Origin of the sequence: Agrobacterium sp. SUL3 (assembly GCF_001263295.1) — a bacterium.
GTDB lineage: Bacteria > Pseudomonadota > Alphaproteobacteria > Rhizobiales > Rhizobiaceae > Agrobacterium > Agrobacterium tomkonis.
In genome coordinates this window covers 1-57,671 of record NZ_KQ414516.1, presented here as the reverse complement: position 1 = coordinate 57,671, position 57,671 = coordinate 1, and the positions used below count along the sequence as shown (strand labels likewise).

Annotated in this window: 49 protein-coding genes and 2 pseudogenes (1 of these 51 running past the window's edge); 21 read left to right on the top strand and 30 right to left on the bottom strand. The window is 56.5% G+C overall.

What is annotated here, in order from left to right; all coding sequences use genetic code 11:
* Positions 1–566, top strand: partial view of an ABC transporter ATP-binding protein gene (locus AKG12_RS24130; protein WP_052820782.1) — the 3' portion only. It extends 577 nt beyond the left edge of the window; the window shows 566 of its 1,143 coding nt (coding positions 578–1,143); its start codon lies beyond the left edge, outside the window; it ends in the stop codon at positions 564–566.
* 15 nt (positions 567–581) lie between these two features.
* The gene (locus tag AKG12_RS24125; protein WP_052820742.1) at positions 582–2,720 is read left to right on the top strand and encodes a beta-galactosidase; all 2,139 of its coding nucleotides are present in this window, start codon (positions 582–584) and stop codon (positions 2,718–2,720) included.
* A gap of 83 nt (positions 2,721–2,803) precedes the next feature.
* Here AKG12_RS24125 and AKG12_RS24120 read toward each other — a convergent pair whose 3' ends face one another.
* Together AKG12_RS24120 and AKG12_RS24115 are read right to left on the bottom strand one after the other, a co-directional pair.
* Positions 2,804–3,949 carry an ROK family transcriptional regulator gene (locus AKG12_RS24120; RefSeq protein ID WP_052820741.1) on the bottom strand — a complete coding sequence of 382 codons (1,146 nt, stop codon included), beginning with the start codon at positions 3,947–3,949 and terminating at the stop codon, positions 2,804–2,806.
* 335 nt (positions 3,950–4,284) lie between these two features.
* Complete coding sequence (locus AKG12_RS24115) at positions 4,285–4,713, bottom strand: MarR family winged helix-turn-helix transcriptional regulator (RefSeq protein WP_052820781.1); 429 nt, start codon at positions 4,711–4,713, stop codon at positions 4,285–4,287.
* 144 nt (positions 4,714–4,857) lie between these two features.
* Here AKG12_RS24115 and hmgA point away from each other — a divergent pair, with 144 nt between their 5' ends.
* The 4 genes from hmgA (at position 4,858) to AKG12_RS24095 (ending at position 9,310) form a co-directional block, all read left to right on the top strand.
* Entirely contained in the window at positions 4,858–6,237 is a 1,380-nt protein-coding gene (hmgA, locus tag AKG12_RS24110; protein WP_052820740.1) for a homogentisate 1,2-dioxygenase, read from the top strand.
* A 66-nt stretch (positions 6,238–6,303) separates the two neighbouring features.
* A complete protein-coding gene (gene fahA, locus AKG12_RS24105; RefSeq protein WP_052820739.1) occupies positions 6,304–7,512 on the top strand; it encodes a fumarylacetoacetase in 1,209 nt (402 codons plus the stop codon).
* Complete coding sequence (gene maiA / locus AKG12_RS29675) at positions 7,509–8,138, top strand: maleylacetoacetate isomerase (RefSeq protein WP_080823930.1); 630 nt, start codon at positions 7,509–7,511, stop codon at positions 8,136–8,138. Before fahA ends, maiA begins: the two co-directional genes overlap by 4 nt.
* Before the next feature lie 332 nt (positions 8,139–8,470).
* The gene (locus AKG12_RS24095; protein WP_052820737.1) at positions 8,471–9,310 is read left to right on the top strand and encodes a helix-turn-helix transcriptional regulator; all 840 of its coding nucleotides are present in this window, start codon (positions 8,471–8,473) and stop codon (positions 9,308–9,310) included.
* 396 nt (positions 9,311–9,706) lie between these two features.
* On the opposite strand, the gene AKG12_RS24090 is transcribed toward AKG12_RS24095, so the two are convergent.
* The 9 genes from AKG12_RS24090 to AKG12_RS24050 form a co-directional block, all read right to left on the bottom strand.
* A complete protein-coding gene (locus AKG12_RS24090) occupies positions 9,707–10,900 on the bottom strand; it encodes an amino acid aminotransferase (RefSeq protein ID WP_052820736.1) in 1,194 nt (397 codons plus the stop codon).
* 181 nt (positions 10,901–11,081) lie between these two features.
* Positions 11,082–12,749: a thiamine pyrophosphate-dependent enzyme gene (locus tag AKG12_RS24085; RefSeq protein ID WP_052820780.1), complete on the bottom strand. Its 1,668-nt coding sequence runs from the start codon at positions 12,747–12,749 to the stop codon at positions 11,082–11,084.
* Between the two features lie 114 nt (positions 12,750–12,863).
* Complete coding sequence (locus tag AKG12_RS24080) at positions 12,864–14,309, bottom strand: aldehyde dehydrogenase family protein (protein ID WP_197283348.1); 1,446 nt, start codon at positions 14,307–14,309, stop codon at positions 12,864–12,866.
* Between the two features lie 123 nt (positions 14,310–14,432).
* Entirely contained in the window at positions 14,433–15,746 is a 1,314-nt protein-coding gene (locus AKG12_RS24075) for a flavin monoamine oxidase family protein (protein WP_052820734.1), read from the bottom strand.
* Positions 15,730–16,059 carry a hypothetical protein gene (locus tag AKG12_RS24070; RefSeq protein WP_052820733.1) on the bottom strand — a complete coding sequence of 110 codons (330 nt, stop codon included), beginning with the start codon at positions 16,057–16,059 and terminating at the stop codon, positions 15,730–15,732. The genes AKG12_RS24075 and AKG12_RS24070 overlap by 17 nt, the downstream gene beginning before the upstream one ends.
* 11 nt (positions 16,060–16,070) lie before the next feature.
* Positions 16,071–16,865 (bottom strand): amino acid ABC transporter ATP-binding protein, encoded by a 795-nt coding sequence (locus AKG12_RS24065; protein ID WP_052820779.1) that lies wholly within the window; start codon positions 16,863–16,865, stop codon positions 16,071–16,073.
* Positions 16,866–16,888: 23 nt separating this feature from the next.
* Positions 16,889–17,749 (bottom strand): amino acid ABC transporter permease, encoded by an 861-nt coding sequence (locus AKG12_RS24060; protein WP_052820732.1) that lies wholly within the window; start codon positions 17,747–17,749, stop codon positions 16,889–16,891.
* A 70-nt stretch (positions 17,750–17,819) separates the two neighbouring features.
* A complete protein-coding gene (locus AKG12_RS24055) occupies positions 17,820–18,728 on the bottom strand; it encodes a transporter substrate-binding domain-containing protein (protein WP_052820731.1) in 909 nt (302 codons plus the stop codon).
* Positions 18,729–19,019: 291 nt separating this feature from the next.
* Positions 19,020–19,913, bottom strand: coding sequence for a transporter substrate-binding domain-containing protein (locus AKG12_RS24050; RefSeq protein WP_080823927.1), 894 nt, complete (start codon positions 19,911–19,913; stop codon positions 19,020–19,022).
* A 333-nt stretch (positions 19,914–20,246) separates the two neighbouring features.
* On the opposite strand from AKG12_RS24050, the gene AKG12_RS24045 reads away from it, so the two are divergent.
* The 3 genes from AKG12_RS24045 (at position 20,247) to ribB (ending at position 24,206) form a co-directional block, all read left to right on the top strand.
* On the top strand, positions 20,247–20,993 hold the full coding sequence (locus tag AKG12_RS24045; protein ID WP_052820729.1) for an aspartate/glutamate racemase family protein: 747 nt from the start codon (positions 20,247–20,249) through the stop codon (positions 20,991–20,993).
* Between the two features lie 411 nt (positions 20,994–21,404).
* The gene (locus AKG12_RS24040) at positions 21,405–23,027 is read left to right on the top strand and encodes an FAD-dependent monooxygenase (protein WP_052820728.1); all 1,623 of its coding nucleotides are present in this window, start codon (positions 21,405–21,407) and stop codon (positions 23,025–23,027) included.
* Between the two features lie 48 nt (positions 23,028–23,075).
* The gene (ribB, locus tag AKG12_RS24035; RefSeq protein WP_052820778.1) at positions 23,076–24,206 is read left to right on the top strand and encodes a 3,4-dihydroxy-2-butanone-4-phosphate synthase; all 1,131 of its coding nucleotides are present in this window, start codon (positions 23,076–23,078) and stop codon (positions 24,204–24,206) included.
* 399 nt (positions 24,207–24,605) lie between these two features.
* On the opposite strand, the gene AKG12_RS24030 is transcribed toward ribB, so the two are convergent.
* The 7 genes from AKG12_RS24030 to AKG12_RS24000 all read right to left on the bottom strand — a co-directional run bounded on the left by AKG12_RS24030 (position 24,606) and on the right by AKG12_RS24000 (position 29,759).
* A complete protein-coding gene (locus tag AKG12_RS24030; RefSeq protein ID WP_052820727.1) occupies positions 24,606–25,253 on the bottom strand; it encodes a 3-oxoacid CoA-transferase subunit B in 648 nt (215 codons plus the stop codon).
* Positions 25,253–25,975: a CoA transferase subunit A gene (locus AKG12_RS24025; protein ID WP_052820726.1), complete on the bottom strand. Its 723-nt coding sequence runs from the start codon at positions 25,973–25,975 to the stop codon at positions 25,253–25,255. The genes AKG12_RS24030 and AKG12_RS24025 overlap by 1 nt, the downstream gene beginning before the upstream one ends.
* 182 nt (positions 25,976–26,157) lie before the next feature.
* Complete coding sequence (locus tag AKG12_RS24020; RefSeq protein ID WP_197283347.1) at positions 26,158–26,748, bottom strand: flavin reductase family protein; 591 nt, start codon at positions 26,746–26,748, stop codon at positions 26,158–26,160.
* Between the two features lie 115 nt (positions 26,749–26,863).
* Positions 26,864–27,151 carry a hypothetical protein gene (locus AKG12_RS24015; RefSeq protein WP_052820724.1) on the bottom strand — a complete coding sequence of 96 codons (288 nt, stop codon included), beginning with the start codon at positions 27,149–27,151 and terminating at the stop codon, positions 26,864–26,866.
* A gap of 27 nt (positions 27,152–27,178) precedes the next feature.
* Entirely contained in the window at positions 27,179–27,613 is a 435-nt protein-coding gene (locus tag AKG12_RS24010; RefSeq protein ID WP_080823926.1) for an ester cyclase, read from the bottom strand.
* On the bottom strand, positions 27,610–28,926 hold the full coding sequence (locus AKG12_RS24005; RefSeq protein WP_052820722.1) for an LLM class flavin-dependent oxidoreductase: 1,317 nt from the start codon (positions 28,924–28,926) through the stop codon (positions 27,610–27,612). The genes AKG12_RS24010 and AKG12_RS24005 overlap by 4 nt, the downstream gene beginning before the upstream one ends.
* A 2-nt stretch (positions 28,927–28,928) precedes the next feature.
* Entirely contained in the window at positions 28,929–29,759 is an 831-nt protein-coding gene (locus tag AKG12_RS24000; protein WP_052820721.1) for an alpha/beta fold hydrolase, read from the bottom strand.
* A gap of 142 nt (positions 29,760–29,901) precedes the next feature.
* Between AKG12_RS24000 and AKG12_RS23995 the strand changes: the two genes are divergently transcribed.
* Positions 29,902–31,275, top strand: a complete 1,374-nt coding sequence (locus tag AKG12_RS23995; RefSeq protein WP_167378266.1) for an NAD(P)/FAD-dependent oxidoreductase — start codon at positions 29,902–29,904, stop codon at positions 31,273–31,275.
* A 193-nt stretch (positions 31,276–31,468) separates the two neighbouring features.
* On the opposite strand, the gene AKG12_RS23990 is transcribed toward AKG12_RS23995, so the two are convergent.
* Together AKG12_RS23990 and AKG12_RS23985 are read right to left on the bottom strand one after the other, a co-directional pair.
* A complete protein-coding gene (locus AKG12_RS23990) occupies positions 31,469–32,794 on the bottom strand; it encodes a class-II fumarase/aspartase family protein (protein WP_052820719.1) in 1,326 nt (441 codons plus the stop codon).
* Positions 32,795–32,860: 66 nt separating this feature from the next.
* On the bottom strand, positions 32,861–33,835 hold the full coding sequence (locus tag AKG12_RS23985; protein WP_092938429.1) for a Bug family tripartite tricarboxylate transporter substrate binding protein: 975 nt from the start codon (positions 33,833–33,835) through the stop codon (positions 32,861–32,863).
* A 150-nt stretch (positions 33,836–33,985) separates the two neighbouring features.
* Between AKG12_RS23985 and AKG12_RS23980 the strand changes: the two genes are divergently transcribed.
* Genes AKG12_RS23980 through AKG12_RS23970 form a run of 3 tightly spaced genes read left to right on the top strand, consistent with a single transcriptional unit; the run spans position 33,986 to position 37,088 of the window.
* Entirely contained in the window at positions 33,986–35,089 is a 1,104-nt protein-coding gene (locus AKG12_RS23980; protein ID WP_092938427.1) for a GntR family transcriptional regulator, read from the top strand.
* Between the two features lie 24 nt (positions 35,090–35,113).
* On the top strand, positions 35,114–35,575 hold the full coding sequence (locus AKG12_RS23975) for a tripartite tricarboxylate transporter TctB family protein (RefSeq protein WP_052820717.1): 462 nt from the start codon (positions 35,114–35,116) through the stop codon (positions 35,573–35,575).
* Between the two features lie 10 nt (positions 35,576–35,585).
* The gene (locus tag AKG12_RS23970) at positions 35,586–37,088 is read left to right on the top strand and encodes a tripartite tricarboxylate transporter permease (protein ID WP_052820716.1); all 1,503 of its coding nucleotides are present in this window, start codon (positions 35,586–35,588) and stop codon (positions 37,086–37,088) included.
* Between the two features lie 441 nt (positions 37,089–37,529).
* On the opposite strand, the gene AKG12_RS23965 is transcribed toward AKG12_RS23970, so the two are convergent.
* The 4 genes from AKG12_RS23965 to AKG12_RS23950 all read right to left on the bottom strand — a co-directional run bounded on the left by AKG12_RS23965 (position 37,530) and on the right by AKG12_RS23950 (position 41,568).
* Positions 37,530–38,645: a serine hydrolase domain-containing protein gene (locus AKG12_RS23965; protein ID WP_234899597.1), complete on the bottom strand. Its 1,116-nt coding sequence runs from the start codon at positions 38,643–38,645 to the stop codon at positions 37,530–37,532.
* A 151-nt stretch (positions 38,646–38,796) separates the two neighbouring features.
* Complete coding sequence (locus AKG12_RS23960) at positions 38,797–38,991, bottom strand: hypothetical protein (RefSeq protein WP_052820714.1); 195 nt, start codon at positions 38,989–38,991, stop codon at positions 38,797–38,799.
* Complete coding sequence (locus tag AKG12_RS23955) at positions 38,991–40,619, bottom strand: FAD-dependent monooxygenase (protein ID WP_052820713.1); 1,629 nt, start codon at positions 40,617–40,619, stop codon at positions 38,991–38,993. Before AKG12_RS23955 ends, AKG12_RS23960 begins: the two co-directional genes overlap by 1 nt.
* 181 nt (positions 40,620–40,800) lie before the next feature.
* Entirely contained in the window at positions 40,801–41,568 is a 768-nt protein-coding gene (locus AKG12_RS23950) for a helix-turn-helix transcriptional regulator (protein ID WP_052820712.1), read from the bottom strand.
* A gap of 226 nt (positions 41,569–41,794) precedes the next feature.
* On the opposite strand from AKG12_RS23950, the gene AKG12_RS23945 reads away from it, so the two are divergent.
* Genes AKG12_RS23945 through AKG12_RS23925 form a run of 5 tightly spaced genes read left to right on the top strand, consistent with a single transcriptional unit; the run spans position 41,795 to position 47,549 of the window.
* A complete protein-coding gene (locus tag AKG12_RS23945) occupies positions 41,795–42,862 on the top strand; it encodes a pyridoxal phosphate-dependent aminotransferase (protein ID WP_052820711.1) in 1,068 nt (355 codons plus the stop codon).
* A 3-nt stretch (positions 42,863–42,865) separates the two neighbouring features.
* Positions 42,866–44,476 carry a thiamine pyrophosphate-dependent enzyme gene (locus AKG12_RS23940; RefSeq protein WP_234899598.1) on the top strand — a complete coding sequence of 537 codons (1,611 nt, stop codon included), beginning with the start codon at positions 42,866–42,868 and terminating at the stop codon, positions 44,474–44,476.
* Positions 44,477–44,486: 10 nt separating this feature from the next.
* The gene (locus AKG12_RS23935; RefSeq protein ID WP_137039921.1) at positions 44,487–45,350 is read left to right on the top strand and encodes a hypothetical protein; all 864 of its coding nucleotides are present in this window, start codon (positions 44,487–44,489) and stop codon (positions 45,348–45,350) included.
* 1 nt (position 45,351) lies between these two features.
* Positions 45,352–46,059, top strand: a complete 708-nt coding sequence (locus AKG12_RS23930; protein WP_052820709.1) for an HAD-IA family hydrolase — start codon at positions 45,352–45,354, stop codon at positions 46,057–46,059.
* Positions 46,059–47,549 carry an aldehyde dehydrogenase family protein gene (locus tag AKG12_RS23925; RefSeq protein ID WP_052820708.1) on the top strand — a complete coding sequence of 497 codons (1,491 nt, stop codon included), beginning with the start codon at positions 46,059–46,061 and terminating at the stop codon, positions 47,547–47,549. Before AKG12_RS23930 ends, AKG12_RS23925 begins: the two co-directional genes overlap by 1 nt.
* 426 nt (positions 47,550–47,975) lie before the next feature.
* Here the strand turns inward: AKG12_RS23925 and AKG12_RS31435 are convergent.
* A pseudogene (locus AKG12_RS31435) lies at positions 47,976–48,059 on the bottom strand (AAA family ATPase); the annotation flags it as partial.
* Positions 48,060–48,146: 87 nt separating this feature from the next.
* Positions 48,147–49,058, bottom strand: a complete 912-nt coding sequence (locus tag AKG12_RS23920) for a LysR family transcriptional regulator (RefSeq protein WP_052820707.1) — start codon at positions 49,056–49,058, stop codon at positions 48,147–48,149.
* A 128-nt stretch (positions 49,059–49,186) separates the two neighbouring features.
* On the opposite strand from AKG12_RS23920, the gene AKG12_RS29665 reads away from it, so the two are divergent.
* Both AKG12_RS29665 and AKG12_RS23905 read left to right on the top strand, forming a co-directional pair.
* Positions 49,187–49,930 (top strand): SDR family NAD(P)-dependent oxidoreductase, encoded by a 744-nt coding sequence (locus tag AKG12_RS29665; RefSeq protein WP_157952878.1) that lies wholly within the window; start codon positions 49,187–49,189, stop codon positions 49,928–49,930.
* Between the two features lie 78 nt (positions 49,931–50,008).
* On the top strand, positions 50,009–50,845 hold the full coding sequence (locus AKG12_RS23905; protein ID WP_052820704.1) for an alpha/beta fold hydrolase: 837 nt from the start codon (positions 50,009–50,011) through the stop codon (positions 50,843–50,845).
* Positions 50,846–51,026: 181 nt separating this feature from the next.
* Here AKG12_RS23905 and AKG12_RS23900 read toward each other — a convergent pair whose 3' ends face one another.
* Genes AKG12_RS23900 through AKG12_RS23890 form a run of 3 tightly spaced genes read right to left on the bottom strand, consistent with a single transcriptional unit; the run spans position 51,027 to position 55,972 of the window.
* A complete protein-coding gene (locus AKG12_RS23900) occupies positions 51,027–53,987 on the bottom strand; it encodes a TrlF family AAA-like ATPase (RefSeq protein WP_052820703.1) in 2,961 nt (986 codons plus the stop codon).
* A 51-nt stretch (positions 53,988–54,038) separates the two neighbouring features.
* Entirely contained in the window at positions 54,039–54,908 is an 870-nt protein-coding gene (locus tag AKG12_RS23895; protein ID WP_052820702.1) for a nucleotidyl transferase AbiEii/AbiGii toxin family protein, read from the bottom strand.
* A complete protein-coding gene (locus tag AKG12_RS23890) occupies positions 54,896–55,972 on the bottom strand; it encodes a type IV toxin-antitoxin system AbiEi family antitoxin (protein WP_052820701.1) in 1,077 nt (358 codons plus the stop codon). Before AKG12_RS23890 ends, AKG12_RS23895 begins: the two co-directional genes overlap by 13 nt.
* A 77-nt stretch (positions 55,973–56,049) precedes the next feature.
* Here AKG12_RS23890 and AKG12_RS29660 point away from each other — a divergent pair.
* Positions 56,050–56,414: pseudogene (locus AKG12_RS29660) on the top strand (D-alanine--D-alanine ligase A); the annotation flags it as partial.
* Between the two features lie 147 nt (positions 56,415–56,561).
* Here the strand turns inward: AKG12_RS29660 and AKG12_RS23885 are convergent.
* The gene (locus AKG12_RS23885) at positions 56,562–57,431 is read right to left on the bottom strand and encodes an EamA family transporter (RefSeq protein ID WP_052820700.1); all 870 of its coding nucleotides are present in this window, start codon (positions 57,429–57,431) and stop codon (positions 56,562–56,564) included.
* Positions 57,432–57,671: the final 240 nt, after the last annotated feature.

Genomic DNA, 57,671 nt, shown 5'->3' with positions numbered 1-57,671 from the left:
ATCAGGTTGAAGCCATGACCATGGCAAGCCGCATCGTCGTTCTCAACAAGGGCGAGATCGAGCAGGTCGGCTCACCGCTGGAGCTCTACGCCAACCCGAAAAACCATTTCGTCGCGGGCTTCCTCGGCGCGCCGCGAGTGAACTTCTTCGAAGGCAAGGTCATCAGAACAGAACAAGGCACTGCTGCCGTTTCCTTTGCTGGACTTGAAGAACTCCGCGTTCCGCTGACTGCCGACGCCTCGGTGAAGACGGGCGACACGGTAACGCTGGGTGTCCGGCCAGAGCGTTTGCAAACACAGGATGCCGACCCTTCGCTGATGACGTTCGACGCGAAGGTACGCCTTGTCGAGCATCTGGGTCGGGAAACTATTGTCCATGCGGATGCCTCACCACTGATGGCTGTCGGCTCCGACACCGGCACGCACAATGTCACGATCCAGCTTGGAAAGGTTGTGCCCTTCGATGTCGGCTCATCCATCCGCGTCGGCTTCGCCCTTGATGACTGCTACCTGTTTGGCCCCGATGGCAAAACGCTCACACCTCCCAAGCCTGTGACCCAAAAGTAAACTGGAGTTTCCGCAATGAAACGGACGAAACCTGCGCCGCTATCGGCCTGGCGCACCCTTAACCTTGACGATTTTTTGCTTGGTGTGCCGCACTATCCTGAACATGTGGACGAAAGCTACTGGCAGCGCGATGCTGACCGGATGAAGGAAGCGGGCTTCAATGCCGTGCGCGTGGGCGAATTTGCCTGGCACATCTGGGAGCCCTTTGAAGGAAAATTCGATTTCGATCTGTTCGACCGCGCCATCGAAGGCCTTGGTAAAACCGGCATCAACACCATTCTCTGCACGCCTACGGCAACGCCACCGCGCTGGTTGAGTATGAATTATCCCGAAATCCTCCGTGTCGACCGCAAGGGCCGTCGTGCAAGTCACGGCTCGCGCCAGCATGGCGACACCACGAGCCCCGTGCTGCGCCATCACAGCCGCCGCATCACCAAGGCGATGGCGGAGCATTATAAGGACAACCCATATGTCATCGGCTGGCAAACGGACAATGAACTGAACACCACCGTATCCGAGTCCTTCTCAGATTCCGCAACGCTCGCCTTCCGCAACTTCCTGCGCCACAAATACGACAGCATAGACGCGCTGAATTTTGCATGGGGTGGCCATTTCTGGGCGACCTCCTATGACAATTTCGATCAAGTCGTGCTGCCCTACCCGATGGCACCGTCCTATCTGAGCCCCGGCCATGTGCAGGATTATCACCGTTTCCTGGCCACGGCGACTGCCGCGTTCCAGCGCGATCAGGTGGAAATCCTGCGGGCGACGAACCCGGATTGGTTCATCTTCCACAATCTCGGCAATCTGACCGATATCGATTTTCGCGGTGACTTCGGAAAAGACCTCGACTTCATCGGCTTCGACATCTATCCGATGCTCTATGACGAGTTCCGACGCAACGGCGGACATGGTGCCACTCAGGCACTGAAGCTCGATCTCTGCCGCAGCTATACCGGCAACTTCATCGTGCCGGAACAGGCCTCGGGCCTGGGCAGCCAGCCGGCCTTTACCACCATGACGCCGGAACCGGGCGAAATGCGGCGCATGGCACTGTCATCCGTTTCGCGTGGGGCCGATGGCCTGATGTTCTTCCGCTGGCGTCCTGCGCATTTCGGTGCGGAAATCTACTGGATGGGCCTGATCGATCATGATGATGTCGGCCGCCGCCGTTTCGACGAAGCAAAGCAGTTTGCGCGCGATATAGCGAAGATCAAGGACAAGCTGCTCGGAACCTCGGTCCATATGGATATTGGCATCGCCGGTGCGGATTTCGACAATCAGGAAGCCCACAAGACCTATCCGATCGGCCTGCCCTCTCCGCAGGACGATGCGACCCTGCTGCATCGCCATTGCTATGAGCGCGGGATTTCATGCGGCTTCATTCATCCTGAAGACGATCTTTCCCGGCTCAAGGCGCTCTACATCCCCCATTGGGTCATGTGGAATCAGGAGTGGACGGCCAATGTAGAAGCCTTCGTTGAGGCCGGCGGCACGCTGATCGTCGGCGCCATGACTGGTACGCGCGACATCAACAACCATATCATCCGGGAACTGGCCCCTGGCGGGGCGCTTGCAAAACTCTGCGGTGTTCGCGTCGAAGAATTCGGTCGTATCACGGCGAGGGATGGTGATGGTCTCTTCCAGAAGAAGGGCGTGGAGGATGGCCATTACGTGCCCCCACATATCCTCCCCTCCTCCTCGGCCTTCCGCAAATACACGATCGACATCGGTGGACGCACCATCGAGGCCGAGCATCTCTATGAGTTGCTGACGCTCGATGATGACGTGGAGACCATCGCCACTTGGTCTAACCGCTTTGCCAAGGGTCGGGCAGCAGCGACGCGGCGCAAGGTCGGCAAGGGACAGGTGATCTATCTCGCAACCTATCTCACCGATGATCTGGTGGATGTATTGGATGACGTCGTCCTCGCAAAAGCTGGTATCGAACCGCTTATCGCGGATTTGCCGGAAGGCGTGGAAGTGGTGATGCGCACGGCAGAGGATCGCAAGCTGCTGTTTGTTCTCAACACGTTGGAAACCGACCGGAAGCTGACAAACCTCGCATCCGGTAAGGACTTGCTGACAGGAAGTGATGTTTCCGGTGAATATACACTCGAAGGCTATGGTTGCCTTGTCATCGAAATTGGCTAACTCAAGCCCGTAATGTTCTCCCAGAGGGGTGTAAATCCCCCGAAACGAGCGGCGAAGGTGTCACAAGCACCTTCGCCGCTTTGTTATGCGGGAAAGGCAGGCGTCGTCATCTCGAAATTGAACAGGCCTTGCGTCGCCAGAGCCGCCGCACCGCTGCTCCAGAAATTATCTCTCTCATCCGGCACGAGTGCAGGCGGTGGCGTGAAGCAGTTGAGCTCAAGCGCCTTTCGCATCGGGTTGAACAGCAGATCGCCGAAACTCACCGCTTCACCGCCGACAATGATGATTTCCGGATCGACGACAGCGACCATGCGCGCGAGATGAAGGCCAATGCCTTCGCCAGCCTCCTGCAGAATGTCCCTGGCAATTGAATCGCCTTGCAACGCGGCTTCCTTCATCGCGTAACGGTTCACGGCCAGGTCCTTGTCCAGACCCATTGCCTTACGCCAGCGTTCGACGATCGCGGGCTCGGAGTAAAAGGCCTGAAGACAGCCATGGCGCCCGCATTCGCACAGGGGTCCGTCAATCATATGCATCGAATGCCCGATCTTGCCCGCATCCCCGTGCGCGCCACGCTGCACCTTACCGTCCACCACCGTCGCGCAACCAATCCCGACCCCGATGGCCACCGCCGTAAAGACCCGGTGCTGCCGCCCAAGACCGAAAAGATGCTGCGCCAGCGCGAAGGCCAACGTGTCATCCTCCATCCAGACGGGTACATTCACACGCTCCTGTAACATGCTGGCAAACGGCACATTTTCCCAGAAAAAGCGATGGCTTTTGATGCAGATTCCCCTCTCCGCATCGATTGTGCCCGGCATGGAAAAGCCTACTCCGGTCAGCAGCCCGGCCCCTTCCGGCGCCAGCCGCTGCAATCGTGTCACCGCTTTTTCCGCCGCATCCAGAACCGATTGCGGGGAAGGATCCTTGAACTCGATAGTAAGGGACGAGAGCGTTGCAGTGGATAGATCGGTAAGTACGCATTCCAGACTGCCAACATTCATTTTGATGCCGATGGCGAGATGGCCGGCATAGTTGATCTCGAGCGGAATGGGCCTACGCCCTCCACCGCCTGGTATCGTCTTGCCTTCGATGAGATAACCTTCCGAGATCAGATCACTGACGACGAAGGTCACCGCCGCCGGGCTCAAACCTGTCGCGGCCGCAATATCCGCCCGGCTAAGCTGCTCTTCACGCCTGATGAGATTGAGGATTAGACGACGGTTCATCGCCCGAGTGGTTTGTTGATCGATTTTCACGTCGCTGTATGCCTTGGCTTTTCCGTAAGCAGACAGGCTTGAGGTCAACCTGTCTACCACCTTGTTCGCTCAGGATAGCGATCAATGGGCTCTGCGGAAAGCTAGGCAAGTCGATTGGTGCACTTGGTTGATTATAAAACTGGCTCAGCTCTCCTGCATCGAGCAGATCCTGCGACCTTGGCTATTTGCGCAATGGGTTCGGCGATGCAGGTTGGGGTCGACAATAAGGGCAGAGATCACATGGCCTGTGTCCGTTGGCCGACCTTGTTCTCGGGCCGGTGATTTCTAACGGATGTCGTTTGCCTTCACGTTTGGGGACTTTCGCCAAGCAGCGTCAGCGCTCGCTTGAAAGAATCTGCATCGGCACCCAATTCGTTCAGGAGCGTAGCCTGAAAGTCGGCCGCTATGCGCCCAAGGCGTTGCATCAGTTGTTTTCCCGATGGCGTGAGTTCAAGTGCAACGAGCCTCTGGTCCTGGACCGAAACGGTTTTCATCAGATAACCCGACCGCGCCAAGCTATCAGCGGCGCGGCTAACAACAGACTTTTCCAGATTCACCTTCCCGACAATATCGCGGACACTGACGGGTCCTGATCCATTCAGGTGCGCCAGAACGCGCCACTCAGGTACCGACAAGCCGGCTTCGGCTTTATAGAGCGCGGCGAAACGTCGGCTCACTTGCGCAGCCGCAACATTAAGACGGTAGGGTAGGAAATCGTTCAGCTGAAAGGTCATTGGCGTCCCCGTGATGTGCGAAGCATACATAATCGTTGCGAAGACAACAATCTTGCTCGATCTGGTATTTTTGCATTGACATCGTTGCTGGCGCAACGTTTATTCGTTGCATGAGCAACGAGTTTTAGGGGTGTGCCCGTGGATATGCGCGATTTGAGTGAGACTACAATCCGGTCCGGCTCCAAAACAGGCACTGCCGAGGGCTATATGCCGGGGTTCGGTAACGACTTCGAGACGGAGGCGCTGCCCGGCGCATTGCCTCAGGGCCAGAATTCGCCACAGAAATGCAATTACGGGCTTTACGCCGAGCAACTGTCGGGCACCGCATTCACCGCTCCCCGCGGGCAGAACGAACGCACTTGGTGCTACCGCATACGACCTTCGGTCCATCACACCGGCCGCTTCAAGCCCATCGACGTACCGTATTGGAAAACAGCGCCAAACATCCTGCCGCATGATCCGAACCGGCAGAACATTATGAGTTTGGGCCAATATCGCTGGGATCCAATTCCGTTACCAACGGCAGATCAGGATCTGAACTGGGTCACAGGCATGCGGACCATAACGACCGCTGGGGACGTAAACATTCAGGTAGGCATGGCCAGTCATGTTTATCTCGTAACTCGCTCGATGAAAGAGGAGTATTTTTACTCTGCCGACAGCGAAATGCTGATTGTTCCGCAAGAAGGACGGCTTCGTTTCTGCACGGAGCTTGGTGTGATCGAGTTAGAGCCGAAGGAAATCGCGATCATTCCGCGAGGTCTCGTTTATCGTGTTGAAGTTGTTGATGGCCCATGCCGAGGGTTTGTCTGCGAGAACTACGGCCAGAAATTTGACCTACCGAACCGGGGGCCGATCGGGGCGAACTGCCTGGCCAATCCGCGCGATTTCAAATGCCCGGTCGCCGCTTTTGAAGACCGGGAAGTGCAAAGTCGCGTTGTCGTGAAATGGTGCGGCCAATTCCATGAAACCTGGATCGGACACTCCCCTCTGGATGTTGTGGCATGGCATGGTAACTACTGCGCATACAAGTATGATCTGCGCACCTATTCACCCGTAGGAGCGATCTTGTTCGATCATCCTGACCCGTCCATTTTTACCGTTCTAACCGCGCCGTCTGGGCAAGAAGGAACAGCCAACATCGATTTCGTACTTTTCCGCGAACGATGGATGGTAGCCGAGCATAGCTTCCGGCCCCCATGGTACCACAAGAACATAATGTCTGAGCTGATGGGAAATATTTATGGCGTCTACGATGCCAAACCCGACGGCTTTGCTCCTGGCGGCATCAGTCTGCATAACTGCATGCTTCCGCATGGACCGGACAAGAACGCTTTCGAAGGTGCCTCAAACATGGAACTCAAGCCGGAAAAGCTCGAAAATACCATGTCCTTCATGTTCGAGACCCGTTTCCCTCAACATCTGACCGAGTTCGCCGCCAAGGAGGCTCCGATGCAGGAGGAGTACATTGAGGTGTGGAACAAGCTCGAGAAAAAATTTGATGGTACGCCTGGGCTGAAATGATCTCTCAGATCGGCGGGGCCTTGCTGCCAGACAGACATATCCAGTGACTTCGATGGGACACAGAGCATGACAAAGCTGCTGAGAAGCAGGATCGCATCGGCCAATGAAGCGGATTGCGAGTTTCCGATACAAAACCTCCCCTACGGTGTGTTTTCCGTCGGCGCGCAAAAGCCACGATGCGGTGTGGCTATCGGGAATGCAATTCTGGACCTGGCGGCATGCGAAGAACGGGGATTGTTGAATGCCAACGGGACGTTCATCAAGCCATACCTCAACGACTTTATCGAGCTGGGTCGAGCAAAATGGCGGGAAGTTCGCTCAAGACTGACTGACTTGCTTCGAGAAGAAGCAACGGAGGAGCTTCCCCTGATATCGATGAACGACGCAACTTTGCATCTGCCCATCAGAGTCACTGAATTCACCGATTTCTATGCCTCAAAAAACCATGCGTTCAATGTCGGCGTCCTATTCCGTGGACCGGAAAATGCCCTGCCTCCCCAATGGACGCATATGCCAATCGGCTACAATGGGCGTGCCTCATCAGTTGTCGTGTCCGGCACGCCAATTCGACGTCCTATGGGACAGGTCAAGGGGGAGGACGGCCCCGAATGGGTCGCATGTCGCCGCCTCGATCTTGAGCTGGAGCTCGGCGCCATCGTCGGAGCCACTTCCGCCCTGGGTGACCGTGTCAGCGTTGATCAGGCCGATGACATGATCTTCGGCTACGTTCTGCTGAATGACTGGTCTGCACGAGATATTCAAGCCTGGGAGTATCAACCGCTCGGGCCCTTCCAATCCAAAGCACTTGGTACGACTATCGGAGCGTGGATCGTGACACAGGCAGCGCTCGAGCCATTTCGAAGCATGGGGGCTGAACGCACCAATGCGCTGCTTCCTTACCTTCAGGAAGAGCGACCTGGATTGTATGATCTCACGATTGGCTGGATGATGAATGGTCAGCGAATGGGACAGACCAACTACAATCAAATGTATTATTCAAGCGCTCAACAGCTTGCACATCACACTGCTTCAGGCTGCCCCATGCGTATCGGTGATCTCCTGGGCTCTGGTACGATCTCAGGTCCGGCACAGGATCAAACGGGGGCGCTCCTTGAGATGACAAGGGGCGGAAATGAGCCGGTCATTGTAAACGGTGAGGCTCGGACCTTCATCCTGGATGGCGATGTGATCGATCTGTACGCGTATGGACAAGCCGATGGCTATCGGATTGGCTTTGGCCCCTGCGCGGGCCGCATCCTGCCGGCGCAACCATGACAACCGTCCTATATGACTATTGGCGCTCTTCAGCTTCCTATCGAGTTCGAATAGCGCTCGCACTCAAAGGAATCTCCTATACCCGTGTTTCCGTGGACCTCGTGAAAGGTGAACAGAACAGCGGAAGCTTCAAAGAGCTCAATCCCCAGGGTCTGGTTCCTGTCTTGAGCATCGACGGCGTCGTACTCAGTCAATCACTGGCGATAATCGAGTATCTTGACGAGATGCACCCTAACCCGCCGTTGCTGCCCGATTGTCCTCGCGGACGAGCCCATGTTCGTGCTCTTGCCCTTGCGATCGCTTGCGAGACGCATCCAACCTCCAACCTGAAGGTGCTCCAACGCGTCGAAAATATCGCTGGCGCTGAAGCTCGAGCGACCTGGAACCGCGAAAATATTTCCGCCGGTCTCGAAGCATTCGAGGAACTTCTCAATCACCCGAACTTTCTCGGCCGCTTCTGCTACGGCTCTACTCCAGGAGTCGCGGACTGCGTTCTGATACCACAGCTATATAACGCCACCCGGTGGGGCGTAGGTTACACGCATCTTTCCCGGATCACTGCCGTCTCCAAGGCGACGACGGATCTGGCGGCATTCCAGGAGGCATCTCCGGAAGTCAATCGATAACGGATCGGCTAATTTCAAATACGTTAGCCAGGTTGATTTCAAGTCAACCGGCAGTGACCCGAAAGCAGAAAAACACACATGAGCAAAGTCTGTGCGGCACCAGAGTATCCTAAACAAGTGCAAAGACGATTTGCCTGTGCTAGCGTGGGGTTTCGTATGTCCAGCTGCGGTCTGGCGGATTTTTGTACTTTGTAATCTAAAAAACGAGCTTGGGGCAAGGAACCTTTATCTATCGCTCGGTGCATTTTCTGCGCGCTAATAGCAGATTGAAGCGGATGCAATCACCCTTAATTGTGATAGGCGAATGAAATAATTGGAGCTATCGTATCGAGATGATTGAAAAATCGCTACCATATGAGCCTGGAGTGCGCGCGCCGCGCTTTCCCATCCAGGTGGCGGAGTTCGACGGGCGAGCCGCGCCTCGATCAGTGCACGCGTTTCTGCCCAAGTTGGTGGACGCCTGCGGACTTCCGTCATTCGAAGGCCTCGTTGCCCAAGTCGCAAAACAAGCTCTCGATTGCGATCATGTAACCGGCTTTTCATTTCAGATCGACGAACCGCCAGTGGTTGTTTGCATGTCTTCAGTCGATGAGCACAACCCGGTTCGTCGAGTGAGCGGGCCTTACGTCGCGACGCACTGGTGCAACGATCCCACCAATCTTTTTCTTTTCGAAAAGTTTAAGCGCGACAATGTTTATTTGATTTTCATGTCGGAGGATCAAGTCCCGGATGAGCGCTACCGGCACGATTGCTTCACTTCTACAGGGGTCAAACACCGGGTCTCGCTTCTAAAGTGGCACGAACGGGGAATAATCAAGTTGAGCTTCCACAGGACGGAAAGAGCGGGACCCTTTTCTGCCGACGCTATGAACGAGATCGTTCCCTGGGCCGAGGTGTTGGCGTCCCTTCTCATCAAACACGACCTCGTTCGCCCCAGCCCAAGGAGCGGAGTCGAAGCCGCCGAGCGTTACAAACTTTCGATTGGCATATATTGCCCGGAATTGACGGCCCGGGAACGGGAGGTGTGTGGACTAATCGCAGTAGGGTTAAGTTCCGAAGCAATCGCGCTGACCCTCAACGTGAGTGTAAACACCGTCCTGACCTTCAGACGCCGCGCTTACACAAAGCTGTCGATCTCGAGCCAAAATGAGTTAATGCGTATCCTTTTGTAACTTCCCTGAAGGGGGCGGCTGACCAGCGAACGCTGGTATGTTTCAATATCTGTGTCGGTCTGTTTTGTTGTGCTAGAGGAGTTCTCAGTGGTTACGCTGTTACGCTCCACCGGGCTGAATAATTCAGTGAACTTAGAACTTTGTCAGTCGTAGCAATTCGATGCCTGTCAGACAGTGAGCGCCGCGATTTCTCCTGAACAGCAATTATCTTGAACGTGATGGGAGCAAACCGGCCAATACCGCGGCGGGCAAGAGGAACGTTTTTCGGGCTCTCCATTTGGCGGCGAGCGGATCTTTCCCGTTGTCGGCACGATTGCCCATCACCAAGCGCCGGCTGATATCGTGGCGGCAGGCGCGAACCGAAAGCGCGCCAGCCGCCACATCCTAAGTGGGCGATCAGTTCCGGATAGAATCGATTAAGGCATCTGCCACCTGGTGAATAGCCGGTCCTGACATACCAGCCAGGTTAATCCTTCCATTATCCGGCATGTAGATTGCGTGTTTTTCCTGCAGATGTTCAACGACACCTTTCGATAACGGCAGAAGCGAAAACATACCGTTCTGCCCTTGGATGAAGTCAAATCGACCGTCGCCCAATCGGCTCCGGAGTTCCTCGGAAAATGAACGTCGCGTCTCCTTTACCTGGGTCCTCATCATTTCAAGCTCCTGTTCCCATATAGCTTTCAATGGCGCATCCCTGAGGATCTCAGCAACAACTGCTGCGCCGTGATGCGGTGGCATGGAATACATGCCTCGAGCCACAAGCACGAGGCTGTCAACCGCTAGACGCGTTGCGGCCGCGCCTTCGCTCATCACCACCGCGCAACCGACCCGATCACGATATACGCCAAAGTTCTTTGAAAACGAGTAGGCAAGAAGGAGCTCAGGGAGTTTCTTCGCCAGGATTCGAACTGCGATTGCATCTTCGTTGAGGCCTGCGCCGAACCCCTGGTAAGCGATATCGAGGAGCGGAACCAGATTGCGCTCCAGCAGAATATCCGCCAAATCGTGCCATTCTTTTTCACTTAGGTCCGCGCCTGTCGGATTTTGGCAGCAACCGTGAAGCAAAACCACGTCCCCTGATTTTGCGCCTTTCAAGTCGCTTTCGAGACTTTCGAAGTCCGCCAAGCCATTTGTACGGTCATAGTGTCTGTAGGTTTTCCACCTGAGACCGGCGGCAGAAACGATCGTGAAATGAGGCGCCCATGTCTCTTCACTGATCCAGACTGTTGTATCCGGTTTCGCGAGCTTGATCAGTTCTGCGAGCAGTCTCACCGCAGCCGCCCCGCCGGGAGTTTGCAGAGCGGCGAAACGCTGGGTTTCCAGACTGGGTCCGAACACCAGCCTCATGCACTCCTCATTGAGTGGCGCATAACCACTCAGGCCTTCATAGGCCTTGCTGGTTTCACCTTGCAAGACAACTGATTGGGCCTCACGGACCGCTTTCAGAACGGGTGTTTTTCCATTTATGTCTTTGAACACCCCGACGCCCAGATCGAGTTTCCGGGGTCTGGGGTCAGCTCTAAATTTTGTGGATAGCTGAAAGACCGGGTCGGGCGCGGATGGCTTAAGGGCCTGGAAAAGTGACATTTCGGAACTCCACTAGGAATAGGCGTTGAGAACTGGGAAGCCTGGGGGTCTGGTGCTCAGGAAAGCGAACACTGTTTCATTCGCTCACCAACGTTGGTCCACACCGACTATCGGAAGATCGAAGTCCCAACGCGATTTCGGCGTTGCAGAACCGGATCGACCTGCCGAAACAAACGGTTCTTCAGCCCCGTATCCGGGGCATCAGGATCATGTCCCAAATGCTTGGTACCTCTCCGCAAGGAACGTGGATCAACGCAGGATCCCCGGACGAAAAGGCGGCCTTGATCCGAGCTTCCAGCTCCTCGGGTGACTGAGCAAGAAATCCTGCCATGCCGAACGAGTCAGCCAGCTGAACGAAATCGGGACTCGTCAGATCGCACGCGATGTGCCGGCCGCCAAACATGTCGCGCTGGATGCGCTTGACGTTTCCGAACATCGAATTGTCAAATACAACCGCCACGACGGGTAACTTGTGGTGAACGGCGGTCGCGAGTTCTCCGACCTGGTACAGGAATCCCCCATCCCCAGCGATGGATAGCACGGGCCTGCCCGGATTTGCCGCCTGAGCGCCAAGAGCAGTCCCATAGCCCCATCCGAGATTGTCCTGAAACCCGGCCGACAGAAATGTTCGCGGAGAATAGACCGGAAAAGCCAGTCGGCTGGCGAACCCCATTTGGGTCACTTCGTCGACAAATATGCCATCGTCCGGAAGAGCTCTACGAATCGCTTCAAGGTACGATTTTTGCGGCTCAAGCCTTCTGTACTTCTCCTCGAACCAGGCTCTATGCTCGAAGAGGTCGTTCGACCAATCCGCTTTTTCCATATCATCAGTCTCAAGCGCCGCAACCAGCGCCGCGGTGTAAGACTTCGCGTCGCCCACCATCGAAACCGCCGGCTCTTTGAACCGCCCCGGAGCCGCGGGATCCGTGTCGATACGAATTACCCTGATATTTTCATCCAAGCCCCACTGCTTTTCCTGGACGAACAGCCGCGTCCCGATGCCGATAACGACGTCTACCTTCGGCCACATGCGATGCCCAATTGGCATATTGATCGCCAATGGATGATCTGTTGGGATCACGCCGCGTCCGCGTCGATAGGACAAGACAGGAGCACCGAGCAACTCTGCCAACCGGGTTACCTCGCCCGACGCGTCCAATGCACCGCCGCCGACCACGATCATCGGATGACGCGACCGCAGAGCGATGGCAGCAGCTGCCCGGACCTGATGCAGGTCGATCTCCTGGGGTATCCGATCAGCGACCGGCTCCATTTTCACATCGCCGCGCTTGGCCCACACATCGAAGCCGCATTCGATGTAAGCAGGTCCGGCTTTTCCCGAACGCATTGCGGCGAATGCATCGTTAACTGCCCTTGGTCCTTCGGCAGGTGACGTGATCTGGCGCGCGAATTTATTAACATGGCTTGCAAAACCGATCTGGTCGCGCATCTCGTGGAGGTGACCATGTCCTTTATCGATATCTGCATGAGGAATCTGGCTTCCAATCGTCAGCACCGGCGCGCACATCGCTTCGGCAGTCAGCATTGCCGCCGACGAGTTTGCGACACCGGGGCCTGGAACAACCGAACTCACATGTGGTCTTCCTGTGGAAATCGTCGCGCCGAGAGCCATGTAACCGCAGGTCTGCTCGTGCCTTGGATGAATGACGCGGATACCGGTGGTGGAGCGATAAAGCGCGTCAAAAAGCGGATCGCTCTGAAGGCCTGGCAGGCCAAAGACAATGTCGGCGCCGTTGGCGGCCAAAGCTGCTACAACGGCATCCGCAGTAGACGTTTCTACGACTGGCTGTTCCGATTGAATGGAGTCGGGTTTGGAAAGTGAGTTCATTTTAGATGCCATCAGCCTAAAGTTGATCTTATGAAAACCACTAAAGAAGGAGTTGGCGGCTTTACATCCCAATCCATTGTGACCGGACCGCCAAATCCTCGCTGCAGATCCCGATTAGTAAAAGAAATTCAGGGTTTTTTCCGTGGTATGGGAGAGAATGCCAGCTTCGCCCAGTTCCCTTCCTACTCCACTCTTCCCCCCGCCTCCCCAGCCTGTCCGAGGATCTGGAGTTCCGCCCCCGTTTACCCAGACGGTACCAACCTTCAGTCCGTGGGCGAGTTGATGCGCATGTTTGACGTTTCCGGTCCAAACATTCGCTGAAAGCCCGTAGTCCGAGCTATTGGCCAGCAGAAGTGCTTCCTCTGGCGTGTCGAAGGGGATAATTGTTGCGACCGGGCCGAAAATCTCTTCACGCGCGATCGTGGCATCGTTCGATACGTTGTCGAAAACCGTGGGCTGGACAAAAAAGCCTGGGCGCTCGAGCTTTTCGCCGCCAGCCAGGACCCTCGCTCCCTCGGACTTCCCGAGCGCGATATAGCGCATTACCGAGTCAAGCTGCTTCCTGCTGACGAGAGATCCCATAGTCGTGCTCGGGTCGAGCGGATCACCAAGCTTCCGACTCCTGGCTTCGTGCGCCAGCAGTTCTGCCACCCGGTCCTGAATTGATCTGTGGACAAGAATACGGGAGCCGGCAGCACATATTTGGCCCTGGTTCGAGAACACGCCAAGGGCAATTCCAGGAACGGCACCTTCGATGTCGGCATCGGACATAACGATCTGAGCGCTTTTTCCACCTAGCTCCAAGGTGGTGGGGCGAAACAGCGGAGCGCACCAGATCGCGATCTGGGAGCCAACCTGCGGGCTTCCCGTAAAGCTGACCTTGTCCACCCGTGGATGGGTTACAAGATGCTGCCCGACTTGATCCCCTCTGCCGGGAACGATGTTAACGACACCATCCGGGTAACCGGCTTCGAGGACCAGTCTCCCAAGGTGGAGCACCGCCAACGAGGCGTCTTCGGCGGGCTTCAAGACACATGTACAGCCGGTAGCCAGAATCGGCCCCAGTTTCCATGTTGCGATCATGGTTGGAGCATTCCAGGGAAGGATGGCGGCAACAACCCCGATCGGCTCTCGAACAACAACAGTCGTAAGCTGCCGCCCGAAATGATCCGGCCCTGGGATTTGTTTGCCATTCACTCTTTCCGCGAATGCTGCATAGGTGCGAAGGCAAGCGACGGCAGATGGTATATCGACATTTCTCGGCTCGCTTATTGGCCGCCCGATTTCCACGGCCTCAAGGTGTGCCAGAATTTCGGTGTCACGTTCAACCAGCTCCGCGAGGCGATAAAGGAGCCGCGCTCTCTCCCAACCGCTTGTTTTCGACCATGGTCCCACGAGAGCTTCCGACGCAGCCAGAACCGCCGTGTCGATATCCTCCTTGGTCCCGCTGGCTACCTGCGCGAGATCTTTCTCATCGGCCGGTGAAATGGATACAAAGGTGGAGCCTCCGCGGGCATCCATCCACTTTCCTCCGGCCAGAATTCTGGTTTCAAAGTCCACGACTTTCCTCCCGTTATGACTAAGGCGCTTGGGCAAATGCCTGTTAGCGTCAAACGAGAGTAGGGTTATGCTTGCTGTTGTGAAATCATCTGGGATTGTGACGGACGGACGGGATCCGTTGACCTAGTTTTTGATAATCGAGAGGATTCGATCGGCGGCCGCCTCACCGGCCCGCACCGCCCCCTCCATTGAACCCCAACCCTGCTCGGCGACTTCCGTCCCCGCAAAGAAAATGTTTTCAATTGGCTTTGCCAGTTCAGAGCGGCTATTTACCGGATATCGAGGCGGGAGAGGCGATCCGCACCCACTCGACAATGGATCCGAGCCCCACGATTTCGTGGCAAAATCGATAACAGGACAAGGCAAGTATCCAAAATACCTCTCAAGATCCTTCAAGGCGCGAGCCTTGGTCTCATGTTGGGAAATCCGGGGGCCACCAGCGACGCCATTCTCAAAGAGCAGGAGAGTTCCCTCCCGTTCGCCAGGTCTGCTTGCATTCATGACAATGGTATTCCCCATTTCCCCCTCGGCAAAGCCACTCAGACCAATGCTCTTCCACCACTGCCGTTCAAACACAACGAATGACTTTGTCGCCGCCTGCTGGGTCCACCCGGAGATAAGCCGGTGGCGCCGTTCGGGAAGCGCCGGCGAAAATGACATGCGGTTCAATACCGTGGGGCTTACCGCGAGCACCGCAAATGAGGCGGTTACGGTACCGCGCGTCGTCTGCAATTCGACACCTTTCTGGTGCCGATTGACCGCATGGATCATGGTATTGAGCGTGATCGAGTTTGGATCAAGACCGGCTGCAAGCTTCGCCGCGACAGCGCTTCCGCCGCCCACTATCCTTTCACTGGATTGATCGTGCGATTGGCCGGCCGCGGCGTGATAACTTACCGTTGCGGCCATCGAGACTGCGAATGGGTCAGTGCCGGAAAGCTCGAACACGAGGTCATGGGCAAAACGGGTTTGCTGTAACGCATCCACGTCTTGCATGCCGAGCCATGTGCCAACGCTGCACTCCTCAAGCCCTTTTTCCACTACTCCCTTTTTGAAATCGGCCTTTAGCTGGTCAAATCGCCTCTTCAGGCGGAGTAATCCCGGGTCAATATAGTCATGATGTTCGGTCCATCTGATACCGTTCCGGAATATCGACCTATGGCCGCGTCTCTCGACCGTCAGTAACCCAAGCCCGAACTCTCTTATGAGCGACCTCATCCGTTCATGTCCGGGTTTAACAAACTCTGGTCCACCCTCGAACGATCGCCCCTCCTCGCTTTTAATGGTTTCCGTTTTGCCGCCGATCCGATCTCGCGCGTCGATACCAAGGGTGGAAACTCCAGCTGCGGACATCATGCGCAACGCGGACAATCCGGATAAGCCAAGGCCAACGATTACGACATCAACGTGCCGATTTGACTCAGGAAAGAGTTGCATCATCATCGGCACGGTGAAGGTGAGCCATCAACATCGAACCGCCCTCGATAACCCAGCCCTTTTGGGCCGCGTGTTCAACCATTGCGTCGAACGCTTGGCGACCCGCCTCGTCGTCTTGTAGCGCCCGCAACCATTTTACGGAAAGAGCAGCATGACCCGCCGGCTGTGACAGGAGCTTACCAGCGTCTGCGGCCTCCAGGGTCGCATCGACTGATGACAACGGCGTTCCGACAGCCACCCTCACCGACAGCTTCTTATAGTCATCTTTCTCGAGAAGACTTATCGCTCCCTCAGAAGCAATTTTGACAAACACATTCGTTCTCCTCAGACAACAGCTCTTAAGAAGTCACGCGTACGCTCTTCCTTGGGCGATGTAAGGAGGTCTCGCGCCGGCCCTTGCTCGACGATCCGGCCTTGATCCATGAATACGACGCGGTCTGCCACCTCTCGGGCAAAGCCGATCTCGTGCGTCACGATAACCATCGTCATGGTGCCGCTTCGCGCGATGTCTCTGATTACTGCGAGAACTTCACCAACAAGTTCAGGATCCAACGCACTCGTCGGCTCGTCGAAAAGCATGACTTTCGGACGCATTGCGAGGGCACGTGCGATCGCCACACGCTGTTGCTGCCCGCCGGAAAGCTGTGAAGGGAAATAGTCCTCCTTCCCGGAAAGACCGACTTTTGCAAGCAGTTCGGCAGCACGTCGACGAACCTCGGCCTTTTTCTCCTTTTTGACAATGACGGGTGCCAGGCAAATGTTATCCAGCGCCGACATGTGCGGGAAGAGGTTAAAGTGTTGAAACACCATGCCGATATCGATGCGCTTTTTTGCTGCCTCGTTATCGCGCAACTCATGCAGCACTCCACTCCTGACCCTGTAGCCGATCAGATCGTCATCGACCATGACCCGGCCACTTTGGATATCTTCCAGGTGATTTATGCAGCGCAGGAGCGTGCTCTTTCCTGAACCTGAGGGACCGATGAGGCACACAATTTCCCCTCGCGAGATCTCCATGTTGACGTCAAACAGTACTTGGTGGTTACCGTACGATTTAGAGACGCCGGCAATCTTGATTTCGCCGCCGCGGGGCGCTTTTCTAATCTCTTCGTTTTTCATTGCATTCTCCGCGATCGAAAGGCTCATTTCTCCGCCATCTTACGTTCGAGTACATTTTGGAAGACGCTGACAATAGAGATGACGACGAGGTACCAAATGGTGGCGACAATCATCATCTCGATCGTTCTGTAGTTCGAGCCGGCGATGCTCTGCGTGATGGTCAAAAGGTCCCCGCCCGCAATAACCGAGACGAGTGAGGTCGCCTTCAGCACATTGACAAATTCGTTGCCAAGTGGGGGAGTGATCACCCGTAGAGCCTGGGGCAGGACAATGTATCTGAGAGTCATCCAGCTGTTCATCCCAAGAGCTTTGGATGCGGCGTGCTGCCCTCTGTTGATTGCAAGTAATCCACTGCGGACGATTTCGCTCATATACGCAGACGCGGATAGAGTGAGACCGATCACCGATGCGACAAACGGTGTTAACAGCTGTTGGATCGGCGCCGAGTAGAACGTGATGTCGGTGAACGGGATGCCGATATGGACCCGCTTGTAAAACAGTCCGAGATTGCCAATGACGATCAGAATGACGAGGAGCGGTACGCCGCGAAAGATAAACACGTAGATGCCGGCAATGGCGCTGATGATTTTGCTAGGAGATGTCCGCATTATTGCGATTAGAATAGCCACCAGCAAAGACGCGACCATCGCTATGACTGTCAGTTGCAAGCTGACCATGAGCCCATTCAGAACAGCCCCATTGAACAGGTACTGTCTGACGGTGTCCCAATCCAGGTAGGGACTCATGACGAAGGAGTAAAGGAACTGCGCGCAGAGTAAAACAGCAATCGCACTGCCAATGATCCTGCCATAGTGTCGGACTGGAATAATTTTGTCTGAGGTCAAGGTCGGGTTCGGGTTAGTAGAATCTAGATGCGCCATCATTGCACTCACTCACTTGAAAAAGAGTCCCAGTAGCCGGAGGCCGCCGATGGCAGCCCCCCGGCAATTCAGATCACTGTTTCTGGCCGACAGGCGTGTGGGTGAGCGGATTGATTGACATCCGGTCGGCCGGAACAGCAGAATCTCCCGCATTATACTTCGTCAGGACTTGTTGATACTGCCCCGTTTCCGAAATAGCTTTCATCGCCAAGAGGACTGCTTTTGTCAGATCAACGTTATCTTTGGTAAACGCAATGCCGTAGAGCCCTGGATCCCACTCCTGCGTCTGGTTGTAGAGGAGCGAGATGCTCGAAAGTCTCGCGCCACTGCTGCTGGCGATACCCTTACATGTGACGCTGGAATCCAGGTATCCGTCAATCTGCCCCGATAGCACGGCAGTCGATGCAGCGGGAGCAGAGGGGAACTCTGCCAGCGTAATCGGCCCTGCAGTTTCCTCCGTACAGTACTTCTCACTGATGCCGCGCAAGGTTTGCCCATACAGGGATCCTGACGGAGCGCCAATTTTCAGCCCGCAAAGTGTTTTTACATCCTCGCCAATATTACGGGGATTTTCGTTCGGGACCACAATCCCTGCCGAAGCCTGAAAATACGGAACGAAGTCGAGCATCTTACGCTCACGCTCCGCCGTTACGCTGATTTGACCCATCAGCGCGTCCAGAGAGCCAGCTTGAAGACCAGGAATCTGACCTGGCCAATGGGTATTGACCCACTCGATTTTCACGCCAAGCACAGGGGCAAGCAATGCTGCCAAATCTGCTGCAATTCCTACGGGCTTGGTTGCTTCGTTTGGATCAGCAACGAGCTGAGGAAAGCTCTCGAAGGCGCCGCCGATCCTTATAACACCGGCGGACCTGATATTTTCGGGAAGGGTGTCATGTATTGCCTGATCGGCGATCGCCACCGATGCACAGAATAGTGACACGAATGCACTCAATGCGGCTATGTGGGTTGTCTTCCTCATTTTTGTTCCCCTTGATGACCTTCTGGCCGTTAACCTGGGCCTATTGGACCCAGGTGTATTCTGAAGGTAGCCAACAGCAGCCATGAGCGCCATAACAGCGGAATGTTACAGTTGGGGAGTATGCCTGCAACTCAACACCGGCGTTCCGACGGATCGGCAGGGACAAGGCGGAACCGGTTCGGGTTTGCGGCCATGGCGAGTAGCTTGCCGGGATGTCCGGGCCTCCGCGCTCGGGGTTGGACCCACCCACCCGGTTTCAGGATAGCGAATGAACCCTTGCTTCTGATCAGCTTACCTTCCGGCGGAGGGATTGACCCTGATTTCTTCCCGTTTGATTATATTTGCCTCGAGGCCGTATTTGGCTAATATTGCCTGATACTCTCCAGTATCGAACAATTCCCTGAATGCGAGAGCGATGGCCTCAGCTAGTCCTGCGTCGGTTTTAGACACGGCTACAGCCTGCGGGTTTCCGGCCCAACCCGCAAAATTTCTCCGGACCAGCTCTCCACCAGAAGTGGCTTCTCCGTAGGCGAGTTCGCCCGTTGATGCAGGGTACGCCACGGCTCCACCGCCTTTGAGTGCGACCATCGCCATCCCTGTCGACGGATAAGTCTTTATCGTGATGGCGGAGTGCCCATCAGCTTCGCATTTTTTTGATTCCAGTTCCAACTGCTTGAGAAGTGCTGCCGCTTGTACGGTTGCTACTGGCTTCCCGCACAGATCTGACGGTTTCTGTATCGTTGGAGCGACATCTTTCAAAACCAGCACTCCGCTTACATTGGACCTGTAGACGACCATATCCATGATCGCCTCGCGATCAGGCGTATAAGACATGACCCCGATGCTCATATCGTAGTTGCCAGACTGGATTCCGGGGATCACGCCGGGCCATTGCATGTCGTCAAACTCGAATTTCACGCCGAGGATCGGTTCGATCGCCCGAACAAGGTCGACGGCTTCGCCTTTGAGCACCCCGTTTTCGAGGTATATATTGGGCGGAACCTGCATAGGCGTTGCTATCTTGACAATGCCAGACGCCCTAATTGAACCGGGGAGCAATGCAACAATTTCGGCATTTGGTTTTGCGGCGTATGCATCAAGTCCAATAATGAGTCCGAATCCGAGACTCAAAGACGTTAAATAGGCGGCGGATTTCATTGCAGATGTGAGATTGTATTTTCTCATCGGATCCCCTCTCGGCCCTTGTTGATAATGTTTTCAAGGCTCTATTGAGAGTCGCCTCTTTCCAATCATCCGCAATCACCATTTATTGTGATTTCAAACCGTGTCGCACCGGCGAATTATACTTCGAGAAGGCATGCTTCCGCGTTGGCATATTTGAAAATACACGCCGGATGTAAGATCCCCGCCGATGCCATCGTCTGAAAAACAAAGTGAGGCAGGGAGATCAGTATTTTCGGCAAAAGTATTTCGCACGAGCAGGAACAGCACGCCTTCGCCGGCTCCGTCCAAGGCTGGTTGACCAGCATTTTTTGAGAGTAGTCCGGGAGCGATAGAATGAATGAACAAACAGTCTCTGCGCCCTATCGCTCGCAATCACAGGTGCGAGGAAGACCCGTATTCGGGACGACGCTCGGAATAATAATCCTTGATACGCGCTTCCGACGTTTCGCAGGGGACATCGGATTTGCAGGATCGTTTCCCTTTCCGGTTCAATATGCATTAGCAAAAGGTGTCGCGAATGGCGCCAAGATCCAGCTCGATGAGAACACGGTCCAGATTTTTCGGAAAGCTATCGACGAACTTGTCGCAATTGGCGTCGATGGTATCGCCACAAGCTGCGGATTTTTAGCGATTATGCAGCCTCAATTGCAGGCGTACAGTCCCGTTCCCATTGTGACGTCCAGCTTGCTACAAATCCCCTTGATTGAACGAATCTTGCCAAGTCAGAAGCGGGTCGGAATTCTAACCGCCGATGCAGACGCTCTCACGGAGGTTCACCTTTCAGGGGCAGGAGTGTGTGTTCCCACGGCCATTGCCGGCTTACCGGAGGACAGTACTTTCAGACTGAATATGCTTATTGGAAACACGATCATAGATCGGCATGAGCAGGAAAGGGAAGTCCTGACGGCGATCGACAAGTTGATATCGGACCATAACGATATCGGCGCAATCCTACTGGAATGCACAAATCTTGCACCATACGCTGCCACTATCGAAGCAAACTTCGGACTGCCTGTTTACGATATAATGACAATGCTTCGCTGGTTCTACTCTGGCTTGCGGCCCCGCCGTTACGAATGAGGCAGCATTCCGACAGCTCCTTCATCTTCGACACGACAGCGCACTACCTGGTGGCTCCAGCGCAGGGACCACAGAATGACGAACCGGAACGGTGGTTGCCGCTGGCTTCATGGAACGATCCAGTGTGACGACTGCGTTCGGGGGTAAAACTGCCGGTGCCAGAGCCGTTTACCAGGACCGCTGCAAGACCGAGACGCATTGTCACCAACCATTGTGATGGCAAGGCAGCCACTACCGCTACATAGTGCGAACCTGAGAAGAACCAGGTTGTCTACTTTCTATGGCCATAAGCCAGAATCGATCCGGCCGGCTCTCTCGGTGGGGTGCGTGCAGACGCATCGGCTGGGTTCAAGGTGATATTCAACGTTTCGTTGGCTGTCCGGCAATCACACAAATTTTAGAGAGATCAGGATGCAGAAGAGCTATGAAGTCGTAATTGTCGGAGGCGGCCCTGTCGGGATGATTCTCGCCTACGATCTCGGCATGCGAGGTATCAATTGCCTGGTCGTTGATGACGGTAAACCATCGCTCGCCAAGAAAGCTGGATCCTGCAACACGCGAACGATGGAATATCTTCGAGCTCTCAGTCTGTCGGACAAAGTAAAGGCAGCCGCTCCGATCCCTCCTGGCATCTCGCTTGACGTGGTATTTGCCACTGGAATGGCAGGTAAGGAACTGCACCGGTTCTCGAACTGCTTGGGATGGCAGCAAACGGATCAATCCCCGGAGAGAACGCATATGATCTCTCAAAAGACGCTGAGAGATTTGGTATGTGAGGAAACACGGCGGCGCTTCTCCCAGGTCGATTTTGCATTTGATGCGACCGGAACGCTGAAGTCACAAACCGCTGATGAGGTTACCGTCGCGGTCTCGACCAAAGACGGCGGGTCGGACGTGGTGGCTGCGCGGTTCCTGATAGGTTGTGACGGTGGTGCAAGCTCGGTGCGGAAGGCAATGGGAGGGAAACTGGAGGGAGAAGCGAGCACCGCGGGCAACCTCCGGGTTCTGTTTCACTCTCCCCAATTCTATGAAATGACAACCCTGCGCCCGGCGCAACAGAATTGGATAGTTAACGCTGAGGTGAACGCGAGCTTTAGCGGTGGCCGCGGCTTTCGTGACGATGGAGATATCATCACCGCCACCTTCTGGAACATATCTCAGGAACAGAGTCGTGAAATCCTCGCAGACCCTGCCCCATGGCTCTGGGCTGCAGCGGGTTTTGAGTTTCCGTTCTCGTTTTCGCATTCTGACTTCTGGGCGACACATAATCTTGTTGCGGATCGCTACAGGGAAGGCCGCGTTTTCATCGCCGGGGATGCCGCGCACCTCCATCCTCCGACGGGAGGTCTTGGCTTGAACACCGGAATAATGGATGCATCCAATCTTGGGTGGAAGTTGGCCGCGTATCTCAAAGGTTGGGCGGGAGAAGAACTCCTGGAGAGTTATGAGGCAGAGAGACAATCGATCGGAAAACGCGTTGTCGCCCAAGCCAACCACAATTATCGCTCTGGCTTGCCGTCCGATTTCTATGAGGTGGGACTGCTGGAGGAAAGCACTGAAGGCGAAGCTATCCGTGCACGGGTCGGTGAGCGGATCTATCAGATGAAGAATGACGAGTTTAACGCGCCAGGATTGGTTCTTGGATATACCTACGCTCCTTCGCCGGTCATTTGCGAGGATGGGACGCCCCCGGAGCCACAAACGGTGGTCGAGTTTATCCCTTCGGCCCGACCGGGCAATAGATTGCCCCATTCGGTGGACGACCACGGAACTCCAATTTACGATCGACTTTGCAGCGGCCTTTCTCTCATTGTTACCGACCCGGAATCCTTGGCAGGGGAGCAAGTCGCCCGTGAGGCGCGCGCACTCAGTATTCCGCTGAAGATTATTGAGCTTCCTGAGACAACTCGTTCGCTATACGGCGCGAAACTTCTTCTCGTGCGGCCTGACCAGCATGTCGCATGGCGGGGAGACGCGTTGCCGACCCCGCCATCGTCCATACTCACCAAAGTGGTTGGTTTGACCAGCCTCTGAAGTCGGCGTTCCGCAAGTCTTCCCTTAAGTTGAGAAGGTTCTCAGTTGATTGATGCCAAATCCACTGCTGCCGAAAGTCATGCGTATGACCAAAAGCGCATCGTCGAGGTCATTCGCGCCTTTGAAGCCGGCGAAATCGTCGTGGTCACCGATGACGACGACCGGGAGAACGAGGGCGACCTGATCGTCGCGGCCGTCCATTGCACGGCGGAAAAGATGGCGTTCATCGTGCGCCACACGTCAGGCATCGTCTGCGCCCCCATGCCGAGCGAAGAAGCCAAGCGGTTGAACCTCAACGCCATGGTGGCGGAAAATGACAGCGCGCATACGACGGCCTTTACCGTCAGCGTCGATTTCAAGCACGGCACCACGACGGGCATTTCCGCCGATGACCGCACGCTGACAGTGCGCAATCTCGCCAATCCCAATGTCGGAGCCGCCGATTTTACCCGGCCCGGCCACATCTTCCCGCTGATTGCCCGTGAAGGCGGCGTGCTGATGCGCTCCGGCCATACTGAAGCCGCCGTCGATCTCTGCAAGCTCGCGGGCCTGCCGCCGATCGGTGTCATCTGCGAACTCGTCAATGATGACGGCACCGTGACGCGCGGACCGCAGGTCACCGCCTTTGCGGAAAAACACCAGCTCAAGCAGGTGTCCGTCGCCGATCTGATTGCCTATCGCCAGCGCAAGGAAACGCTGGTGGAGATGGGATCGTCCTTCACCATCGAGACGCCCTTCGGCCCGGCCAAGGCGCATGCCTATTCGCTGCCCTGGGACCCGATGCAGCACGTCGCCATCATCTTCGGCGACATTCGCGATGGCGTCGATATTCCGGTCCGTCTGCATCTCGAAAACGTCACCCGCGACGTGTTCGGCGCGCGCCGGCCGCTTGACCGCTACATGGCGAAGATCGAGGAAGAAGGCGGCGGCGTGATCATCTACCTGCGCGAAGGTTCGGTCGGCGTCGGCCAGACGGACCATGGCTGCAAGCTGCACCAGGACCAGGAGCGCCATTCCAAAACTCAAGCCCGCGAGAGTGAATGGCTCGAAATCGGCCTAGGCGCACAAATCCTGAAAGATCTCGGCGTCACCTCGATCAAGCTGCTCACCCGCAGCGAGCGCCACTATGTCGGCCTAGAAGGGTTTGGCATCAAGATCGCCGAAACAATCAGGTGCTGATGGTTATGATTACGTTTCGAAAGCGATGATCAAGATCGCCCGACAAGCTCGATGGCGCAGTAACCCGTAATCAATGATCAAACCGGGATCGGACTGCACCTGCATCGGATCAAACGTGCGGGCTCCACCCCTATCGCCTCAGCCCGCGGCGCCAGGGAGCCCGCGCTCCCCGCTTCCGTCTCAGTGCGGATGACGCGAAAGAGGTGACAGAGCCGTTCGCTTGGTGCCCCGCGCTCACGTTGCTGCCGGCGACATACAGAACCTTTCGTACGATACCCTGTTCGGGAGTTTTGTTCTTCGGTACTGGTGCCGCATGGTTTGGGCCGAAACCGTGGCGCGCACATTGACGCGGCACAGTCAACGCGGACCCTGGCGCGGCGGGGAAAGTTCCACCGTAGGTTACGTCCGCAGTTTGATGTCGAAATCAGCTCCGGTCTTGGCCTTTATTTCCTCCACAGTGACGTCCTCAGCGAGCTCGATCAGCGTCATGCAGACCGGGCCACGCTTTTGAATTTCGAAGACACCAAGGTCAGTAATGACAAGGTCTGCTACCCGTCGGCCGGTCAGAGGCAATGTGCATTCGGTCAGAAGCTTCGGCTTTTCCTTGGCCTGGTGTTCCATCACGACGACGACCCTTTTTACCCCGGCTACGAGGTCCATCGCGCCGCCCATGCCTTTGACCATGTGGCCAGGGATCATCCAATTGGCCAGATCGCCATTGGAGGCCACCTGCATGGCTCCCAGGATCGAAAGATCAATGTGACCGCCGCGGATCATGGCAAAACTGTCGGCACTTGAGAAATAGCTTGTGACGGGCAGTTCCGTGATAGTTTGTTTGCCGGCGTTGATGAGATCGGCGTCCTCCTCACCTTCGTAAGGAAACGGACCCATTCCAAGCATTCCATTCTCGCTCTGCAGGCGCACATCAATCCCTTTGGGGATGAAGTTGGCGACGAGCGTCGGGATGCCGATGCCGAGATTGACATAGAAGCCGTCCTTGAGTTCAAGCGAAGCGCGCGCCGCCATCTGTTCACGGGTCCAGGACATCAGATTGCCGCCTCCGGTTGCGCGTTTCGCTTTCTCGTTGTGCGCTGCTCTATGTGCTTCATGGGCGTGGGCACATGAACGAGTGCGGAGACGAAGATGCCGGGCGTGTGGATGTGATCGGGATCGATCTCGCCTGCTGTGACGAGATGCTCGACCTCGGCTACCGTGACTTGTGCCGCCGTCGCCATGACCGGATTGAAATTGCGGGCAGTCTTGCGGTAGACGAGATTGCCTTCCTCGTCGCCCTTGTAGGCGTGCACAAGGGCGAGATCCGCATAAAGGGCGCGCTCCATAATGTAATGATCGCCATCGAATTCCTGAACAGGTTTTCCTTCGGCTATTTGCGTCCCGTAACCAGTCCTGGTGAAGAAGGCAGGAACGCCGGCACCACCTGCGCGAATGCGTTCTGCGAGAGTTCCTTGGGGATTAAACTCAACTTGAAGTTCTCCCGACAAATACTGCTGAGCAAAAAGCTTGTTCTCCCCGACGTAGGACGAAATCATTTTGCGGATCTGGCGTGTCTCAAGGAGAATACCAAGTCCTGTGCCATCGATGCCGGCATTGTTGGAAATGACGGTCAGATTCTGTACGCCAGACAGGCGAACGGCACCGATAAGCGCCTCCGGAATACCGCAAAGGCCGAAACCGCCAGCCATGATTGTCATGTCGTCATGCAGCAACTCCGCTAATGCCTCGACGGCGCTCGCGCGAACTTTTTCCATACTCTCCTCCCGAACAGGGGCGTTCCAGAGACGCCCTTTACGATGAATTTAACGAGCCACAACGCAAATTACGGCGCTGTATTGTTAAGGTCGTCATACAGACCAAGCAAAATGCCCGTCCGGCGAAAATTCAGCCCTGCTTTGAGATCGTCGGCGCCGCCCTGCCCGAGCCGCGCTCAAAGTCAGACCGGGACCAACTGTCCACCATCAAACAAACTGCCCCCTACGTAAATAAGGGGGGGCGTTCCCGAAAAGCTGGCGTGAGTAACCTCACCGACGAATATCGCGTGGGTGCCCGCCAGCATCCGACTGGTAACATGGAATTCAAGTTGTGCTGAGGCGCCGTCAATCAACGGCGCGCCGGTTTCACCCGGTGACCACTTCACCTGTGCGAACTTATCGATGCCAGATTTCGCAAACACTCCGACGACTTGCGCCTGGTCGTTTGCCAAGATGCTGACACCGAGCCTGTCTCCCGAGAATAGCTTTTCATAAGTGGAGGACGTAGCCTTCACACATACCATCACCATGGGCGGATCGAGGGAGACGCTGCAAAAGGCGTTCACAGCGAGTCCGAAGGGAGAACCTTCGGTAGACGTAGCCACAATGGTAACGCCCGTGGGAAAGCTCCGATGGAACCCCTTCAATGCTTCCGTCAATTCGATTTCGGCCATGTGAAATCCCTCCTGGCGACGTACAGTTCTGCTTGGAATCACCGGCTCCAGATCGCCTGCAGCGGGTGCAAAGTTTTTATCGGGAAGCTGATCTGGCATCGATGCCGCCGCACTCGATAATGCGAGCGCTGGTAATATTGTTTGGAGCCGACCTCGGAAGGCACTACAAAACGCGCCAAGTGTGGCAGCGCTGTTTCTCGAGCAGCGAACCCTGTTAGAGCGGAAACCAGACCTTGTCGGTCGGCGTCTCTGAACCCCTTAACCGCGCGAGTTCGTCGATCAGCGGGCGTGCTTCTGTAAGAAAGTTCTGAAACCCTTCTTCGCTTTCCCACTCGTCGATATCAAGGATGTCGTCTCCGTTGTGGTAGCGCTTATGACTGATCACACCGTGTTTTTTGAGGAGGGTGCCGAGCGCTTCACTCAAGTCCGGACGTGCAGTCGCAACTTCACGGATCTTCTCCACTGACGTGCCCTTGATCGAGACCACGACGGTAATACTCATCTATATGCTCCATTTGTTATTCGAAAATCAGATCGGAAAAACGCTCATGCCATGGAGAACATCGGAATTTTGCCAACTGCTCCAATCCTCGGCAATTTTCCCCCCTGAAATACGGCTAATGGTTATCCCGCTCACCCTGACCGTTCTGCCCGTCGGAGGCACATTCATAAATGTGCACTGGTGAGTGCCGTGAGATTCCCAACGATAGGCGATCTTGTCCTTATCCTCGACAACGTCGAGGATAACAGTCTTCAAATCCGGAAATGCGCGAGCCCTGTCGCGGATGACGGTGAGGAAATCATCCCGGCTTATGTCAGCCTGAGGAGAATGCCGAACGTAATCAGCGGTAAAAAAACTCTCCAGGTCGGAAACAGCGTCTTTTTCAAAAGCCGCCCAGAAACCACGTATTAGTTTCTCTGCCATCACCGCTCGTCCTCCGCATTGATCGAAATCTGGCGTCATGGTTCAAGTGGTTTCCTAAGCTCTTCAATATGCGCTGTGCGGATATCAACCACCCCCGAATCCGCGAGGCGGACGGTCGGACGCGCCAACGGCTCCTCGACCCTTGCACCGTACTCACTGGTCGTATTCCAAGCCTGCGAGTTGTTGTTATCCCAGATGGGCTTCCCACCAGGAGCACGAAACCGCGGGATGACCTCTTCCGCGAAGATCGTCATATTCTTCCGCGTGAGCCAAGCCGGGGCGGTCCAGCCATCACAGTTGACAACAAGACGCCCTGCCCCCATGGCCGAGGTCAGTTCTTCAATCTGCTCAGCAACTGTGTCGGGTGAGCCGCAAATTATAGATCGATCGGCAACGGCTTCCTCGAAAGTTGTTTCAGAAATCTCTTTGGCTCTATAGCCCCCACTCATCATCCCGCGAAGGGACTGTGAAGTGACGTGTCCCGGCGGGAATGAATCGTGGAAAGGCGAGCCAAAGGAGTTTTGAAGCATCGACATGAAATGGGCCTCAACCTCAAGCCGTGCCTGTTTGTCGGTCTCGGCCACATGAACCGTGGCGGTGGCGACGACCTGTGTCGGGTCCGCCGTATAGCCAGCCTCCTCACACATGTCACGAAATGTCTTAATGTTCCGGAGAAGCACCGGACGCGGCACGAGAATTGCCAGATACGTGTAATGGTTGTCGGCCGCGAACTTCAGTGAGTCTTTTGAACCCACGGCCGGCACCCATATTTCCGGATGCGGCTTTTGCAGCGGCTTGGGCCACAGGTTCGCATATGGGACTTTGAAGAACTTGCCATCCCATTCGAAAGGTCCTTCTTCCATGAAGGCCTTCTTCATGAGGTCATGTCCTTCTCGCAGGCGCTCACGTGCACGCGTAGGATCGATACCCAGCGCGTGATAATTTGGTCCGATACCGACCGGCATACCGAAGAAGAAGCGTCCGCGAGACAAATAATCCAGCGCAGCAACCTCCTCCGCATATCTCATGGGAGAAAGGTAGGTGTTCATGATAGGACCCACCGCCCCTACCCTGATGTTTTTGGTCCTTGCCGCCAAGGCGCTTGTCATGACGATCGACTGACCTGTCACGGCATTTGGACCACCGTGCTGCTCGAGCACGAGGAGGCCATCGAAACCGAGTTGTTCACCCAGCACCATGTTGTCCAAAAAGTCTTCGATAACTCTCTGCCCGCGGATGGGGTCGAAGTACTTGGTGGAAGTACTGATAAAGATCGATTTCGACAGTTTCTCGCGGCGTGGAATGAAGCTGTATTTACCGCCATTGTTGAGGTAGAACTCTAACTTATTCATGGTCACGCCTCGGAGTGTCGATTGACGAATTCAAGAACCAGGCTCGCTAGTGCCTCTGGCTCTTGCACATAGGGAACGTGGGATGTTGCGCGGGTCGAGCCATGTATCTTGGCGGTTTCAGCCCCCGGAATAAGACTGGCGTACTGCAACGCGACATCGGCGCTCATGATCCGGTCTTCATCAACGGTTATCACGCGGGTTGGTGTTCTTACCCGTGCCAACCGACGCTCAAGGCGAGGATCGTAGCGAGGGTTCCACATCAGCCGAGCCTGGGCGGTGAGTTCAGCATAGTCCTGCACCAGTTGCTCAACGCGTTCGTCGCCCTCGAGATATTCCGGATATGCGTGAGCCTCCCCGTTGAACACCCGCTCCAGGGCTTCTTCGCCAGTCTGCCTGAAAGGATCGTTCAGCAAGCTCCCGCGAAGTCCCGCCGGGGTTATCAATTGTAAGCTCGATAACCGACGTGAAAAGAAGACCGCGTAATGGGCAGCCATCCAGCCGCCCAACGAATGTCCGACCAAGTGGAAGCGGTCGAGGCCCAGTTCATCGAAAAACTGCTCGTAGTGCAGGTTGATGTCATCAAAATCCTCAAGCCAATCAGGCATCGGAGTGTCACCGAATCCGGGATGCTCGGGAACAATGACATCGGCGTGAGCGGCCATTGCATCATAAAAGGGCAGCCACCGCCGCGTTAGGCCCGCGCCGTGGAAATAAACAACTGGCGCGCCGCTTCCCTTACGCCGGTAGGCAACGTCGACGCCGGCAACCTTCAATTTTTCGGGTTCAGTGTAAAATGCCCAGGATCTCAATTCGCTCACCTTGCCTTCTTTCAAACGGCCTACCTTTCGCGCGGCGTACCTTTGGGTCGACTGGCGAATGAGGAGTTGTCCCAATTTATGGTTATTGGAGGTGCCCGAACATCACAGTAAACAATGACATGGCCTGATCAATTGCCGAATGCGGGGTTGGATTTATATGACACCACATCGTGGGTTACGTGTCGATGGAAGAGGACTTCCGATACTTGTCGAGCAAGCGGAAGCTTCTGATCCGCTGCCGAACTCGGCAGACGTGATCGTTGTTGGCGCGGGTATAATCGGCCTGCTGACTGCAATCGGCTTGAAGCAGGCTGGACTGCATCCGATCATCATTGAAGCAGCCAATGCCGGCTCAGGTCAATCAGGTCGCAACCTCGGGTTCATACGGGTCCAAGGTCGCGATGAGGCGGAGGTTGCTCTCATGGCCCGATCCAGTGAGCTATGGGGTGAACTTTCTCAAAAAATAGGCCCGCAGCTTTCGTTTCGAAGAAGCGGTCACGTGTCTCTGGCATCCAATGCGCGTGATGTTGACCGTGTCACTGAATGGGCCCGGGTTGGTGAGCGATTTGATGTCGATTTTCACCAGCTCAGAGGTGAAGAGCTTTACAAACTATGTCCGCATCTTTCCAAGAGCTACGTGTTCGGAGGATTTACACCACGGGACGGACAAGCCGATCCCCAAGCGGTGATGCGAAGTCTCCTCGATCACGTCGATCAGCTCGGCATAGCGCTTTTCCAGCAAACGCCCGTCACCTCAATCGCAATTAACGATAAATCTGTCAAAGGTGTGCAGACCAAACGAGGTTATGTCAAATCGAATGCGGTGCTGCTCGCCACAGGCGCCTGGACTAGCCGCTTGCTCGCCAAGGCCGGTATCGCTCTGCCCACGCACGCCGGGGTTGCCACAATGGCAGCGACACGTCCAGTCGCCCCACTGTCAGAAAGCACAATGTGGGAAGTAGGCCAGCTAGGCTTTCGACAGGACGCCGGCGGTCGCATCGTATTCGGCCTGGGTGGATATGTTGACGTCCACGTTCGGTGGGAAGATGTGCGGGGAGCAATATCAACTCTGCCTACTTTTTGGAGCAATCGTCGTGCCATGAACATAAAAATTGGTCGACCGCTCTTGGAAGACTTGACTGATGTATGGCGCGGGCGTGATCTTCGCCCATTCAAGTGGGCTGAATTTCTTCCCAATGACGGCTTTGTGAAAGCCGGCCTTGCGCGCCTGGCTCATATGATTCCATCCCTTGCATCGGAGCTTGAACTAGATGCCGTGTGGACGGGGCTGATTGATACGACGCAAGACTTTTTGCCTGCGGTGGGAACGGCAGGTGTCGAAGGCTTGCTTTTTGTCGCTGGTCTTAGTGGCCATGGCTTTGGGCTCGCTCCCGCCTTGGCCGAGGAAGTTACCGAGATCATGATAGGCAATCGGCCCGAGGATACCAAATTAGCTCACTTCGCGCCTGCACGCCTAAAGGGGTATAAGTCGATTCATGAATTGCAGAGATTGCCGCGCGAACACCGTTGAAGGATTTACCACTAGATCAAAACCAGCGCCTGATGTGTGCAGAACTGCCGTAACTGGTGTAGCGGCACCAGCCTGAAATCGGCCTCTTCTTCAGAGGCTTGCGTGGCCTCAGGCAGAATGTTCGCTTGTACTTGTACTGGGCGCCGAAACAGCCGTACTTGACTTCCATCGAACGGCGACCATGTCGCGTCACTTAGCGCGCTCCATTCAATCGCACGGTGAGAGCAGCGGATTGACCCGTATAGTCTGCGATATCGAGGGTCACCATGTCATGGCCTGCCATTTCCGGATGTTCGGCGATGGCCTGCGTAAAGGGCGTGCCCGTCATGACCGAACGCTGCGCCGCCTCATAGAGCATGTGATGAGCCTTGTGGCGGCCGAGACGATCGGATAGCTGCATCATCGCCGCCTCAGACACGATCAATCCGTTGGTGATCTCCACGTTCCGTTTCATGGCGTCAACATGAACGACGAGTCCAGCGACGAGACGCGCCAGGGTTTCGGCAACCGAGGCGCCCAGAATGGCGATTTCCGGGACCGCAACATCTGCGACATTGGTGGCGGAGGAATCCCCCTCGTCCATCCTGACCATCGAACCCAGGATCAGGGGCAGACGGGCCGAGAGCAGGCCGCAGAGGCTGATCAGCAGCAGCGCGGTGGACGGGTTGCGCTTCTGAGCCATAGTGGAACTGCCCACCTTCCCCATGTGGAAGGCTTCCTCAACCTCGCCGATCTCGGTGCGCTGCATGAAAACCACGTCCTGGGCTATCTTCTCTGCGGTTTTCGCGAGCAGTGCCATTGCGCAAAAATAATCGCTGGCGCGGTCGAAGGAGGAGCGCATCGGCAACACAGCAGGCTCGAGATCGAGAATCGTCGCCATCTCCGCTTCGACCGCCGGGCCTTTGTCACCCATCGCAGCAAAGGTGCCTATCGCGCCGCCAAGGCAGGCGACGAAGGAAGGCCGGATGCGGTCACGCAGGCGCTGCCGGTCACGACGGATCTCCTCCAACCAGCCGGTTAGCTTGAAGCCAAAGGTCATCGGCAGGGCATGCTGACCATGCGTGCGGCCCGCCTGCAGCGTATCGCGATGCGCAAGGGCGAGTTCACTGAGTGAGGTTTCGGCCGCAGAAAGCGTAGTGTCGATCAGCGCCTGCGTGCGGCGCATCTGCAAAGCCATGCTGGTGTCGAAGATGTTCTGGGTAGTGGCACCCCAGTGAATGAACCCGGCCGCTGGTTCGCCCGCGAATTCTTCCAGCTGACGCAGAACGGGTACGAAGGGATGCTGGGCGTGCGCGATGTCCCGGCTCAGTCGTTCGGTGTCGAAGTGCTCATGCCGGCAAGCTTCGGCGATGACCGGAACCATGTCCGCCGGAATGACGCCGAGATGGCCCTGCGCCTGCGCAAGCGCCGCCTCGACATCGAGCCAAGCCTGCAGGGTTTGAAGGTCGCTCCAGATTTCCTTCGCCTCTGCGCTGAACCAGTGGCGGGTGATAAACGAGTCGAACATTCCTGCAGTCATGACAAATCCAGATTTCGTATGGATGAAGAAATGCGCTCCGGACGAACCCGAAGCGCCAGGCGCGCATTATTCGATAGTAATGGCCGACTCTGTGATGATCTGCCGATAGGTATCGGCCTGGGTCTGGATGAAGCCGTTGAATTCACCCATTGACATTGGCGCCGCGGCAAACCCCGCATCGGCCAGGCGCTTCTTCACCTCATCCATCTCCAGCGACGCTGTAATCGCATCGCTGATTTTCTTGGCGCTGGCCTCATCGGTTCCCGCCTTGACGAACAACCCCTGCCATAGCGGCAGCGCCAGGCCCCTGAAACCCTCGATTTCCGTGAGGGCCGGAACATCCGGCAGAGCCTCAGCACGCTCTGCGCTGGTGACGGCCAGCACGCGGATCTTCCCGTCTTTTGCGAAGGTTAGAGCGGTCGAGGTCGTCAGGATGGCGGAGTCCAGGACGCCTGCGAGCAGGTCGTTGGAAACCTGTGTGCCGCCGCGATAAGGCGCATGCACGAGCTTGACGCCGGCGCGGTGCCCGACCATCTCGCCAACGAAGTGCTGGGCCGATCCGATGCCGGGCGAACCGTAGGTGATGGTTTCCGGGTTTTCCTTTGCTGCGGCGACGAGGTCCGCGAGCGTCTTGTAGGGCGATGCCTGCGGTACGACGATCGCCATCGACGTGATCGCAGTGCGGCCGACCGGCAGCGTTGCTTCCTTCCAGTCGATCTTGACCGACTTGTTGAGCATCGGCACGGCCACCGTATCGAACCCGCCGTAATAGAGCGTTGAGCCGTCGACCTTGCCGTTGACAAGTTTCTGCAGGGCGATCATGCCGCTGCCACCTGTCGCATTTTCGACGACGACCGAGCGGCCGAGACGCTTACTCAGCTCCGGCGCCATGACGCGCGCCGCATAGTCGGCGCTGCCGCCGGCGGAATAGCCCACGAGCAACGTGATTGGCCCGGAATCCTGCGCGCTCCCCGGGATTGGCGCGATTGCGAGAGCCGCGGCAGCAATCGCTGCACGCACAAAGTTCCTTCTGAGCATCATTTTCTCCTCCTCAGTACAATATATATTGTATTTGCCTGCTTGCTATGATAAGCCTTGGTAGGCCTTTGTCGCCCAACTTTCAAGCGTAAATGCGGTGTGCGGCGATTTTCTCTTGCCGATATGTATTGTATTGTACTAAAGGAAACCGTCATGAGTGATACTACCCGCCTACAATCCTATCTTCGTTCGGTGGCCATGACGGCAGCGCCGGGAGAGCGGGTGCCCACTGTCCGGCGGCTAATGCAGGACTTTTCGCTGAGCCAACAGAATGTCGAGCGTGCCCTCAAGGTGTTGAAAGAAGAGGGTCTCATCGCGGCGCATGTCGGTCGTGGGACATTCTTCACCGGCGGTCAGGCTGCTCCAGTGAAGGAAAGCCGCCCGGACGGCAGCAGCCGCACCCAGCGCAGTGTCATCCTGCTGAGGCGCTCGTCGAACAATCTGCGTGGGCGCGTCGTGCTGGAAGAATTGCAGCGGCGCCTGAATGACGCCGGACACATAACGCTTGAAGTCGGCTACTCCGACCCCGAACACGCCAAGCAGATCCTGCAGACACTGCCGCGCTTCGATGCCTGCGTTGTACAGAACTCGTTCGATACGATGCCGATCGACATGATTGCCGCGATCAGACGAAAGACCGATACGATCATCGTAGATGGCGCCTGGTTGGTGGGCACCGATATTGATGCTGTTGGTTTCGAATGGGGTCAGTCTGTCGAGGCTGCCATCGACCGGCTGCTCGTCAGCGGCCATGACTGCATCCATCTCATGACGACGTCCAGCTTCTTCCTTGCCAATGAAATGGGACTTCATCGCTGGCGCATCCTGAAGGATCGCGCTGACCTGCGGTCGATCTTGCAAACGGAGATCCGCATCGCGAAGCTGCCGCCCAAAGACTACGAGGAAACAGCCATCCTTGCGCTTCGCGAGGCGCTGGCTGTCGCCACTCCAGCCAAGCGTCGGGCCTTGGTCATTTGGGGAATTGAAGATGGCGCCAAGTTCCACGAGCTGCTGCGCGCGGAATCCCTGGCCATTCCTGTCGACCTCTCGGTTATTCTGCTGGGTCGCACCGACCTTGATCCGGAAGCCGGCGGCTTTTTTCACGTGATCGGATACAGCGCCGCCGACCAGGCCAATGGCGTCTATGACCGACTTATCGAACGCTGGCAGAAGCCGAACGAGCCCTTCGGTCTTCGGCTCCTGCCCATGACGGAACGTCCTGGTCCATCGCTTGGCGGCCAGCGCGCGCCACAATGATCTTTATATCAGGGAGGAAGACAAATGATGCGGATACGCGGCCAACGGGACTTTGGGATAGGAGCGATTTATTTGGCGCTCGGGCTCGCCGGGTTCATCATCGCCCGAGATTACAGTTTCGGCTCCGCTGGCCGTATGGGCCCCGGCTATTTTCCGACAATCATCTCCTCCCTGCTGATCGTTTTCGGTCTAGTCACCCTCGGCCGCGGCATATTGCGTGATGGGGCGCAGGTCGGCGACATCAACTGGAAGGGGCTGGGCCTCGTCACCCTGTCGGTTTGCGCTTTTGGCTTTCTGCTTGAGCGCGCCGGCCTTGCGATAGCACTCTCATTGCTGGTCCTGATTTCCGCAGCCGCGAGTGAACGCTTTCGCCTGGAGGGCCGCGCGATACTTGGGCTTCTGGCACTCGTCGTCTTTTGTGTTGTCGTTTTTGTTGAGGGTCTTGGCCTTCCCATGCCGATTTTTGGTGAATGGTTTAGAAACTGAGGCTGGCCTGATGGATATCTTTGCAAACCTCTGGCTCGGCCTGACCGTCGCCGGCACGATGTACAACCTTTTTTATTGCCTGGTTGGCGTTTTCCTGGGTACCGCGATCGGCGTCCTTCCGGGCCTCGGTCCGGTTGCCACCATCGCCATGCTGCTGCCGATCACCTTCGGCCTTCCACCGGAAGCGGCGCTGATCATGCTTGCCGGCATCTACTACGGTGCACAATATGGTGGTTCGACGACCGCTATTCTGGTCAACCTGCCAGGTGAGCCATCCTCCGTCGTCACAGCGCTCGATGGCTACCAGATGGCTCGTCAGGGCCATGCCGGTCGCGCCCTGTCGACAGCGGCAATCGGCTCCTTCATTGCGGGAACGATCTCGACGATCCTTATCGCGGTGTTCGCGCCGGCTCTTGCAGCGGTCGCGTTGCAGTTCGGCCCGGCAGAATATTTTTCGCTAATGGCTCTCGGCCTGATCGCCTCGATCGTCATGGCATCCGGGCCGCTGCTGCATGCGCTCGGCATGATCCTTGTGGGGCTCCTGCTGGGCATGGTTGGAACCGACGTCAACTCCGCTGTGCCGCGGTACACGTTTGATATGCCGCTTCTCTCGGACGGTCTGAATTTCGTGGTCATCGCCATGGGCGTCTTCGGGCTGGGTGAGATCATCGCCAATCTGGAAAATGAGGCCGACCGCTCGGTGATGACAAAGCGCGTGACTGGGCTGATGCCGACGAAGGAAGACTGGAAGCGCATCACTGCACCAATCCTGCGCGGCACGGCACTTGGCTCTCTGCTTGGCATCCTGCCAGGCGGTGGTGCCGCGCTTGCTTCCTTCGGTTCTTATTCACTGGAAAAGAAGCTGTCAAAGCGTCCCGAAGAGTTTGGCAAAGGCGCCATCGAGGGTGTCGCCGGTCCGGAAGCGGCCAACAATGCCGGCGCCCAGACATCCTTCATCCCGATGCTGACGCTGGGCCTGCCGTCCAACTCGGTCATGGCGCTGATGATCGGCGCGATGATCATCCAGGGAGTTCAGCCGGGTCCGTCGGTCATGACCGAACAACCGACGCTGTTTTGGGGCCTGATCGTCTCCATGTGGATCGGGAACCTGATGCTGCTCGTCCTTAACCTGCCATTGATTGGGCTCTGGGTGAGGATGATCGCCATTCCCTACCACCTGCTCTTTCCGATCATCATCGTGTTCTGCGCGATCGGGGTCTTCAGCGTCAACAACAACACGTTTGATGTCTATGCGATGGCGCTGTTCGGCGTCGTCGGCTACGTCTTTCGCAAATTTGATGCCGAACCCGCACCGATGCTGCTCGCGTTCATCCTCGGCCCGATGATGGAGGAATTCCTCCGCCGCGCCTTGCTGTTCTCGAAAGGCGATCCGAGCGTGCTCATCACCCGTCCTGTCAGCGCGGGGCTGCTGATCGTTGCGTTCGTGCTGCTTGCCGCCGTACTGCTGCCGTCAGTGCGCAAAGGACGCAAGCAAGCGTTTCAGGAGGATTAAATATAGAGCCTTGACCGCGAGGCCGGACTTGATCGAGCGTTTATGCAATTTTTGTAATTTTATAGAAATCCGAAAGAGGAACAGAAGATGTCAAAGTTGCTCCGCGTGGCGATGCACCGGACAAAGTCCCTAAATTGGGGGCATGCCTCAAGATTGAATTAATGGGGTGCCCCAAGTTATTTACAGCGCCTGCGCGATGCTACGCCGCGTCGCGCCCGGCTTGGCATGGCGGTAGCGTCGACCGGCCAGGTTCAAGCCGGAATATCTGTTGGTTTCCCGAAGCTATCACTCGATGCCGTCTTAGGTCACGTTCCGATAGCCCAAGCAAGCCCAGAATAGAGAGGAAATTTTTCACTCAACGGGGTGAGACCGCGGTAGTGGAGGTGCGCAGGACGCTGAAAACATGAGCGACGCTTGTATAAGATGTGCGTCACCACATCTTCACGGGGAAGCGACAGCGATCTCTTTTAGCAGGTCGACGAATGCGCTCGTGCGAACCCCCTTCGGGTTCTGGTTTAGATCTACGGTTTGCACGGCCACCAGCCGTTTTGACGGCACGACGGCGATAATCTGTCCACCGTAGCCGGAAGCGTAGAATGCATTCGGACCCCAAGTATCCTCCGGAAGTGTCCACCACATGTAGCCATAGCCCTGCCGTATCCGCTTTGCCCACGAATAGGCAGTCGTCGATTCCCTGACCCAAGACGCCGGGATGATCTGTTTTGCGCCCCACCTCCCATCATTCAGGAAAAGCTGGCCAAAACGCGCGGCATCGCGGGCGCTTAGCCGGATAGGATAGGCGGGATGTTCGGACAGCTTTTCGAGATCGTATCGGCCGTCCTTGACTGAGAAATCCTCCATACCAATCGGTCCAGCGATCCGGTTCGCGAAGCTCATAAAGATGTCCTCGCCGGTCTGTTGTCGGTAAATCGTCCCCAGAACGTTAAAGTCCCAGTTGTTATAGAACCAAAACGTCCCGGGTGAGTGACTTCCGCGTATGGGACGCTTGCGCTTGATATCAGCAGTCTCGTGGGCAGCAGGATGATAGATACCCGACCGCGACATCAGCAGATCACGAATTGTCGCGGTTTTCTCCTCGGCCGTAAGGCTGGGAGTATTGTCGTCAATACCAAGTTCGGAAAGGCGGGCCGAAAGATTGACCCGACCCTCGGCAACCGCACTGCCGTAAAGAGCGCTGAGCAGGCTTTTGCGAACGGATGCCATATTCACTTTCCTGGAGGTGTCGCCCCACCGCGCGACCACCCGTCCGTCCTGGACGATCATCAGCGCGGTAGGTCCGAGTGCTTTCGAGTGCAGCCGGGCTGCCTCGAGCCGCTCCGCCGACCAACCGGCGGAAATCGGATCGATGTCCTGCCACGTCTGGGCGTGGACCGTGCCTGCAACGAGAATACCAAGGACAAGCAAGAGTGCGAACCGTCGGATGGACATAGCGTCTCCCTTTCCAACCAAAGTGGAGCATCCAATAATGGTGGCTTTCCGGCAGTCGATACCGCTGGCAGCAATGTCGGACACCGTGTGTGAAATGGCGAAAACCAACGGGCCAAGTCGGCCTCCAGACCTGCCGCCCCTGTGAGTTAAACCAACGGCAAGTTCCCGGTGAACCGCCAAGCCGACCGGCAGGAAAGCGGTCGAGAGCGGGAGCAACGAACGGCGTCGTCGCGAACACTACGTCGGGCTCCTATCTTTCCTACCAGCTTTCTGCTGCCGGTATTAGGGAAGCAGCTGCGTCCGAGACACATCGCATTGCAGTCTGTTGGTTTCCCACGGCCTCAGCAAGCAGAAGCGCCAGTTTAGCCAAGTAGAGCTCGACCTGTTCCTTGCCGACCTCATCTATCTTTGTAGCGATTGCTTCATAGATGGCTTCAATTCCGTCGTTGCCCATCAGAGAGCCCCCTGCTGGCAGGTTGCAACGCAATAGGCGCCCAAAACCGTGGCCAATTTGGGTTCACGCCACCGGCCGGTGATATGTGTGTCCGGCCGTATGAGATAGACGGTTCCGTTGACCGCGCCGTAGGCCTCTGCGACCGGAGAGCAGCAGGAGAACGAAAGGATTGTGATGTCTGCATCAGGAGCGATTGCGGCATCGAGCTGCGCAGCAAGCTTCTCGTCAAAACATAGCACGGTGAAACCGTTCCCCAGTCTTTCGGACAGATATCCGTCATCGAGACGGACGTCCTGGAACGCGGATCCGGCCACCGGTCCCGCAGTGAAGTCCCCGTCATCTGAGATGATTACCTTGCTTCCATTGTAGGTGTAGGCAGTCATCTGGCGGGGATTGGCCAAGGCGCCCGCAAACGAATGGGTGAGAGCGAGTGAAAGCGCGGCATCACGCATGAGGCGCCAACCATAGGTGCCGGGAGTCATGAATCGAGCGGTCTTGGAAGCGTTGGCAAAGACGTCAAGCGTCGCGCCACGGCGTTCTGGCGAGTAGGTGTCAAGCAGTGCTGCGCCGGCTTTTTGATTGATAACCCAGCCGAGTTTCCAGCCAATATTGGCAGCGTCTGCAAGGCCGTTGTTCAGGCCGCGAACGCCAAAAATCGGCACAATGTGAGCGCTGTCGCCGACAAAAAATACCCGTCCGTCGCGGTAGTCATCGAGCGCAAGCGTGTTGGCCGAATAGATGCTCCACCACTCGAGCTCCCATGGTCCGGAATGGCCGATTTCATCAAGGACGGCCTGAACGCCTGCCCGGATGGCTTCTTCTTTGATCGCCTCTTCTGTCTCCTCATGTCCCTCAAGCTGATAGTCAATCCGCCAGATATTCTCTGGTTGCCGGTGGATAAGCACCGTTCCCCCGGGTCGGCAGCGTGGATCGAAAAGCGCTCTTCTTATTGTGGGAAAGTCGTGGTCCATCTGAACATCGGCGATGACATAGCGTCCCTCAAAGTTCTGGCCTCGGAGCCGGAGCCCTCGCTTTGCGCGGATACTACTTCGCGCCCCGTCGCAAGCAAGCACCCATTCCGCATCGACTGAATATATGCCATCTGGATCCTTGATCGTGAGACGAAGGCCATCCTCGGCATTCTCGATCTCATCCACAGAACTTTGCCAGCGGGTTTCGATCAGTGGGTTAGCCTTGATAGCCTCCCATAGGAATTGTTCGATATACTGTTGCTGGATATTGTACATCGGCCGGAACTTTTCATTTTCGCTGTCCGGCATCTTGAATTCGAGGATTTGTGTTCCTCGATAGAATGATCGCCCAGTCGTCCAGGGGAGTGCCTTTTCGACGAACGGTGCGGCGATACCGAGCCTGCCGAGAATGTAATAGCTCGGGCGGGCAACGCAAATCGCACGGCTGCCGTCATTGAACGTGGATTTGTTGTCGAAGACGACAGAGGAGACGCCCTGGCTTGCCAAGGTGAGCGCAGCGGTCATACCAACCGGTCCGGCGCCGACGATCGCCACTTTGATAACACGCTTTGCGTCACGGGCTTCTTTCCCCGGTGCATCGAAATATGGATAGTGAAAATAGAGAGACTCGGTCTCGCTGCGTCCTGCGGGTCTCACAATTACCTCCTCCTTGGCGCCGCTCGAATTATCAGATGATAGGCTGATGATGCGCGCCAGGTCTGTCCCCTGGAGTAGGTGACGAAACCCGTGGAGGTTCCCCTTTCAGCGCTCCCGATGTCTTGAGCGAACCCAAGGCCCAAGACTGGTACGTCTGGGGAATGAAGCGAAAACGACGGCTTCAGTCGCTATAGGCGCTCTGCTGGTTGCAGAGGGAGAAGAGTGCAGCTTTCGAATTGATCCCCAATTTTTCGTAAGCGCGTTGCCGATAGGTCTTTACTGAATTGACGGAAATATTGAGCTTCCAGGCAATTGCATCCGACGCCAGTCCCATAAGCATCGCCTCGCAAATGTCCTTCTCACGCTTGGATAGCGAATTCAGAGGACTGCGGAGCCGGGCAGCATTTCCGCCAGTATAGTGCATCAGCGCAAGCTGGGAGATGACGCGCCAGAAGGGTATTCGGAGTGTGTCCTCGCTTCGGTTGAACGGGCCGCTCTCCTTAAATCGATAGAAGTTGAGCGCCAGGGATTCCTGTTCAGTTCTCACGATAACAACAATTTTGTCTACGATTTGGCTCGTTGCAAAAAAGCTATGAAAGTATTCCTCTGGCATCTCCGCCCGCAGGTCAGAGAGGCTAAGAAGCAGCATTTCGCGCGGTTGTAGTCTGCCCAGATATTTTATGACCGGATCTTCCCGATAGGACGATCGTAGATATTTTTGCGCGAGATTGGCCGCTGTATCGCTCTGGCGGCGGTTGAACGACAGGTAGCATTCAGGTCTGTCTCCCCGGTATGAAAATATCATGCACTGGTCTGCCTTGACGACACTCTCGATCAGGTCAAGAAAACCCGCATTGAACTCCTCGGTACCCAGCGATTGCAAGCAGTCCGACAGCAGTTGCAGAAAACGGGGGGCGTCTCTGCCCGAGAAACATTCTTCCAGTGACATGTTTCGATCCTCGCACGGCCTCCGTGGGTTATCAATGGGAGGGCCAATCCGGTTGCCACAGCCGCGGTTAACCCGCGCGGCGTACAGGCGCTCGGCGCCATTGTCGTCCGAAACGGGTGACAGTAGGCCACTCAGAAAAGTGCTAACACGATTTCCAGTGCGGTGGTTTGCAAGGCGTCACTTTGCCACCCAATGCCGGAAACGATCTGAGCGCTGAGAGGTCCCCATGGAATACAAGGCTGGTTTGTCAATTAACGAAGTAAAGGGACTCGCAGAAGGACTTGCGATTACCAAGCTTTCGTCAAACGAAAATCCTTTCGGCCCTTCGCCCAAAGCTGTGTCCGCAGCACAAGCGGCCATGGCATCGGCGAACCACTACCCTGAACGCACGGATGGCAAGCTATGCGAAGCCCTTGCAGCCTTTCATGGCCGGGGTCTCGGGAAGAACCGGTTTTTCTCGGCCAACAGCGGTGTCGAAGTCCTTTCGTTTGTCGAAGATGCCCTCATTCGTGCCGGAGAACGCGCGATCATTTGTCCGCCGTGCTTCGGCGCCTATTCGCAATCACTTTCCAACAAGCAGTGTGCGATCGACAAGGTACCGCTCATCACACCTGATTTCAGTCCGGATGTCGATGGGATCATTGCAGCGGTCACGCAAGAGACCCGGTTGGTCTATCTGTGCAATCCGAACAATCCTACCGGAACATGGTTTGGCGAAGATGTGCTGACGGCAGTTCTCGATCGGCTGCCATCCCATGTCACCTTGATCTACGACGAGGTCTACTATCAGTTCGCGACAGAAGCGGGGCTTCCCGATGCCATCCGGCATGTTCTGGAGGATCGGAATATCGTGATCGTCCACAGCTTCTCAAAGGCCTATGGCCTGGCGGGCATGCGCCTTGGCTATGGCATAGCGCCGGCGCGGATTGCGGAAAAGGTACAGAAGTTGAAGCGCAGTTTTCATCTTGGTACTGCCGGCACGGAGGCGGCCAAGGCCGCGCTGAACGATGTCGACCATCTGCAGCGTACCGTCGACAACAACCATGCGGAACGCGGGCGTCTTCTCGAAAAACTTGCAAAAATGGGACTGGAGATAACTCCGAGCCAGGCGAACTTTGTGATGGTCCGCTGTCCGCAAGGCTATGACGCTGAAGAACTGACGGCAGCCCTGGTCAAACATGGCGTCATGGTGCGTCCCGCCTTCTACCTGCCGCATCACATCCGCATCACAATCGGAACACCGGACGACAATACACGCCTGTTGGCCGCAATCACCGCGATCCTGGAGAGCTGAGAGATGATGAAAACCATGACGGGCGGTGAAGCAGCTGTTCTCTCGCTGCACAATCTCGGAGTGAAAACTGTCTTTGGTTTGCCCGGAGTGCAGAACGACTGGCTCTATAATGCGTTTTATGACCACCGAGAGAAGTTCCGCATTATCCATACACGGCACGAGCAGGGAGCGGCGTATATGGGGCTCGGCCACGCGCTGGCCAGCGACAGTCCGACAGTCTTCAACGTCGTGCCGGGCCCAGGCCTCCTCAATGCGACAGCGGCGATGTCGACTGCTTACGCGCTGAATGCGAAATTGATGTGCCTGACTGGACAAATCAACTCGCACTCCATCGGCAAGGACTGGGGCGAGCTGCACGAGATCAACGATCAGCTCATGATCCTGCGTTCGCTGACCAAATGGGCAGATCGGGCGAACAGCCCATCGGAGGTTCCCGCCCTGATCGGCGAGGCGTTCCGGCAGATGCTGTCGGGAAGGCCGAGGCCCGTTGGCCTTGAAATTCCGATGGATGTGCTGGCGGGCAAGGGCCCTGCAAACCCGCAATTCGATGTGCTGCCGTCCTATGATCCCCCACTCGATGAAGATGCTGTCGAAGAGGCGGCCAAGCTGCTTGGAGGCTCTGCATCCCCGTTGATCTTCGTTGGGGGTGGCGCGCAAGGGGCGAGTGACCTGGTCCGTCAACTGGCTGAGGCTTTGCAGGCGCCTGTCGTCGGTTATCGTACGGGCATGGGTGTGGTGGATGCACGCAGCTATCTCTCGCTACACCAGCCGGCTGCCAGGGAGCTCTGGAAAAAAGCGGACGTGGTCTTGGCGATCGGCAGCAACATGCGTGTCCCCGCGCGCAAATGGCTCAAGACACACAAGCCTGACATTATCCGTATCGACGTCGACCCGACGAGTCATCGGAAGTTCTTCACACCAAAATGCGAGATCACAGCGCGCGCGGAAGTGGCATTGCCGCATCTTCTGGAGAAGCTCGAACGCCACAACACGGTGCGCGCCTCGCGCGAGGCTGAATTGCTGGAGGTTAAGGGCGCCTGGGTGAAGCGTTCCGCGGTCCTGGAACCGCAGCTCAGCTATCTGAAAATCGTCCGCGAGGAGATTGGCGAGGATGGCATTTTCGTCGACGAATTGACCCAGGTCGGCTTCGCCAGCCGGATCGTTTATCCAGTCTATAAACCCCGTAGCTATATTTCGACCGGCTATCAGGGAACACTTGGCTACGGCTTCCCGACCGCGCTCGGTGTCAAGGTGGCAAAACCAGACGTTCCCGTCGTTTCGGTCACTGGTGACGGAGGGTTCATGTTTGCCGTGCAGGAACTGGCCACCGCCGTCCAGCACAAGATTCCGCTAATCATTCTGCTTTTCAACAACAACCGTTTTGGCAATGTTCAGCAGATGCAGATTAACGACTACGGTGGACGGGTCATAGCCACTGATCTCCACAACCCGGATTTCTGCCGAATGTCTGAAAGCTTTGGCGCGCAAGCGATCCGAACTGAATCGCCAGAAGGGGTTCGACTTGCACTGCGCCGCGCCATTGCAACGACGGACGTGCCGACCGTCATAGAAGTCACTGTCGGCGACATGCCCAGTGTCGATCAGTTCCGTTGAGGTGGGTTTCGTGAGCGAAACATGTGTTATTCCAGCCGACGATCCGATCGGCGCGCGTTTCCGCAAGGCTGTCTCTTCCCGCAAGATCATATTCATGGCTGGTCTGCCGAGCTCTGGTAAGAGCCTGTTGTTCCAGCAGCTTACGATCCTTGCCCATGAAGCCGGACGCAAGGTTCACTCGATGCAGTGGGATGCCGCTCGTCGTGCATTTGAAACGGGCGCCTGGCTCGACAAGTATCCCGAAAAAGACCACATCACCCACCCCGGAGTCCGCAAGGCCGTCGGCATCTGGGTCCGACGGGGAATCGAGCGATGGGTGAAGGATCATCCGGAGCAGCGCGACATTTTGATAGGGGAATTGCCAGTCGTCGGAGGCCGATTTGTCGAGTTGCTGCAAAAAAACGATGACCAGGCGGAACAGATACTGACCTCGCAAACCGCACTTTTTTTCGTACCAGTTCCCACGCGCGAAATGCGTAATGTGATCACGAGCCAGCGCGCGATAACCTTTGCCAATCCGCGCAACGAACAGGAGACGAAGGATGCGCCCATCCATATTGTCGAGGGTGAATGGCTTGCCGCGCGACAGTTGCATAACCGGTGGCAGGGCGTGCCGGATCTGATCGAGCGCGACCGGGAATACGATCCTGAGATCTACAGAACGGTCTTCGACCGGCTCCTACGCTTCCGCAACTGCGAAATCCTCAGTGTCGACCGAAAGTTCCAAAGCAAGGGCTCAGCTTATGATCGCCCGGTCGAAGTCACAGAGTTGATCGCAGGTGCAGATGAGGTGAAGGCTTCCTATGACATGCTGGAAAGATTGTATCCCGGTCTGGCCAAGGAACAGGCAATCGATTCATGGGCGGAGTATTGAAATGCCGGAGGACGCAAAAGCTCTTATCCTGGATTTTGGCAGCGTTGTAACGCTGACGATGTTCGAGACACACCGTTCTTCCGAGCGCAATTTGGGCCTGGCCGAAGGTAGCCTCACTTGGATGGGGCCTTTCGATCCGGACGGCGATCCGCTCTGGCAATCCATGCAGCGCGACGAAATCACGGAGCGCGACTACTGGCTGGCCCGGACGCGCGAGACCGGCGCGCTCCTGGGAGAAAACTGGACGCAGATGGCTCAGTTTGTCATGCGCGCGCGAGGCAGAGACATCCATGAAATCATTCGTCCGGAAATTGAGCCGCTGATCGGCGTTCTGAAGGCTGCTGGGAAAAAGCTCGCGATCCTGTCCAACGAGCTTGATCTTTTCTTCGGCGTTGAGTTGCGCAAGTCGCTCAAGTTTCTGGAGCATTTCGATATCATCAGCGACGCAACCTACACCCACGTTCTCAAGCCCGACCCGAAAGCGTATCAGTCGTGTCTTGACGATCTGGAATTGCGGGCGGACGAGTGTGTTTTTATCGATGACCAGATGCGTAATGTCCGCGGAGGGCTCGATGTCGGCTTGCGGGCATTGCATCTCGATGTCATGCGTCCAAGAGATGCCTTTAATGCCGCCCTGAAAGAGTTGGGTATTGCGAGTGCCTTTAGCGGACCGGGCGTCCTTCAGCCCGTCGGTGAGGAGTGGCGCTGATGAGCCTTAACCAGTCAACCATTGATGCGTTGCGGTACTTGCCAGCACCCATGGGCCTGAACTTCATCGACAACCAGGCAGTCGCCGCTGCAAACGGTGAGGAAATGCCAATAATCAGCCCGATCGATGGGAAACAATTGACAGTTCTCGCGGCGTCGGGGAGCGAAGACGTAAACCGGGCGGTGGCTGCCGCCCGGCGCAGCTTCGAGGCGGGCCATTGGTCGCGCATGGCGCCGAAGGACCGCAAGAAGATCCTGCTCAGGTGGGCGGATCTGATCGACCGGCATGCGCTCGAAATAGCGGTCCTCGGGGCTCGAGACAACGGCACCGAAATTCGTATGGCCTTGAAGGGAGATCCACAGTCGGCCGCGGACACGATCCGGTTCTACGCGGAAGCGATCGACAAGCGGAATGGGGAGATAACGCCAACGCGTGACGACGTGTTGTCGCTGATCAGTCGAGAGCCGGTTGGGGTGGTTGGCGTGATCATCCCTTGGAACTTCCCCTTGATGATCGGTAGCTGGAAACTGGCCCCGGCCCTGGCCGCCGGTAACAGTGTCGTCGTCAAGCCTTCCGAGGAGGCGAGCCTATCCATCTTGCGGGTCATCCAACTTGCGACTGAGGCGGGCATGCCGCCTGGCGTTTTAAACGCAATCAACGGACGCGGCGCCGTCGTTGGCCAGGCTCTCGGACTGCACATGGATGTAGATGTGCTCGCATTCACAGGCTCCGGTGCTGTCGGACGTCTCCTTCTTGAGTATTCGGCGCGCTCCAACCTGAAACGGGTCTATCTCGAGCTAGGTGGTAAATCTCCCAATCTCGTCTTCGCCGATGCGCCGGACCTCGCACGCGCGGCTAAAGAGACGGCAGCTTCCATCTTTCGCAACAATGGTCAGGTCTGCGTGGCTGCGTCGCGTCTTGCGATCGAACGATCCATCTACAAGGACTTCATGAACGCCGTACGGGCCGAAGCTGAGGCGATGCGTATCGGCGACCCACTTTCGTTGGCCTTCACAACGGGCGCGCTGGCCAATGCTGCCCAGCTTGCAAAAACGAAGACTGCGATTGCCCAGGCCACGCAACAGGGTGCCGTCGTCTACCATGGAGGCCACCAACTTCATGCCGAAAGCGGCGGCTTCTATCACGAACCCACGATCCTGACCGACGTCACCGCCAACATGGATGTCGTGCAGGAAGAGATTTTCGGGCCCGTGCTTGCTGCGCGTTCGTTCGATACGGAAGATGACGCGATAGCCATTGCGAATGAGACTGTCTTCGGTCTCTCTTCGGTACTCTGGACCCGTGATCTGTCGAGGGCACACCTGGTGTCAAGCAGAATCAAGTCCGGCGTTGTTCAAATCAACTGTTACTCCGGCGCAGATATCACCGCTCCGCTGGGCGGTGTCCGGCAATCTGGCAACGGCTCGGACCGCTCCCTGCACGCATTCGACAAATACGAAAACTTGAAAGCCAAATGGATTCAGCTCTGAAAGTTGGCCTGTGTTGATTTGGTGTTGATCTGGTTTTGATGTTCCCACACGTTGACTAACGGAGGCGGAAAGCACCGTTGTCAGGAGCGCTGTACCCGCTCGCTGCCGTTTGACGGCCGAGAGCGGGTGAACCTAACGCGTTAACCCGGCTCTCTAGAATCAAATTTCTACAAGATAGCTGGTGAAACCACCATCTCCGCTGGTAACGCCGGAGATGGCATTGTTTATATCATCTAATGGCCAACTCTTCTGGGATCTGATTTGGAGAGACCTAACTTCACATAGTATGCAGGTATCGCCTCTGGTGTGACTTTGACGCCAGCCATGCAAATGCCCCCGAGACCATTCGGACTGTTGGCGCACTCACCTACTCCCACCCGCGTCTTGCTGTAGTCGTCCCCTATGAGCGACATTTGCGCGTCGGCCTTGATCGATGATTAAGGGCCGGTGATAGCTTTCATCGAGCGCAAGGTAGAGCGAGAGCAGGACGATCCCCCTGTCGCCTTGAGAAGATTCAAATCGGCGACCTCTTATTCGGTCATGACGATCTGACGCGCAGTTAATGACTCCAGAGCAATTGCGCGGATGGCCGCTTAGTTAAAGCTTATCCCAAGCGATCCGACGCCCGTCAGGGGCCGTCTTGCACTCACAACGCACGAGATCCGCGACCCTTGTTGCCCGTTCAACTCGAGCGGGTTTGGTCGTGACATGCAGGAAGGTGAGTTCGCGGGAGATTGCCTTGCTGCCGGGAAGATCGCAAAGCACAAGTTCGCCACGCTCAAGCTGAGGCGCGAATACCCGAAGTGACTCAAGCGCCACTCCGAGTCCGGAAAGTACAGCCGGTATGATCTGTGAGGCGCGATTGAAGCGCAACCAGTTCGCCTGCGGTAGGGAGACATTGTTCAGATCAAGCCATTCGACCCAGGTGACCGCGTTGGTCTCATTGACGATCAGGGGCAAGTTTGCAAGGTCTCCCGCGGTCTTAAGACCGTGCTTCACCTGCGGGGCACACACCGGCGCGAACACGTCTGGTCCAAGCGATTCCAGATCGTGTAGACTTGCTGCCGCCTCGCCGTAGAGGACCGCGACATCAAAGTCACGATAGGAGCGAAAGTTAGGCGCCTCATCCGCAAGCAGGCGAATGTCACGCTCATGGGAAGCCAGAAGCGATTGGACGACGACGGGTAGGAGCTGACTTGCAATTCCCGGCGGGCTGCAGATCGAAATCGGATCGTCTCGGCTGTTGGCAATGGTACTGAGCCCCGCACGCATTTCATCGAACCCCGCCGCCACATGTTTGAGCAGTTTTACCCCCTCTGGCGTCAGTTTCAACTGATTGCCAACACGATCGAACAGACGGCGATCCAGGCGCTCCTCCAGCTTTCTGACGGCCTGACTGACAGCGCTTGTCGATAGCGCAAGCCGCTCCGCCGCACGCTTGAATGAACATGCCTGTCCAGCTTCGGCGAAAATCTCCAGGCTGCTCAAGGGTACGCCCAGCCGCGACATCGGTGAAGCTCCGCTTAACGAAAGGGCAAGGACAAGTCGTTTGCACCTTCCCGATAGGAAATCTAGTCTCCTCATCAGGGAGACACTGCCGAAATGCTATCGGCAACGGGGGGACTATGCAACGGGACATGACAGGCCGTGTGGCCTTGGTCACGGGGGCTGCACACGGCATAGGTCTTGCAATTGCTGACCGACTAGCGGGGCGCGGTGCTCACGTCGTCATCTGGGACATCGACCGTGACGCCGGCGAACGTACGGTCCGCGATCTTGCCAAGCGCGATGATGCCGCCACCTTCATGAATGTTGATCTTGCCGATCCCACGCACGTCCTTCAAATGGCATGTGAAACGGTGACTCGGTTTTCGGGGATAGATATACTGGTAAACAATGCCGGTATCGTCTCGACGGGTCCAGTTGAAGATATAGAACTTGCTGAATTCCAGCGGTTGATCGCTATTGATCTGACCGCGGTCTTTCTCCTGACGAAGTCCTTCCTTCCTCATATGGCCGCCTCGCATTGGGGCCGCATCGTTAACATCGCCTCCGTGGCCGGCCAGCAAGGGGGAGGTCTGCTGGGCAACAGCTGCTATGCCGCAGCGAAGGGTGCCGTGATCGCATTCAGCAAGGGTATCGCTCGAGAAGCCGGTCCTTTTAATGTGACGTGCAACACAATCTGCCCCGGCCTCACCGACACAGATCTGACTTCGTCACTAACGGACAAGCAGCGAGAAGACATCGTTGCCGCAATTCCTGTTGGCCGGACAGGGCGACCTGACGACATAGCCGAAGCGACTGCTTTCCTTGTCTCGCCGGCCGCCGGCTTCATCACGGGCGTGACGCTCAATGTCGACGGAGGCTTCATGCGATACTGATGCGTCATTGTCTGAACCGCGGGAGGCGGCAGAAAAGCAATGGCGAATTGATGAAGAATGTAAGGAGGAGAACACCATATGAAGAAGACATTCGAGACCTCGGACGGGGCAACACTCGCCTATACCGATGAGGGATCAGGCAAAGCACTGATCCTGTTGCCCGGCTGGTCGCAGTCGGCGGCAATGTTCCGGCATCAGATCGTCCATCTATCAAAAAGTCGGCGCGTCATCGCACTCGACTTTCGTGGGCATGGTCAATCCCCCGATGCGACGCATGGTTATCGGATCTATCGGTTCGCCCGCGACGTACAGGAACTGATGCAGCATGAGCAAATCGAACGCGCTGACATTGTCGGGTGGTCGATGGGAGCCTCTGTGGCCTGGGCAATGATCGACCTGTGCGGCACCAGGCAGATTGACCGCCTGGTCTTCGTTGATGAACCGGCGTCTGTGATGCGCCAGCCCGGAATGAGCGAAGAGGATGTGGTCAATGCGGGTGCCCTTTTTGACAGCGCCACCATGCTTTCAATTGCTGAGCAAATCATGGGCGCCGATGGCCATGCAACACGAAGCGCCTTTCTCGACTCAATGGTGACCAAACAAATCCCGACAGAGCTAAAGGATTGGCTGCTGGCGGAGAACCTCAGGGTGGATCCCCGGCTTGCCGCTAGCCTTTTCGTCAATCACTGCTCAATCGACTGGAGTGATATTCTTACCCGGATCGACCGGCCAACGCTCATCGTGGGAGGCCGTGTCAGTCATGTCGACGCTCGCTCGCAGAAGTGGATTCACAGTCAGATCGCGGGATCAAAGCTGATCATCTTCGACGAGAATGAAGGTGGGGCGCACTTTTCCTTTATCGAGGCGCCAGACCGTTTCAACGAGGTACTCGCTGGCTTCTTGTTGTCGAGTTAGTCGGCGGAGCCGGTCTATCCCTATCAAAATGCCGGTCCGGATTAGAGGCTTGGCGCAGGTTTGATGGGATCTAATCCTCGATTTCCCGGGCCGAACTCCCGCGCCTCGGAGTGCGTCATTGCCGCTCGGAGAGACTGAGCATGGCTCAGGATGCCACCACCCGTGCAGACGGATGAATAAACTAACGCTCCAGCCTCACCCTCAGGCGTCGAGCTCGTTCCTTGAACGCCTCCTCCCCTCCCTCAAGGATGTCGCACACCTGCTGGCGCATATCGGCGTCCTCCATGCCGCCGGAAAAATAAGTGATCGGGGGCAACTCGCCAGGCCCGTGCGGTCCAGCGTTCGCAACGATGATCTGATCTGCGTCGGTGTTGATCACAAGATTAGCGTTGTGGGTCACCATTATGACCTGCCGTTTGGCCTTGGCAGTCACAAACAGGCTGACAAGCTCGTCAAAAATCGATTTCGGATCGAGGTTCTCCTCCGGCTGATCAATGATCAAGGGCCGGTGATCGCTCTCATCGAGCGCAAGGTAGAGCAAGAGCAGGACGATCCCACGGGTACCGGGCGAGAGTTTGGTAATGTCCGTACCCTCGTAGTCGATGCTGTACTCGATCTGGATATGCTCGGTACCAAACAGCCATTTGGCAAAGCGCACCAACCAGCTTCGATAAGCCGCCTGATCATTGCTCGCCACATTGGCGACAGCGAGGAGCTCTTCCTGCCAGGCGTCGGTGAAATGCTGAATGGCCGTGTCTATGGCAGGGACATCGCCTGTTTCCCAAGCCTTTCGCAGGTGAGTGTTGGCCCATTGCTCTAGCGAGCCCTTGCCCTTGAAGTCGCCCGCGCGCCGCAGATCGAAAAGTTTCTCGCCAAGTAAAGCCCATTGTTTCACATCGGCGTGCCGGGAAGCTGAGAATGACAGCTTCTGCAACGTGCCCTTGGCTGCCTGCAATCTATCCACCAAAGGTCTGTAGAGATCGCGCAGAACCTGTTCCTCGGCGATAATCGACTCGAACACACGAAGATAGGTTTCGCGCCGTTGCTTGCTGAGGCTTGCCATCCGCTCGGATGCCCCTTGGCAATCGGCAAGCGTCGTGCGTGTGGTCTCGATCTGGGTGTTCTCTTCTGCGATGCGCCTGACCAAAGCGCCAAACTTGTTCGCGGTCTCGGTATCAATATTGATCAATCCTTGCAGACGCGCCGATTCTGCCTCGAGCACAGCAAGTGTGGTCTTTTCCGGATCGGCATCGTCCGCGAGGTAGGACAGGTTGGGGTCAGAGAGAGGCGCAGGAGCCGAACCCCGCCAGCCTGCTGCATTCGCGCGTGCGGTTTTGAGCTTTGCCGCAAGAGCGGCATCGACATTACCGTGATATTCCAGCAGGAAGTCCTGCCAGTCGGAATCTTCGAGCCGCGCAGCGACGAAGCTTGACTTGGTTTGACGCAGAGCCTCCGGCGCCTTGTTCTGGCGAAAGGCCTTCACCTCGTCTTGCAACGCGAGAAGCGTAGTTTCCTGGTTCGTAAAGAACCGCACGAAAGAACGCACCTTCTCAGCCGCGTTGGCAATGACAGTGAGCCGCTCGGCCCGAACTTCGCTCCCTTTGACAATCAGCTTGTCTCGATCCGTCTCCAGCCCTTTGACGATCTGCTCCTTCTGGGCGATCTGCTGGGTGAGGCCCGGAATTTGGCGCCGCTTTTCCCGTTCCAGTCCAATCTGGTTTGAAAGTGTGGCAATCGCCTCCTCTTCGCGCTGGCGCGCAAGACGAAAGCGGGTGGCACGGAGTTCCAGTAACTGATCGAAACGGAAAGTTCCGTCCTTTTCAGGGTGAGCCTCGAAAATGACCCGTTCGATTTCACCGAGCAGGGCGTCTGTCATACCGTCGGCCGAGCAAAGTTCCTCGACAAACTTCTGTGAAAGATAGCGTGCTCGCGGGAACCGGCCATCCAGATCGGCATCGTATTCGTAATCGAGCAGTTTGCGCTCGGATGGATCGCCGCTGCCCCAATCCAGCCGGACACTGGCTCCCTCCAGCAAATTGCCCGCGCGCACGAGAAACGAGGCCGGACTGAGATGTTCGGAGGCTGCGTCGCAGCCGGCGGCGATTGCGTCGGCAAGCGCCGTCTTTCCGGATCCACGCGCGCCGATGATTGCCACAAGCCCGGGATTAAGCTCGATGATGGGTGTTGCAGCCCAGGGGGCGTTAAGGATCGAAACGCGGGAGATGACCTGCGAGGGCGTGGCGCGGATCGGGGGTGCTGCTCCGACGAACGCCCGCCCGGCCGGATCGATGACCGCCTGACGGAGCGAGTCGAAATGCGCCCCCCCTTTCACCCAGGAATAGCGGTCGCCGTCAGGCGCGCCGATCTTTGCTGTTTCATGGGCGTCGCTGCCGTGAAGACACGGTTTGAGCGCACCATAGCGGGCGCGAATTTCATCGGGAGTTGCGCTGCTTTTGCGACCGAGCCAGAAATCGCGTTGGCTGGCGCTGCTCGCGAAGATGATGTGAGCGAACCTTTCCACTTCCTGCCGCTGCGCGCCTTCGGATTCGCCTCGCATGCCGGAGGTACCGTCATGTTCGCTGCCCGCGACCGCGATGAGGATGTTGTTCCTGGCCCAGTCGATGGCGCGGTAGAGCTCGCTTAACTGTTCGAAGCTGACTTTGAACTGGGTCGCACCGCGCGCGAGCGCGGCCCGTCCCGAAAGAGTGGGATCGATTTTCGATCCCAGGCGCATGAGTTCGTCGGGCGTGCATGTGAATCGATCGCCAGAATATTCGAACGTCAGCTGCGCGAGAAAACGCTGTGTCGCTCCTACGTGATCCGGATCCTTCGGGTTGACGAGAAGATGACAGTTGACCCAATTGCCCTTGACGGTTCCGAAAGCGAGACGCAGCTCCACATTTGGGAACACCAGGTCGACACCGGGGAGCCGGCCGCCAGCTTTCGCCTCACGGACGCGTTCATATGTGTCGAGCAGATAGTAGTCGGTCACGCCAAGCGCGCGAATTGCAGGCGTCGCCGCCTCTATCTTGGCGAGGTATTGCTCCCAGCTGTCGGAGCCATTGAACTGATCATTGAGCACAGTCCCCGGTGCATGAATATGTGGCTCCCATCGAAGCCACCGCGATCCTGAATTTCCCACATTGCCCCCAATCGTCTTTTTATATTTCGCCCCACAAACGCCTCAACGACGTCATTCTCGCAAACCAAGGGCGCGCAGCCACGCGTCGATTTGACCGAACGCGTCCTGCTGCCATTGCTCAGGCGTGCGGCCGTCAAGGATATCCGTCTCCGCGACGAATTTTCGAACACTCGTTGCGCCGTAACCATCCAGCGCGTCGAACTTGTCGGCGATATATTGATAGCCTTGTGCGCCGCTCTTTTCTTCGAGCAAAGGTTTGCAGGCTTCAGCCAGGGCCTCGATCCCATCGGGATAGTTTCTGATGCTGTAATAGATATCGTAGGCATCTTTCTGCTTGTGGCGGCCGTTGAGGGCGTAGCCTTTCATGGCGAGCAATGCGGGAATAGAGCAGACGGCGACCTCGACACGATTGGTGCCGCCGCCAGGCATATCGCCGGTGATTGCGACCAGCTGATAAAAACGCAGGGCAAGATCCGCGCCGTCGGCACGCTGGACAGCGAAATCGCTCAGGATCGGCGGACGGTTTTTGACGATCTCCGCATCACGGGGCATGAGGAAATCGACGACGATATCGATCGGCGCGCCACCATCATCAACCGGTACTTCGCGAACGAGCTGGAAGCGCCGCAGCTCCTCACGCTGCTTATAGCCCTGGCCCATCAAGGCCTCGACCAGAGACACGTACTCGCCGTCTCCGAGAGCTTCCGCATCCAGGCCAAGATCGACATCAAGAGTACCAACGTGAGGCATGTCCTCATTGTCGAGAAGCAGCCAGGGAACGGCACCGCCGATCACGGCGAACTTTCCTTTGAAGCTGCCGAGTATCTGCCCGATCTCAACCAGGACACCTTTGACAGCTTTTGTCGTGCGGTCCTCGTAGTCTGCGGCGGACTGCGGGTCGGGCGTGACTATCTTTGCCATGTAAGAAGGTCCTGTCTGAGGTGTTCAGCCGCCTCGGCGCCGCGCTCTCCTGATACGGCAAGATCGAGATAAGTTTGTACTGGGCTTGTACAGACAACTCCCGGAGCAGGCTCGGTGGCGTCATTGAATAGGCCATGGTCCTTCAGAACAGTGACCACGATATTTGCCCCCGATGTCGCGGGTGACAGTTTGAGAGCAGTGCGCAAGGCCGTCAGTCCGGCGGGATCCGCGTAAAAATATTGGGTCGCTACCCGCCCGTAAGGCGCCAGCCAATGCGCCGCCGAAAAGGATGCGAAAATCGCGTTCCGCCCATCACTCCTTACGCTGAGAACACCCCGCGCCGCGTCCTCCAGAGATTGGCCATGGAGTGTTGTATAGAAGCCCATGCGTTCGCCGGGCGGTGGTTCATAAGCGTCGCGCCAGGCATCCAGCAGCGCGTCGGGGCGCGACAACCGCAGGCCGTCATCTGCGACCTCTGCCCATTCCCGATCCACCAGCTCGCTGCGAACGTTGCTGACATGTCCGAGACTTACCTCTGCGGTGTGGGCGAGATCCGCCACGCGCCATGCGCGATCCGGATCGCGGAGGAGCACTCTCAAAACCTGCGCGGATTTTGGCTTGAAGATGGATTTCAGGCTTCGCTGAATGGCAGGCGGCTTCGTGTCGACCCGACGCTCGATAAAGACGGTATCGAAGACGATCCGCGCATTTCCGACCAGGTCGAGATATCCTACTTCAAACTCATTGCAGAGCGCTTGCGCTTCGGGAGATATATATGGTGCGATGAAGATCGGCATCGCCCGCGGATCAAACATTTTCGCAGTCTTGCGAAGTTGAAGGAGCGCCGCGCGCACATGCCGCGGCTGCCCTTGAGCTTTGACTTCGCAGGCGAGAAAGCGGCTATGCCCTTCCCAACTGAGTTCAACAAGAATGTCGAAACCAGAATTTGATGGCGCCTGTTCGACTTTCATCATCTGAACGAAAGGGACAGCGTGCAACAGTGCGGTGATCGCTTCAGTCGCCTGGTCCTCTAGCTCGTTCACTTCGTTAATAGTTTTCAGCATCTGCTGAAAATGGCCAAACCGGTGAAATTTGTCAACTTATTTCACTCCACGAGTTATGTTCAGCAAATGCTGAAATCCCCGGCGAGATCGCTTCGGCAGAAACCCATGGGTTCAACAGCTATTACGCAAAATACCTCGATGAGGACGGGGCTGCGCTCAAAGTGCCGACGGCGCCGCCGCCACAGGTGGAAGCGCGAACGCGCGACATGGCCGCCCTGGCGTTCAGGGCTCTCGGCTGCGATAGCATGCGCGTGTCAACCTGACGCCGGATATGACATTCGTCGTCAACGAGGTGAACACCATTCCGGGCTTCACCAACATCAGCATGTACGCGAAGGCAACGGCTGACTATGCCGAAATAATCGATTGCCTGGTCGAACACGGGGTAGCTCGGGCAAGCCGCGTCGGCCAAACCAACCGCGAGCATCGTGCTACAAGCTAGCCCTACTCGCGATCTCTGCGAGGAGCCGATTCTTGAAAGTTCGTACTCCGCTGCTTTTGCACGAATGACGTACTTGTAAAGAGTGGGGCCCGACAACGAGGGATGTCGGTGGAGTTAGCACTCTAGAGCTTGCGTGGCGACTGTGGTTCACGACGTCAGCAAAACAACACCTAGGACAAGAACCGCACATCCAACAATACGCCACAGCCCAACGGATTCGCGTAGGATGACCATCCCCATTACAGCTCCGATCATCATGGACATTTCGCGCATCGGTGCCACTATGCTGAGCGGGGCACCCATATTTAGCGCGGTTAGGATCAGAATATAGGAGAGCGGAGATAGCAGTCCTACGCCAACTGCCAGCAGCCAGTATCCGCGCATCGCGGCTCTAGCCCGGCCAGGATCAGCAATCACCAGTGGAGCGAGGAGAAAAAAACGCAGAAGATTGGAAAACCAGTCCAATACTACGGGAGCTATTCCAAGGGCTTTCACCGCATAGGCATCAACCACAGTATAAGATGCAATTAGTCCGCCAGTTGTCGTTCCCCACTTTATACCGGTCAGACCTCCAGGTTTACGAAAAGCTTCGAGCCTGCCCTGCGTTGCAATCAACGCAATCCCGCCAACAACAGCCATGAGACCGGCAATGACCTGGATAGGAGGGCGCTCGCCAAGAAGTAGTATGGCACCGAAAGTTGACAGCATTGGCCCAGTTCCCCGAGCAACGGGATAGACGACTGAGAAGTCCGCCTTTTGATATCCACGCTGAAGAGACAAACTATAGGCGAGATGGATCAAACCGCTGCATACAATAAAACCAACCACTGACCAGTCCCATTGAATAGTTTGTCGCGCGATCAAGTAAATGACCCAAGGTGCATACGCAACGCACGCAACGAAATTATAAGCGAACACAAAGGTCGGGCCGACAGATGACGCACGTTTAGACAGCAAGTTCCACGTTGCGTGAACAAGAGCTGCTAGAACAACAAGGAAAATGGCTGCAAAAGTCATTGTTACTATTTTTTCATTTGATAGTTTGAGCCGTTTATCGCGTAATCCGTAAGGTGCTTAATTTCACGGAACTATCGCCAAAACCATTTCGCGCATTCGCAGCGTCGTTGTTCGGACGAGATCCCTATGTCGGTGAGTTGGTAATGCTCAAGGTCCGCTAGATGGGGCTCCGTGGGCATTTCTACATTAATACACGCTAAGGGAATTTGAAGTTGTTTGGATTGAAGCGGTTAGCCCGGA

Coding starts and splice junctions, on each gene's coding strand:
- AKG12_RS29665 (WP_157952878.1), top strand. CDS start 49,187: ATGACAGGCCGTGTGGCCTTGGTCACGGGGGCTGCACACGGCATAGGT.
- hmgA (WP_052820740.1), top strand. CDS start 4,858: ATGCGCGATTTGAGTGAGACTACAATCCGGTCCGGCTCCAAAACAGGC.
- AKG12_RS24115 (WP_052820781.1), bottom strand. CDS start 4,713: ATGACCTTTCAGCTGAACGATTTCCTACCCTACCGTCTTAATGTTGCG.
- AKG12_RS24020 (WP_197283347.1), bottom strand. CDS start 26,748: ATGCCAGATCAGCTTCCCGATAAAAACTTTGCACCCGCTGCAGGCGAT.
- AKG12_RS23985 (WP_092938429.1), bottom strand. CDS start 33,835: ATGATGCTCAGAAGGAACTTTGTGCGTGCAGCGATTGCTGCCGCGGCT.
- AKG12_RS23995 (WP_167378266.1), top strand. CDS start 29,902: ATGACACCACATCGTGGGTTACGTGTCGATGGAAGAGGACTTCCGATA.
- AKG12_RS24060 (WP_052820732.1), bottom strand. CDS start 17,749: ATGATGGCGCATCTAGATTCTACTAACCCGAACCCGACCTTGACCTCA.
- AKG12_RS23950 (WP_052820712.1), bottom strand. CDS start 41,568: ATGTCACTGGAAGAATGTTTCTCGGGCAGAGACGCCCCCCGTTTTCTG.
- AKG12_RS24090 (WP_052820736.1), bottom strand. CDS start 10,900: ATGTCACTTTTCCAGGCCCTTAAGCCATCCGCGCCCGACCCGGTCTTT.
- AKG12_RS24010 (WP_080823926.1), bottom strand. CDS start 27,613: ATGACGCCAGATTTCGATCAATGCGGAGGACGAGCGGTGATGGCAGAG.
- AKG12_RS23975 (WP_052820717.1), top strand. CDS start 35,114: ATGATGCGGATACGCGGCCAACGGGACTTTGGGATAGGAGCGATTTAT.
- AKG12_RS23925 (WP_052820708.1), top strand. CDS start 46,059: ATGAGCCTTAACCAGTCAACCATTGATGCGTTGCGGTACTTGCCAGCA.
- AKG12_RS23980 (WP_092938427.1), top strand. CDS start 33,986: ATGAGTGATACTACCCGCCTACAATCCTATCTTCGTTCGGTGGCCATG.
- AKG12_RS24045 (WP_052820729.1), top strand. CDS start 20,247: ATGAATGAACAAACAGTCTCTGCGCCCTATCGCTCGCAATCACAGGTG.
- AKG12_RS24120 (WP_052820741.1), bottom strand. CDS start 3,949: ATGAACCGTCGTCTAATCCTCAATCTCATCAGGCGTGAAGAGCAGCTT.
- AKG12_RS24095 (WP_052820737.1), top strand. CDS start 8,471: ATGATTGAAAAATCGCTACCATATGAGCCTGGAGTGCGCGCGCCGCGC.
- AKG12_RS24065 (WP_052820779.1), bottom strand. CDS start 16,865: ATGAAAAACGAAGAGATTAGAAAAGCGCCCCGCGGCGGCGAAATCAAG.
- AKG12_RS24055 (WP_052820731.1), bottom strand. CDS start 18,728: ATGAGGAAGACAACCCACATAGCCGCATTGAGTGCATTCGTGTCACTA.
- AKG12_RS24015 (WP_052820724.1), bottom strand. CDS start 27,151: ATGAGTATTACCGTCGTGGTCTCGATCAAGGGCACGTCAGTGGAGAAG.
- AKG12_RS23895 (WP_052820702.1), bottom strand. CDS start 54,908: ATGGCAAAGATAGTCACGCCCGACCCGCAGTCCGCCGCAGACTACGAG.
- AKG12_RS23890 (WP_052820701.1), bottom strand. CDS start 55,972: ATGCTGAAAACTATTAACGAAGTGAACGAGCTAGAGGACCAGGCGACT.
- AKG12_RS23885 (WP_052820700.1), bottom strand. CDS start 57,431: ATGACTTTTGCAGCCATTTTCCTTGTTGTTCTAGCAGCTCTTGTTCAC.
- AKG12_RS23940 (WP_234899598.1), top strand. CDS start 42,866: ATGATGAAAACCATGACGGGCGGTGAAGCAGCTGTTCTCTCGCTGCAC.
- AKG12_RS23945 (WP_052820711.1), top strand. CDS start 41,795: ATGGAATACAAGGCTGGTTTGTCAATTAACGAAGTAAAGGGACTCGCA.
- AKG12_RS23960 (WP_052820714.1), bottom strand. CDS start 38,991: ATGGGCAACGACGGAATTGAAGCCATCTATGAAGCAATCGCTACAAAG.
- AKG12_RS24050 (WP_080823927.1), bottom strand. CDS start 19,913: ATGAGAAAATACAATCTCACATCTGCAATGAAATCCGCCGCCTATTTA.
- AKG12_RS24025 (WP_052820726.1), bottom strand. CDS start 25,975: ATGGAAAAAGTTCGCGCGAGCGCCGTCGAGGCATTAGCGGAGTTGCTG.
- AKG12_RS23920 (WP_052820707.1), bottom strand. CDS start 49,058: ATGTCGCGGCTGGGCGTACCCTTGAGCAGCCTGGAGATTTTCGCCGAA.
- AKG12_RS23970 (WP_052820716.1), top strand. CDS start 35,586: ATGGATATCTTTGCAAACCTCTGGCTCGGCCTGACCGTCGCCGGCACG.
- AKG12_RS24125 (WP_052820742.1), top strand. CDS start 582: ATGAAACGGACGAAACCTGCGCCGCTATCGGCCTGGCGCACCCTTAAC.
- fahA (WP_052820739.1), top strand. CDS start 6,304: ATGACAAAGCTGCTGAGAAGCAGGATCGCATCGGCCAATGAAGCGGAT.
- AKG12_RS23905 (WP_052820704.1), top strand. CDS start 50,009: ATGAAGAAGACATTCGAGACCTCGGACGGGGCAACACTCGCCTATACC.
- AKG12_RS24040 (WP_052820728.1), top strand. CDS start 21,405: ATGCAGAAGAGCTATGAAGTCGTAATTGTCGGAGGCGGCCCTGTCGGG.
- AKG12_RS24085 (WP_052820780.1), bottom strand. CDS start 12,749: ATGAACTCACTTTCCAAACCCGACTCCATTCAATCGGAACAGCCAGTC.
- AKG12_RS23930 (WP_052820709.1), top strand. CDS start 45,352: ATGCCGGAGGACGCAAAAGCTCTTATCCTGGATTTTGGCAGCGTTGTA.
- AKG12_RS24075 (WP_052820734.1), bottom strand. CDS start 15,746: ATGCAACTCTTTCCTGAGTCAAATCGGCACGTTGATGTCGTAATCGTT.
- AKG12_RS24005 (WP_052820722.1), bottom strand. CDS start 28,926: ATGAATAAGTTAGAGTTCTACCTCAACAATGGCGGTAAATACAGCTTC.
- AKG12_RS24030 (WP_052820727.1), bottom strand. CDS start 25,253: ATGTCCTGGACCCGTGAACAGATGGCGGCGCGCGCTTCGCTTGAACTC.
- maiA (WP_080823930.1), top strand. CDS start 7,509: ATGACAACCGTCCTATATGACTATTGGCGCTCTTCAGCTTCCTATCGA.
- AKG12_RS23990 (WP_052820719.1), bottom strand. CDS start 32,794: ATGACTGCAGGAATGTTCGACTCGTTTATCACCCGCCACTGGTTCAGC.